The 57671-nt window shown below is 44.7% G+C and carries 52 protein-coding genes and 1 pseudogene (2 of these 53 cut by a window edge); 46 read left to right on the top strand and 7 right to left on the bottom strand.

The annotated features are described in order from the left end of the window. The 12 genes from nusA to HFM85_RS02720 form a co-directional block, all read left to right on the top strand. Positions 1-440, top strand: the end of a protein-coding gene (nusA, locus tag HFM85_RS02775; RefSeq protein ID WP_173738703.1) for a transcription termination factor NusA. The gene continues 748 nt to the left of window position 1, outside the view; the window shows 440 of its 1188 coding nt (coding positions 749-1188); its start codon lies beyond the left edge, outside the window; it ends in the stop codon at positions 438-440. Further along, positions 440-718 carry an RNase P modulator RnpM gene (gene rnpM / locus HFM85_RS02770; protein ID WP_173738702.1) on the top strand — a complete coding sequence of 93 codons (279 nt, stop codon included), beginning with the start codon at positions 440-442 and terminating at the stop codon, positions 716-718. The genes nusA and rnpM overlap by 1 nt, the downstream gene beginning before the upstream one ends. Further along, complete coding sequence (locus HFM85_RS02765; protein WP_173738701.1) at positions 705-1022, top strand: L7Ae/L30e/S12e/Gadd45 family ribosomal protein; 318 nt, start codon at positions 705-707, stop codon at positions 1020-1022. Before rnpM ends, HFM85_RS02765 begins: the two co-directional genes overlap by 14 nt. A gap of 84 nt (positions 1023-1106) precedes the next feature. Beyond that, positions 1107-3752: a translation initiation factor IF-2 gene (infB, locus tag HFM85_RS02760; RefSeq protein ID WP_330594687.1), complete on the top strand. Its 2646-nt coding sequence runs from the start codon at positions 1107-1109 to the stop codon at positions 3750-3752. Between the two features lie 12 nt (positions 3753-3764). Then, positions 3765-4133: a 30S ribosome-binding factor RbfA gene (gene rbfA / locus HFM85_RS02755; RefSeq protein WP_119240190.1), complete on the top strand. Its 369-nt coding sequence runs from the start codon at positions 3765-3767 to the stop codon at positions 4131-4133. 9 nt (positions 4134-4142) lie between these two features. Continuing rightward, complete coding sequence (locus HFM85_RS02750; protein WP_173738699.1) at positions 4143-5099, top strand: DHH family phosphoesterase; 957 nt, start codon at positions 4143-4145, stop codon at positions 5097-5099. A gap of 7 nt (positions 5100-5106) precedes the next feature. Next, complete coding sequence (truB, locus tag HFM85_RS02745; protein ID WP_334297443.1) at positions 5107-5997, top strand: tRNA pseudouridine(55) synthase TruB; 891 nt, start codon at positions 5107-5109, stop codon at positions 5995-5997. Positions 5998-6024: 27 nt separating this feature from the next. Beyond that, on the top strand, positions 6025-6945 hold the full coding sequence (gene ribF / locus HFM85_RS02740; RefSeq protein WP_173738697.1) for a riboflavin biosynthesis protein RibF: 921 nt from the start codon (positions 6025-6027) through the stop codon (positions 6943-6945). Positions 6946-7054: 109 nt separating this feature from the next. Beyond that, complete coding sequence (rpsO, locus tag HFM85_RS02735) at positions 7055-7321, top strand: 30S ribosomal protein S15 (RefSeq protein ID WP_114001446.1); 267 nt, start codon at positions 7055-7057, stop codon at positions 7319-7321. A gap of 199 nt (positions 7322-7520) precedes the next feature. Continuing rightward, positions 7521-9614, top strand: coding sequence for a polyribonucleotide nucleotidyltransferase (locus tag HFM85_RS02730; RefSeq protein WP_173738696.1), 2094 nt, complete (start codon positions 7521-7523; stop codon positions 9612-9614). Positions 9615-9617: 3 nt separating this feature from the next. Then, the gene (gene nrdG / locus HFM85_RS02725) at positions 9618-10109 is read left to right on the top strand and encodes an anaerobic ribonucleoside-triphosphate reductase activating protein (RefSeq protein ID WP_044961222.1); all 492 of its coding nucleotides are present in this window, start codon (positions 9618-9620) and stop codon (positions 10107-10109) included. Positions 10110-10152: 43 nt separating this feature from the next. Then, on the top strand, positions 10153-10683 hold the full coding sequence (locus HFM85_RS02720) for a dCTP deaminase/dUTPase family protein (protein WP_173738695.1): 531 nt from the start codon (positions 10153-10155) through the stop codon (positions 10681-10683). Positions 10684-10802: 119 nt separating this feature from the next. Here HFM85_RS02720 and HFM85_RS02715 read toward each other — a convergent pair whose 3' ends face one another. Further along, positions 10803-11177, bottom strand: coding sequence for a DUF1292 domain-containing protein (locus HFM85_RS02715; protein ID WP_173738694.1), 375 nt, complete (start codon positions 11175-11177; stop codon positions 10803-10805). A 209-nt stretch (positions 11178-11386) separates the two neighbouring features. On the opposite strand from HFM85_RS02715, the gene HFM85_RS02710 reads away from it, so the two are divergent. The 8 genes from HFM85_RS02710 to HFM85_RS02675 all read left to right on the top strand — a co-directional run bounded on the left by HFM85_RS02710 (position 11387) and on the right by HFM85_RS02675 (position 21623). Next, positions 11387-12142, top strand: a complete 756-nt coding sequence (locus tag HFM85_RS02710; RefSeq protein ID WP_173738693.1) for an exodeoxyribonuclease III — start codon at positions 11387-11389, stop codon at positions 12140-12142. Positions 12143-12175: 33 nt separating this feature from the next. Then, a complete protein-coding gene (locus HFM85_RS02705) occupies positions 12176-14101 on the top strand; it encodes a Type II secretory pathway, pullulanase PulA and related glycosidase (protein ID WP_173738692.1) in 1926 nt (641 codons plus the stop codon). Beyond that, positions 14052-14645 carry a DUF5662 family protein gene (locus HFM85_RS02700; protein WP_226843732.1) on the top strand — a complete coding sequence of 198 codons (594 nt, stop codon included), beginning with the start codon at positions 14052-14054 and terminating at the stop codon, positions 14643-14645. Before HFM85_RS02705 ends, HFM85_RS02700 begins: the two co-directional genes overlap by 50 nt. Before the next feature lie 57 nt (positions 14646-14702). Continuing rightward, positions 14703-15281 carry a DUF6553 family protein gene (locus tag HFM85_RS02695; protein ID WP_119240200.1) on the top strand — a complete coding sequence of 193 codons (579 nt, stop codon included), beginning with the start codon at positions 14703-14705 and terminating at the stop codon, positions 15279-15281. 78 nt (positions 15282-15359) lie between these two features. Continuing rightward, complete coding sequence (locus tag HFM85_RS02690; RefSeq protein WP_173738691.1) at positions 15360-18284, top strand: insulinase family protein; 2925 nt, start codon at positions 15360-15362, stop codon at positions 18282-18284. A 79-nt stretch (positions 18285-18363) separates the two neighbouring features. Next, a complete protein-coding gene (gene era / locus HFM85_RS02685) occupies positions 18364-19272 on the top strand; it encodes a GTPase Era (protein ID WP_119240201.1) in 909 nt (302 codons plus the stop codon). Between the two features lie 2 nt (positions 19273-19274). Next, complete coding sequence (gene recO / locus HFM85_RS02680; RefSeq protein ID WP_173738690.1) at positions 19275-20033, top strand: DNA repair protein RecO; 759 nt, start codon at positions 19275-19277, stop codon at positions 20031-20033. Between the two features lie 195 nt (positions 20034-20228). Then, entirely contained in the window at positions 20229-21623 is a 1395-nt protein-coding gene (locus tag HFM85_RS02675; protein WP_173738689.1) for a glycine--tRNA ligase, read from the top strand. A 25-nt stretch (positions 21624-21648) separates the two neighbouring features. Here HFM85_RS02675 and HFM85_RS02670 read toward each other — a convergent pair whose 3' ends face one another. Continuing rightward, positions 21649-22521 (bottom strand): AraC family transcriptional regulator, encoded by an 873-nt coding sequence (locus HFM85_RS02670; protein ID WP_173738688.1) that lies wholly within the window; start codon positions 22519-22521, stop codon positions 21649-21651. 463 nt (positions 22522-22984) lie between these two features. Here HFM85_RS02670 and HFM85_RS02665 point away from each other — a divergent pair, with 463 nt between their 5' ends. The 4 genes from HFM85_RS02665 to HFM85_RS02650 are packed head-to-tail and all read left to right on the top strand — an operon-like array spanning position 22985 to position 28211. Further along, complete coding sequence (locus HFM85_RS02665; RefSeq protein WP_173738687.1) at positions 22985-24280, top strand: ABC transporter substrate-binding protein; 1296 nt, start codon at positions 22985-22987, stop codon at positions 24278-24280. Positions 24281-24282: 2 nt separating this feature from the next. Continuing rightward, complete coding sequence (locus HFM85_RS02660) at positions 24283-25161, top strand: carbohydrate ABC transporter permease (RefSeq protein WP_173738686.1); 879 nt, start codon at positions 24283-24285, stop codon at positions 25159-25161. Beyond that, positions 25161-26003 (top strand): carbohydrate ABC transporter permease, encoded by an 843-nt coding sequence (locus HFM85_RS02655; protein WP_119240495.1) that lies wholly within the window; start codon positions 25161-25163, stop codon positions 26001-26003. The genes HFM85_RS02660 and HFM85_RS02655 overlap by 1 nt, the downstream gene beginning before the upstream one ends. A gap of 27 nt (positions 26004-26030) precedes the next feature. Continuing rightward, complete coding sequence (locus HFM85_RS02650) at positions 26031-28211, top strand: alpha-galactosidase (RefSeq protein ID WP_173738685.1); 2181 nt, start codon at positions 26031-26033, stop codon at positions 28209-28211. 89 nt (positions 28212-28300) lie between these two features. Here the strand turns inward: HFM85_RS02650 and HFM85_RS02645 are convergent, their stop codons facing one another. Continuing rightward, complete coding sequence (locus HFM85_RS02645; protein ID WP_173738684.1) at positions 28301-29179, bottom strand: aldose 1-epimerase family protein; 879 nt, start codon at positions 29177-29179, stop codon at positions 28301-28303. 271 nt (positions 29180-29450) lie between these two features. Here HFM85_RS02645 and ppdK point away from each other — a divergent pair, with 271 nt between their 5' ends. Beyond that, positions 29451-32081, top strand: coding sequence for a pyruvate, phosphate dikinase (ppdK, locus tag HFM85_RS02640; protein ID WP_119240493.1), 2631 nt, complete (start codon positions 29451-29453; stop codon positions 32079-32081). 264 nt (positions 32082-32345) lie between these two features. Here the strand turns inward: ppdK and HFM85_RS16475 are convergent, their stop codons facing one another. After that, on the bottom strand, positions 32346-33434 hold the full coding sequence (locus tag HFM85_RS16475; RefSeq protein WP_330594692.1) for a right-handed parallel beta-helix repeat-containing protein: 1089 nt from the start codon (positions 33432-33434) through the stop codon (positions 32346-32348). 434 nt (positions 33435-33868) lie between these two features. After that, a pseudogene (locus HFM85_RS16470) lies at positions 33869-34372 on the bottom strand (DUF1565 domain-containing protein); the annotation flags it as partial. Positions 34373-34529: 157 nt separating this feature from the next. Between HFM85_RS16470 and rsmH the strand changes: the two are divergent. From rsmH to HFM85_RS02550, 17 genes are all read left to right on the top strand, one after another. After that, on the top strand, positions 34530-35582 hold the full coding sequence (gene rsmH / locus HFM85_RS02630; protein WP_173738683.1) for a 16S rRNA (cytosine(1402)-N(4))-methyltransferase RsmH: 1053 nt from the start codon (positions 34530-34532) through the stop codon (positions 35580-35582). Positions 35583-35785: 203 nt separating this feature from the next. After that, positions 35786-36817 carry a M29 family metallopeptidase gene (locus tag HFM85_RS02625; protein WP_173738682.1) on the top strand — a complete coding sequence of 344 codons (1032 nt, stop codon included), beginning with the start codon at positions 35786-35788 and terminating at the stop codon, positions 36815-36817. Position 36818: 1 nt separating this feature from the next. Then, positions 36819-37967 (top strand): PucR family transcriptional regulator, encoded by a 1149-nt coding sequence (locus HFM85_RS02620; RefSeq protein ID WP_173738681.1) that lies wholly within the window; start codon positions 36819-36821, stop codon positions 37965-37967. 12 nt (positions 37968-37979) lie between these two features. Further along, positions 37980-39245 (top strand): cytosine permease, encoded by a 1266-nt coding sequence (locus tag HFM85_RS02615; RefSeq protein ID WP_173738680.1) that lies wholly within the window; start codon positions 37980-37982, stop codon positions 39243-39245. Then, positions 39246-40637 (top strand): dipeptidase PepV, encoded by a 1392-nt coding sequence (gene pepV / locus HFM85_RS02610; protein ID WP_173738679.1) that lies wholly within the window; start codon positions 39246-39248, stop codon positions 40635-40637. A gap of 125 nt (positions 40638-40762) precedes the next feature. After that, the gene (locus tag HFM85_RS02605; RefSeq protein WP_173738678.1) at positions 40763-42127 is read left to right on the top strand and encodes an MATE family efflux transporter; all 1365 of its coding nucleotides are present in this window, start codon (positions 40763-40765) and stop codon (positions 42125-42127) included. A 123-nt stretch (positions 42128-42250) separates the two neighbouring features. Beyond that, positions 42251-42460, top strand: coding sequence for a DUF1858 domain-containing protein (locus HFM85_RS02600; protein ID WP_173738677.1), 210 nt, complete (start codon positions 42251-42253; stop codon positions 42458-42460). Between the two features lie 113 nt (positions 42461-42573). Continuing rightward, positions 42574-43185 carry an anthranilate synthase component II gene (locus HFM85_RS02595; RefSeq protein WP_173738676.1) on the top strand — a complete coding sequence of 204 codons (612 nt, stop codon included), beginning with the start codon at positions 42574-42576 and terminating at the stop codon, positions 43183-43185. 10 nt (positions 43186-43195) lie between these two features. After that, positions 43196-44599: an aminodeoxychorismate synthase component I gene (pabB, locus tag HFM85_RS02590; protein WP_173738675.1), complete on the top strand. Its 1404-nt coding sequence runs from the start codon at positions 43196-43198 to the stop codon at positions 44597-44599. A gap of 70 nt (positions 44600-44669) precedes the next feature. Continuing rightward, positions 44670-45446: an aminotransferase class IV gene (locus HFM85_RS02585; protein ID WP_173738674.1), complete on the top strand. Its 777-nt coding sequence runs from the start codon at positions 44670-44672 to the stop codon at positions 45444-45446. 301 nt (positions 45447-45747) lie between these two features. Further along, positions 45748-46659: a 1-phosphofructokinase gene (gene pfkB / locus HFM85_RS02580; RefSeq protein ID WP_173738673.1), complete on the top strand. Its 912-nt coding sequence runs from the start codon at positions 45748-45750 to the stop codon at positions 46657-46659. 20 nt (positions 46660-46679) lie between these two features. Continuing rightward, positions 46680-48593 carry a PTS fructose transporter subunit IIABC gene (locus tag HFM85_RS02575; protein WP_173738672.1) on the top strand — a complete coding sequence of 638 codons (1914 nt, stop codon included), beginning with the start codon at positions 46680-46682 and terminating at the stop codon, positions 48591-48593. Between the two features lie 29 nt (positions 48594-48622). After that, a complete protein-coding gene (locus HFM85_RS02570; protein ID WP_015525831.1) occupies positions 48623-48880 on the top strand; it encodes an HPr family phosphocarrier protein in 258 nt (85 codons plus the stop codon). A 69-nt stretch (positions 48881-48949) separates the two neighbouring features. After that, complete coding sequence (locus tag HFM85_RS02565) at positions 48950-49693, top strand: DeoR/GlpR family DNA-binding transcription regulator (RefSeq protein ID WP_173738671.1); 744 nt, start codon at positions 48950-48952, stop codon at positions 49691-49693. Positions 49694-49772: 79 nt separating this feature from the next. Beyond that, positions 49773-50453 (top strand): tRNA (N6-threonylcarbamoyladenosine(37)-N6)-methyltransferase TrmO, encoded by a 681-nt coding sequence (tsaA, locus tag HFM85_RS02560; RefSeq protein WP_173738670.1) that lies wholly within the window; start codon positions 49773-49775, stop codon positions 50451-50453. A gap of 133 nt (positions 50454-50586) precedes the next feature. Beyond that, positions 50587-50868: a DUF2325 domain-containing protein gene (locus tag HFM85_RS02555; protein WP_015525835.1), complete on the top strand. Its 282-nt coding sequence runs from the start codon at positions 50587-50589 to the stop codon at positions 50866-50868. A 220-nt stretch (positions 50869-51088) separates the two neighbouring features. Beyond that, positions 51089-52408 carry an aspartate kinase gene (locus tag HFM85_RS02550; RefSeq protein WP_119240481.1) on the top strand — a complete coding sequence of 440 codons (1320 nt, stop codon included), beginning with the start codon at positions 51089-51091 and terminating at the stop codon, positions 52406-52408. A gap of 566 nt (positions 52409-52974) precedes the next feature. Here HFM85_RS02550 and HFM85_RS02545 read toward each other — a convergent pair. Continuing rightward, complete coding sequence (locus tag HFM85_RS02545; protein ID WP_173738669.1) at positions 52975-53682, bottom strand: hypothetical protein; 708 nt, start codon at positions 53680-53682, stop codon at positions 52975-52977. Between the two features lie 334 nt (positions 53683-54016). Between HFM85_RS02545 and HFM85_RS02540 the strand changes: the two genes are divergently transcribed. Further along, complete coding sequence (locus HFM85_RS02540; RefSeq protein ID WP_173738668.1) at positions 54017-54235, top strand: hypothetical protein; 219 nt, start codon at positions 54017-54019, stop codon at positions 54233-54235. A 32-nt stretch (positions 54236-54267) separates the two neighbouring features. Beyond that, positions 54268-54630 (top strand): hypothetical protein, encoded by a 363-nt coding sequence (locus tag HFM85_RS02535; RefSeq protein ID WP_173738667.1) that lies wholly within the window; start codon positions 54268-54270, stop codon positions 54628-54630. An 84-nt stretch (positions 54631-54714) separates the two neighbouring features. Here HFM85_RS02535 and mobQ read toward each other — a convergent pair whose 3' ends face one another. Further along, a complete protein-coding gene (gene mobQ / locus HFM85_RS02530; RefSeq protein WP_173738666.1) occupies positions 54715-56490 on the bottom strand; it encodes a MobQ family relaxase in 1776 nt (591 codons plus the stop codon). A 160-nt stretch (positions 56491-56650) separates the two neighbouring features. On the opposite strand from mobQ, the gene HFM85_RS02525 reads away from it, so the two are divergent. Together HFM85_RS02525 and HFM85_RS02520 are read left to right on the top strand one after the other, a co-directional pair. After that, positions 56651-57037, top strand: coding sequence for a GNAT family N-acetyltransferase (locus HFM85_RS02525; RefSeq protein ID WP_173738665.1), 387 nt, complete (start codon positions 56651-56653; stop codon positions 57035-57037). Continuing rightward, on the top strand, positions 57034-57671 hold the beginning of the coding sequence (locus HFM85_RS02520) for a type IV secretory system conjugative DNA transfer family protein (RefSeq protein ID WP_173738664.1). The gene runs 1276 nt beyond the window's last position; 638 of the gene's 1914 nt are visible here — the first part of the coding sequence; it begins with the start codon at positions 57034-57036; its stop codon lies beyond the right edge, outside the window. Before HFM85_RS02525 ends, HFM85_RS02520 begins: the two co-directional genes overlap by 4 nt.

The following is a 57671-nucleotide window of genomic DNA, read 5'->3' as shown; positions in this document are numbered from 1 at the left end:
GTGTTGGTATGAATGGCGCACGTGTAGGTGCGGTTGTCAACGAACTTCACGGTGAGAAGATCGATATCATCAACTGGGATGAGAACCCGGCTATCCTCATTGAGAACGCGTTGAGCCCTGCAAAAGTTATCGCAGTTATGGCTGATCCTGATGAAAAAACAGCTCTGGTAGTAGTACCGGATTATCAGCTTTCCCTTGCGATTGGTAAAGAAGGACAGAATGCACGTCTTGCAGCAAGACTGACAGGATTCAAGATCGACATCAAGAGTGAAACACAGGCAAGAGAGTCCGGTGATTTTGATTACGATGAAGAGCATGAGGACGCAGAGGAAGAACTGACAGAAGAAACTATTTCCGAAGATTTTGAGGAAACAGAAGAAATTGCAGAAGAGACAGAAACAGAAGCTGAAGAAACAGCAGATGGAGATGCCGAGGAATAATGAAAACGAGAACCAAGATTCCCATGCGTCAGTGTACCGGCTGCAGGGAAATGAAAAGCAAAAAGGAAATGATACGAGTTCTCAGAACATCAGAGAATAAGATCATCCTGGACGCTACAGGTAAGAAAAACGGACGCGGCGCATACCTTTGTTTCTCAGAGGAATGCCTGGAGAAGGCCATCAAGAACCATGGTCTGGAGCGTTCTTTGAAAATGGCAGTCCCGGATGAAGTGTATCAGAACCTCAAGAAGGAGTTCGAATCAATTGAAAAACAATAAGGTTTTATCACTTATCGGACTGGCAACAAAAGCAGGAAAAACAGTGAGCGGAGAATTCTCCACAGAGAAATCCGTAAAAACAGGAAAAGGTTTCCTGGCACTGGTGGCAGATGATGCCTCCGAAAATACAAAAAAGAAATTTCGGAATATGTGTATCTATTACGAAGTTCCGTTATATTTCCTTTCAGACAAAGAGAGCCTGGGCAGAGCAATGGGCAAGGAATTCCGTGCCAGCCTCGCCGTGCAGGACGAAAATTTTGCAAAGGCAATGATCAAAGAGCTGGAAAAAGAATCCGGCAGATAAAGCTTTGATGTCTGTAAGGAGGTTTGATTTATAGTAATGTTAAAAGATAAATTCAGCAAATCGGGAAAGGAGCAAAATAGACAATTGGATACTCCAAAAACAGAAGAAAAAACAACAACGGTGAATACAGAGGGTAACAAGTCTGAAGCACCGAAAAAGAAAAAGAATATTATCCGTGTATTTCATGCACAGAATGCCAGCGATGGCGGTAAAGGAAGAAGAAAACCGGCAGCAGGCGAGAGAAAGGGACCGGCACGTCCACAGAACGGCGGTCAGAGAAGCACAGGAACAAACACAAGAAACGGTGAGTCCGGTGAGCAGAGAAACGGCCAGGGAGGCCAGAACCGTTCCCAGGGCGGAAGACCGCAGGGCAGCCGTCCGGAAGGAAGAAGAGACGGAAACCGTGACGGAAGAAGTTTCGAGGGAAGAAGAGACGGAGGAAACCGTTTCGGAGGAAACCGTTCCCAGAACGGAGAAGGTCGTCCGGCAAGACAGGGTGAGGGAAGCAGAGGCCCACGTCAGAATGACGGAAGAGGAGGAAGCCGTTTCGGCGGTGGAGCAAACCGTGGCCAGGGAGGCCAGGGCGGAAGCTTTGAAGGAAGAAGAGACGGAGGAAACCGTTTTGGCGGTGGAGCAAACCGTGGCCAGGGAGGCCAGGGTGGACGTTCCGAAGGCGGAAGAGGCGGAGATAACCGTTTCGGCGGAGCAAACCGTGGTGGCCAGGGCGGCGGACAGCGTCCGGGACAGAGAAGAAGCGGTGGAGCTTCAGATACTGTATTCACACCGGAGCTGACCAAGACATCTAAGGACAGCAAGCGTGAGCGTGACAGAGAGAACAAGAACAAAAAGAAAGATTTTGAGAAAGCCGGTCAGAGTGGACGCAGACCGAATCAGGGTGGACGCAGACCGAATTCCAGAATTCCGAAAGCACTTCAGAAACCGAATCCACAGCCAAAGCAGGAAGAGAAGAAGCCGGAGATCAAGGAAATCACCATTCCGGAGAAGCTTACCATCCGTGAGCTTGCGGACGCGATGAAGATGCAGCCGTCCGTGATCGTGAAGAAACTTTTCATGGAAGGTGTTATGGTAACAGTAAACCAGGAGATTGACTTTGATAAAGCTGAGGAGATCGCACTTGGTTTCGATATCATCGCTGAGAAAGAAGAGAAAGTCGATGTGATCGCAGAACTTCTCAAAGAGGATGAAGAGGATGAAGACGATATGGTTCCAAGACCTCCTGTAGTCTGCGTCATGGGTCATGTTGACCATGGTAAAACATCTCTTCTTGATGCAATCCGTAATACAAACGTAACAAGAGGCGAGGCCGGCGGAATCACACAGCACATCGGTGCTTACGTGGTAAATATCAAGGGCCAGAAGATCACATTCCTGGATACACCAGGACATGAGGCATTCACAGCTATGCGTATGCGTGGTGCAAACGCCACAGATATCGCAGTTCTTGTAGTAGCAGCAGATGATGGTGTAATGCCGCAGACAGTAGAGGCGATCAGCCATGCAAAAGCAGCAGGCGTTGAGATCATCGTTGCTATCAACAAGATTGATAAGCCAAGTGCAAATGTAGAGCGTGTAAAACAGGAGCTTTCCGAGTATGAGCTGATTCCTGAGGACTGGGGCGGAAGCACTATCTTCGTTCCTGTATCTGCTCATACAGGAGAGGGAATCGAGAGCCTTCTTGAAATGATCCTTCTTACAGCAGAGGTTTCCGAGTTGAAAGCCAATCCGAACCGTGAAGCAAGAGGTCTTGTTATCGAGGCTCAGCTTGACAAAGGTAAAGGACCGGTTGCCACAATTCTTGTGCAGAAAGGTACTCTCCATGTAGGAGATTTCATCGCAGCAGGTGCATGTAACGGTAAAGTACGTGCAATGATGGATGATAAGGGACGCCGTGTAAAAGAGGCCGGCCCGTCCACACCTGTTGAGATCCTTGGACTTGGTGATGTTCCGAATGCAGGTGAGATTCTGATGTCCTTTGAGAGCGATAAAGAAGCCAAGAACTTTGCAGGCGCATTTGTTACAGAGAATAAGAGCCGTCTTCTTGAGGAGACAAAAGGCAAACTTTCTCTTGATAACCTGTTTGACCAGATTCAGGCAAGCGATCTTAAAGAGCTTCCGATCATCGTCAAAGCCGATGTACAGGGATCTGTTGAGGCTGTTAAGCAGAGTCTTACAAAACTTTCCAATGAGGAAGTTGTGGTTAAGGTTATTCACGGCGGCGTAGGTGCCATCAATGAATCTGATGTGAGCCTCGCTGCAACATCCAACGCTATCATCATCGGATTTAACGTTCGTCCGGATACCACAGCAAAACAGCTTGCTGAGCAGGAGGGAGTAGATCTCAGGCTTTACAAAGTAATCTACCAGGCAATCGAGGATGTAGAGGCAGCTATGAAGGGTATGCTGGATCCTGTATTCGAGGAGAAAGTAATCGGTCATGCAGAGGTTCGTCAGCTGTTCAAGGCATCTGGTGTGGGAACTATTGCAGGAAGCTATGTGCTTGACGGTACATTCCAGCGTAACTGTAAGGTTCGTATCACAAGAGGCGAGGATCAGATCTACGAGGGCGAGCTTGCATCCCTTAAGAGATTTAAAGATGATGTCAAGGAAGTACGTGCAGGATATGAGTGTGGTCTTGTATTCAATGACTTCAACGATGTCAAGGAAGAAGATAAAGTCGAAGCGTATATCATGGTAGAGGTACCAAGATAGGAGTGACTCTAAATGAGAAAAAACAGCATTAAAAATACACGTGTGAATGGCGCAGTTCAGAAAGAACTCAGCACCATCATACACGGGGAAATCAAAGACCCGAGGATTCATCCAATGACTTCCGTAACGGCAGTGGAAGTAGCACCGGATCTTAAGACCTGCAAAGCCTACATCAGTGTGCTGGGCGAACAGCAGGCAAAAGATTCCACACTTCGCGGCCTGAAGAACGCGGAGGGCTATATCAGGAGAGAACTGGCCAGAAGACTGAATCTCCGCAATACACCGGAAATTCGTTTTATCCTGGATGAGTCCATTGAATATGGTGTCAATATGTCAAAGAAAATCAATGATGTAATGAATGGGATGGAAACAGAGGAATAGGTGGAAAAAATGAAAAACATTTCAGAAATACTGGAAAATGTAAAAACAGTGGGCATCGGCGGCCACATCCGTCCTGATGGAGACTGCATCGGTTCCTGTATGGCTCTGTATCTCTATCTTCGGAAATATTATCCGGAGATAGAGACAGATATCTATCTGGAAGATCCGAAGTCTGTGTTTAATTATATTGACGGAATGGATGAGGTTAAGACAGAAGCAGAGGCAGATAAGGTTTATGACCTGTTTATCACTTGTGATGTCAGCGCGCTGGACAGACTTGCTGTTGCCCGGAAATATTTTGACACAGCAAAAAAGACAGCCTGCATTGATCATCATGTGAGCAACAATGGATTCGCTGACATCAATTATGTAAAAGGTGATATTAGTTCTGCAAGTGAAGTTCTTTACGGACTTCTGGATGCAGAGAAGATCGATCGTTCTATTGCAATCCCGATCTACACGGGAATGGCACATGACACCGGCGTGTTCCAGTATTCTTCCACAACACCGGAAACCATGAGGATTGCCGGTGAACTGATGAAAACAGGATTTGATTTCAGCAGGATCATCGATGAATCCTTTTACCAGAAAACATATCTTCAGAATCAGGTCATGGGCCGTGTTCTGGCAGAGAGCATTCTTCTCCAGAATGGCAGGTGCGTGGCCGGATATCTGAAAAAGAGAGAGATGGATTTCTATAGTGTGGAAGGAAAGGATCTGGAAGGAATCGTAAGCCAGCTTCGTCTTACTGCAGGTGTAGAGGTTGCGATCTTTATCTATGAGATAGAGACACAGAGATTCAAAGTCTCTCTTCGTTCCAACGGAAAGGTGGATGTGAGCAAAATCGCTGTGTTTTTCGGAGGCGGCGGGCACGTACGTGCAGCCGGCTGTGACATGCAGGGTTCCATGTACGATGTGATCAACAACCTTACCGCTGAGATTGAGAAACAGCTTACAGAGGAGTAAAGATAAGATCATGGACGGAATACTTGTGATCCGAAAGGAAAAAGGTTATACCTCTCATGATGTAGTTGCAAAGTTACGTGGAATTCTCCACATGAAAAAAATCGGCCACACAGGAACTCTTGACCCGGCGGCAGAGGGAGTGCTTCCTGTTGCACTTGGCAGAGGAACCCGTCTGGTGGAGCTTCTTACCGAAAAAGAAAAAACATACGAGGCAGTCTTAAGACTGGGTGTTTCCACAGATACCCAGGATATGACAGGAGCAGTTCTTTCTGAGAAGCCGGTAACTGTTACAGAAGAGGAAGTCCGTGAGGCTGTGGAATCTTTTGTGGGGGAGCAGATGCAGATTCCACCAATGTATTCTGCACTGAAGGTAAACGGAAAGAAGCTTTACGAGCTGGCCAGAGAAGGAAAAACCATAGAGCGTAAGCCACGCCCTGTGGTTTTTTATGAGATAAGGATCCTGGATACGTCTCTGCCACTGGTACGTATAAGCGTCACTTGCAGCAAGGGAACCTATATCCGCACACTTTGCAATGACATAGGAGAAAAACTTGGCTGCGGCGGTGCTATGGAGGAGCTTCTTCGGACAAAATCCGGGAATTTTACACTGGAAGAGAGCCTGACGCTTTCCCAGGTAGAAGAAGCGGTTGCTGAAGGAACGATCCTTGAAAAAATCGTTCCGATCGAAGCTGTGCTTTCTATGTATCCTGCTCTTACGTGTACAGTAGAGGGAGACAGACTTCTTTGCAACGGAAATCCTCTCCCGGAAGAAATGGTACAGGGAGGAAGCAGGCAGAAAAACGTCCGCATGTATAAAAGCAGCGGGGATTTCACAGGAATATATGGCTGGGATGAGCGAAAAGAGAAATACGTACCGGTCCGTATGTTTTTTGTGTGATCTGTAATGGACATGGCAGGAGTAAATATGGAATACTTGAAGATTGACGGAGAATTTCCGCGCCTTTCCAAAAGTGCGGTGACATTGGGAAAATTTGACGGCATACACCGCGGCCATCAGAAACTGGTGGAAAACATTCTGGAGCAGAAAGAAAAAGGTCTTCAGACAGTGCTTTTTTCCCTGGGAATCGGCAGTCAGATGATCTTTACAAAAGAAGAACGGTGCCACATCCTTGAAAAGGCAGGAGTAGATGTTCTGGTAGAATGTCCTCTTGATGTCCGGATCCGCCATATGAAAGCAGAAACTTTTATAAAAGAGATCCTGGTAGGAGATCTTCAGGCTGAGCATGTTGCAGTAGGTGAAGATTTCCGGTTCGGATATGAGCGGAAGGGAACACCGGAGCTTCTTGCTGAAATGGGAAAGAAGCTTGGCTTTTCAGTGGATATCATTCCGAAAGAAATGGAAGGCCGACGAAAAATCAGCAGTACTTTTATCCGCGAAGAACTTAAAAGAGGAAATATGGAAAAGGTCAACGATCTTCTGGGATTTTCCTATTTTGTGGACGGTGTGATCGAACATGGCCGGGGAATGGGACATAAAGTTCTTCTTCCGACAACAAATATCGTTCCGGTAAAAGAGAAGCTGATGCCGCCAAACGGAGTCTATGATACAGTGTCCCATTTTGGAAACCGAAGCCTTTATGGAATCACCAATGTGGGATACAAGCCTACAGTAGGCGAGAGATTCCTTGGCGTGGAGACATATCTTTTTGAATGTGAGGAGGATCTGTACGGGGAACCTTGCAGAGTAGAGTTTCTTCATTATTCAAGACCTGAGAAACGTTTTTCTTCTATAGAAGCACTGAAAGAACAGCTTCTGAAAGACGCAGAAAAAGGAAAGGCCTATTTTACAAAAAACTTTTCGAAAAAACAGTTTACAGGGCAGTAACCGTGTGCTATACTGTTCGAGGTGAAAAAAGCCAGTATTCAGAAGCCGGAATCTCCGACCACTTCTTAATACCCGGCGTTTAATTTAAAATTTCAAGGAGGAAATAACAATGATTTCTAAAGAGAAGAAAGCAGCAATCATGAAAGAGTATGCAAGAACAGAGGGTGACACAGGTTCACCGGAGGTTCAGGTTGCAGTTCTTACAGCAAGAATCCAGGAGCTCACAGAGCACCTTAAAACACACCACAAAGATCATCATTCCAGAAGAGGTCTTCTGAAAATGGTAGGTCAGAGACGTGGCCTTCTTGCTTACCTTAAGAAAACAGACATCGAAAGATACCGTGCACTGATTGAGAAATTAGGTTTAAGAAAATAATTGCTACGGGAGGGGCGGATGATTCCATCCGCCCCATTTTAACATGTGTGACAACACAGACGGAATTACCACAGGAGTGATTTCCGAGACTACTGAAAAGCCCATTTCCGGTTGAGATCTTTTTCCAGGGGAAGTGGTCTTTTCAGTTGTTTCGGACTCCTGTTAAAATTCAATATATTATCAGAAAAGGAGAACGAATATGTACAAAAGTTATTCCATGGAACTTGCAGGAAGAACACTGACTGTAGATATCGGACGTGTTGCGAAGCAGGCTAATGGTGCTGCTCTTATGCACTATGGTGACACTACAGTTCTTGCTACAGCTACCGCATCCAAAGAGCCGAGAGAAGGAATTGATTTCTTCCCGTTAAGCGTTGAGTATGAGGAGAAGATGTACGCAGTAGGAAAGATCCCGGGAGGATTTAATAAGAGAGAAGGTAAGGCAAGTGAGCATGCTATCCTTACTTCCCGTGTTATTGACCGTCCGATGCGTCCTCTGTTCCCGAAGGATTACAGAAACGATGTAACACTGGTAGACATGGTTATGTCTGTTGACCCGGAGTGCAACCCGGAGATCCCGGCTATGCTTGGTTCTTCTATTGCAACCTGTATTTCCGATATCCCGTTCGATGGTCCATGTGCAACTACACAGGTTGGTATGATCGACGGTGAGTTCATCATCAACCCGACACTTGTACAGAAATCTGTTTCTGACCTTCAGCTTACAGTAGCTTCCACAAGAGAGAAAGTTATCATGATCGAGGCCGGAGCTAACGAGATCCCGGAGGACAAGATGATCGAGGCCATCTACAAGGCTCACGAAGTAAACCAGGAGATCATCAGATTCATCGACCAGATCGTTGCTGAGTGCGGAAAAGAGAAACATTCCTATGAGTCCTGTGCAGTACCGCAGGAGCTCTTTGATGAGATCAAGAAGATTGTTCCTCCGGAAGAGATGGAGGTTGCTGTATTCTCTGATGACAAACAGACACGTGAGAATAATATCAGCGAGATCACAGACAAGCTGAAAGAAGCTTTTGCAGATAACGAAGAGTGGCTTTCTGTTCTTGGCGAGGCTGTATATCAGTACCAGAAGAAGACTGTACGCAAGATGATCCTCAAAGATCACAAACGTCCGGACGGCCGTGAGATCAGACAGATCCGTCCTCTGGCAGCTGAGACAGACATCATTCCGAGAGTTCATGGTTCTGCCATGTTTACAAGAGGACAGACACAGATCTGTACAGTTACAACACTGGCTCCTCTTACAGAGGCACAGCGCCTTGACGGACTGGATGAGTTCGAGACATCCAAGAGATATATGCATCACTACAACTTCCCGTCCTACTCCGTAGGTGAGACCAAGCCTTCCAGAGGACCGGGACGTCGTGAGATCGGTCACGGAGCACTTGCTGAGAGAGCACTGGTACCTGTACTTCCTACAGAGGAAGAGTTCCCGTATGCGATCCGTACTGTATCTGAGACATTTGAGTCCAACGGTTCCACATCCCAGGCAAGTATCTGTGCATCTACCATGTCACTGATGGCTGCCGGTGTACCGATCAAGAAACCGGTTGCAGGTATTTCCTGTGGACTTGTTACAGGTGAAACAGACGATGATTACATCGTTCTTACAGATATCCAGGGCCTTGAGGACTTCTTCGGAGATATGGATTTCAAGGTAGCCGGAACACATGACGGAATCACAGCGATCCAGATGGATATCAAGATCCATGGTCTTACAAGACCGATCGTTGAGGAAGCGATCCGCAGAACAAAAGAGGCAAGAGAATATATCCTGACAGAAGTTATGGAGAAATGTATCGACAAGCCTCGTACAAGCGTTGGTGAGTTTGCTCCGAAGATCATCCAGATCCAGATCGACCCGCAGAAGATCGGTGATGTAGTCGGACAGAGAGGAAAGACTATCAACACGATCATCGAGCGTACAGGTGTGAAGATCGACATCACAGACGACGGCGCAGTTTCCATTTGCGGAACAGACCAGAAGGGTATGGATGAAGCAAAACGTATGATCGAGATCATCACTACCGAGTTTGAGGCAGGACAGATCTTTACAGGACGCGTAGTCAGCATCAAAGAGTTTGGCGCATTCCTTGAGTTTGCACCGGGCAAGGAGGGAATGGTACACATTTCCAAGATCTCCAAACAGAGGATCAACCGTGTTGAGGATGTTCTTACACTTGGCGACAAAGTTAAGGTTATCTGCCTTGGCAAGGACAAGATGGGAAGAATCAGCTTCAGCATGAAGGATGTACCGGAAGAAGCATAAATGATGAGATACCACAATATTACCAAGGACGATATGTTAAACGGAGACGGACTTCGTGTAGTGCTCTGGGTAGCCGGCTGTTCACACGGCTGCCGGGAGTGCCAGAATCCCATTACCTGGGATCCGAATGGAGGTCTGCCCTTTACGGACAGCGAGCGAGCTGAGATATTTGCAGAGCTGGACAAGGATTATATCAGCGGGATCACCTTCTCGGGAGGCGATCCTCTGCATCCTTCCAATATCGCTGAGGTAACAGCTCTTGCACGAGAGATCAGAGAGAAGTATCCGGATAAGACGATCTGGCTGTATACGGGTTCTCTCTGGGAAGAAATCCAGCAGTACGAGATCATCCATTATCTGGATGTATGCGTGGACGGGGAATTTCAGGTGGACAAGAAAGAGGTTCGTCTGAAATGGAAAGGCTCCTCAAATCAGAGGGTGATCGATGTACAGGCGTCACTTCGTGAGAACCGTGTGGTTCTGTACACGGAGTGATCAGAGGTTTTTTTGAAATTACCTATTGGGAGTGGAACGAAAAATGAAAAGAATTGCGAAATTTCACAAGGTAAGTTTTGAACAGTTTGCAAAGGACTGGAAGGATACCTTTGATAATTCATTTGAAGAAGTTTCAAAAGAGGAAATCAAGAATATCTACGACAGTCTGAAGCTTCCGAAGAGAGCTACGACCGGAAGTGCAGGATATGATTTTTATGCACCTGTGGATGTGACCATGAAGCCAGGTGAGATCGTAAAGATACCGACAGGTATCCGTGTAGAGATGGAAGAGGGCTGGGTCCTGAAATGTTATCCGAGAAGCGGACTGGGATTTAAATTCCGGCTGCAGTTGAATAACACAGTGGGAATCATTGACAGTGACTATTTCTTTTCTGATAATGAAGGTCATATCTTTGCGAAGCTGACCAATGATACCAGGGAGGATAAGACTATCCGGATTCCGGCAGGAACCGGTTTCATGCAGGGAATCTTCGTAGAATATGGAATCACAGTAGATGATGATGCAGATGCTGTGAGAAACGGCGGTTTTGGAAGTACTACCGCAAAAGCATAAAGAAAAAATATAAAAAGTAAGCCCGGGAGGAGAAGAGAAATCTTCAGCTTCCGGGCTTTTTGAATACAAATGTCTGTTTTACATGGCAGCTTTACTGTCTGCTGCAATTCCGGAGCTGCTTAGCTAAGTGGTGCATTAGCTTCCTCATCTGCACGTGCTTTGTCAATGACTGCGTTGAAAGCATCAGCAGCTGCAGCATATTCAGCATCATCCTCAATGTTGGCAAGCATCGGATCGCCCTTTGCTGTACGGGAGAAGCTGTAAAGATAAACTTCACCGGTTTCATTCTGCCCGTTCTCATCCAGCGGGAGAAGTGCAATATATTCCCTGTTCTCTACAGGAAAGATGGTAAGGATTGCACATTCTACCTCTGTGTCATCATCCATGGTAAGGGTGATGGTGTGATGTGCCTCGTCTACTTTACTTTCGCAGTTGGCTGTACAGGAAGCGCAGTCACTTGGTGCACATCCGCTCTTATTAAATTCGTCGCTCATAATAAATCCTCCGTTCTGATACTGTCATTTAAAGAAGACAGTATGCATGATATAAAGGATATTTTAACAGATATAAGGAAGAACAGCAACTAAATATTTTGGATCAGGAAAGAGTTTTATGGTAATTGTAAACAAATATTTTTTGCTTAATCGGCCAATGTGAGATATAATAAAAACATAACGAAAAAATTAGGAGAAAAATATAAAATATGAAATTAATTTCCTGGAATGTAAATGGAATCCGTGCCTGCATTACCAAAGGCTTTGAGGATCGTTTTCATGAGCTGGACGCAGATGTATTCTGTCTGCAGGAGACGAAGTGCCAGCAGGGGCAGGTAAAACTGGAACTGCCTGGATATTATCAGTACTGGAACTATGCCAACCGCAGAGGCTATTCAGGAACAGCTGTTTTTACAAAAAAAGAACCAGTTTCTGTGGCAATGGGGATCGGCATTGAGGAACATGACAAAGAAGGCCGCGTGATCACCCTGGAGTTTGAAGATTATTATCTTGTCACTGTGTATACACCGAATTCCCAAAGTGAGCTTCGAAGACTTGAATATCGTATGGAATGGGAAAGGGATTTTCTGGCATATCTTCTGAAGCTTCAGGAGAAGAAGCCTGTGATCTGCTGTGGAGACCTTAATGTGGCACATCAGGAGATCGATCTTAAGAATCCCAAGACAAACCGTAAGAATGCAGGCTTCACAGATGAAGAGAGAGCCTGCTTTACAAGAGCTCTTGAGAGTGGCTTTGTTGATACGTTCCGTTATTTTTATCCAGATACCGAAGGGGTTTACTCCTGGTGGTCATACCGATTCCGAGCACGAGAGAAGAATGCAGGGTGGCGTATCGACTATTTCCTTGTTTCCCCATCACTCAAAGACAGACTTCAGGATGCGAAGATCCACGGAGAGATCATGGGATCAGATCATTGTCCGGTAGAGCTGGATATTGAGTTGTAGCAGTTTCGGAAAAAAAGGAAGGGAGTGATTGCCTTGGCAAGCCGCAGACTTGGGCGTGTGGAGAAAGGACAGCCGCTGTTACTTGGAACAAACAAAACAGAAGGCGGCTATAATTTTGCAGTGGAGGCTTCAGAGGATTCTGAAGTGGCTCTGCTTCTGTATAAAAAAAGAGGAACGGCCGCACCTGTGGAAATCATTTTTCCAAAAGAATTTCGTACCGGCCGTGTGTGGGCACTGAAGCTTGCAGATGTTTCACTGAAAGATTATGAGTATAATTACAGGATTAACGGAGAGATTGTTCAGGATCCATATGCTTACGGGATCTGTGGACGAGAACATTTCGGTGCTCCGTATGACCCGGAAAAGGAAGTACGCTGCCGTTTCCTCATGGAGGATGTTTCCGGGTGGGGTGATGAGAGCGCACCGGATATCGAATATGAAAACATGATTCTGTACAAGCTTCATGTGCGCGGATACACCAAGCTCGCCAGAAAAGCAGTTTCCCACAAGGGAACTTTTCTGGGACTCACAGAAATGATCCCATACTGGAAAAATTTAGGGATCAATACTATTGAGCTGATGCCGGCCTACGAATTCTGTGAGATTCCTGCAGGAAAACAGGAGAAGGTCAGCGAGCATATCAAGACCCGCCGTAGGGAGAATGTGGTGAATTATTGGGGATATACGCCGGGATTTTATTTCAGCCCGAAGAGTGCTTACTGCAGCACCAGGGAGCCGGAGCAGGAATTCCGGTATCTGATCCGGGAGCTGCATAAAAACGGCATAGCCTGTATCATGGAATTTTATTTTCCGGAGGAGACAGATAATCTGATGGCACTTCGTGCATTGCAGTTCTGGAGAGCTTTTTACCATGTGGATGGTTTTCATGTGCTGGGAGGCGGTGTGAACCGGGAGATGCTTCTCCGTGACGGAATTCTTTCCGGGGCAAAACTGATTTTCCAGGGATTTGATTTTGACCATTATTACAGAGGAAAAATTCCGGGCAGACGCTGTGGCGCAGAGAGTAATATGAACTTTCTTCAGGATATGCGCCGGTTTTTAAAGAGCGACGAGGGTATGGTGGAAGCTGCTGCATGGCATATCCGCCACAACAGTGAGAATCATGGTGTGATCAATTATATGGTATGTCAGGACGGATTCACCATGAATGATCTGGTAAGCTACAATTATAAACATAATGAAGCCAATGAAGAAGGAAATCAGGACGGAAGCAGTTACAATTATTCCTGGAACTGCGGAATCGAGGGAGCAAGCCGAAAGATTTCCGTACGTCAGATGAGAGAGCGTCAGATCAAGAATGCGTTTCTTATGATGCTTTTAAGCCAGGGCGTTCCCATGATCTACAATGGTGATGAGTTCGGCAATTCTCAGGGTGGAAATAATAATGCTTACTGCCAGGATAATGCAACAGGCTGGATCGACTGGAAAGGTCTTGCCAGAAACCGTGGCTTATATGAATTTGTAAAAGATGCTATTGCTTTCCGTAAAGAACATCCCGTGCTTCATATGCCGGTAGAACTAAAGGGCGTGGATTACCTTACAAAGGGTTTTCCGGATGTATCCCTCCACGGCGAACGTGCCTGGTATTTAAGCTATGAGAATACCAGCAGGCTTCTGGGACTGATGTACTACGGAGCTTATGCAAGAGAAAAAGAAGATAAAGAGGCAGCCCCGGATGATTTTATCTATGTAGGATATAATTTCCACTGGGAGAACCGGAGTCTGGCACTCCCCAATCTTCCGGAGGGCATGTGCTGGAAAAAAATCGCAGATACTTCTCTTCATGGAGAGGGTTTCCATGTGGAGGATAAAGAAGAATACAGAAAATCAATTGAAATAGGCCCGCGTGCCATTGTGGTACTTCTGGGCAGACAGGAGGCGGAGAAAGATGCATTCGTGGCACCCGTGGCTGCACTTCAAGACGATCACGAGGCATAAGTTTCTGGTGATGAAATACTGTTTCCGTATCGGATTATACAAACAGGGACTGCTTCATGACCTGTCCAAATACTCCCCCACGGAATTTCTGGTAGGATGTAAATATTATCAGGGAACAAGAAGCCCCAATAACGCAGAGAGAGAGGCAACAGGCGTATCCATGTCCTGGCTGCACCACAAGGGAAGGAACAGGCACCATTTTGAACATTGGGTAGATTATTCCCTTGACGGTGAGCATGTGATCATGGGAGCCAGGATGCCGAAGAAATATGTAGCTGAGATGGTCATGGACCGCATCAGCGCGTCCAGAAATTATCTGGGTGATGCCTATACCCATCATGAACCGCTGGATTATTTCCTGAAAAGCAAGGAGAAGCTCTGGTTCATCCATCCTCAGACAAAGAAAGAACTGGAAGGTCTCTTAAGGATCCTGGATAAATATGGGGAAGACAAGGCACTTTGGTATATCCGCAATGTATATCTTTGTGATACCAGAGGAAAGAAAAGCTCAGGCCATCTGAAAAAGTCCCGAAATCACAGATAGGGGTGTATTTTTCGGAGGTTGTCTGATATAATATTCTGATATTGGGAGGAAGAATGAATGGATACACCAACAATTGCGAAATACTATAGAGAGAAAGAACCCATGGAACGGCTGAAGCTTCTGGAGCAGTCCATTGCTGCAGAGGAAGATCCGGAAGGAAACAAGATCCGTAAGGAACTCTGGGAGATCCGCTACAGTGATAAATCTGAAGCAGGAGATACCAGAGCTGACGGATATCTTGGACTCTGGATGACCATGGAATTTAACAGGAATTCCGGTTCCAGATTCTTTGGAACAAGAAGTGCGAAGAAAGAGATCGGCAAGTATCTTACGAAACTGAAATTTCAGGAAATCCAGGAGAAGGGCGGACTTTATGAGGAGCTTCTTTACAGAGAATGCTGCCATATGGTACTGGTATATATGGATCTCTGCCAGACAGATAAATCCTACAACACTACCCTTTGCGGACTGATCCACATTAAGGAAGACAGTGCCAAGTCCAAGCTTCAGAGAGATATCAGGGAGACCGCAGTAGATCTTCCGGGTACTCTTGGTATGGAATCTGAGCTTGGGATCATCACAAGAGCTGCCAGAGAAATCTACAGGCAGTATTATCCTAACGAGGGAAACATTTAGGAAGTATTTTGCTTTCCGTTTCAGGCTGTCTGAATACTCAGGCAGCCTTTTATGCCGAATAATTCAGGAGGTAATTAAATGAATCCAAATCATCTGAACGCATATGAGGTCCTGAAAGAGGAAGACCTTCAGGATATTCATTCCAAAGGCTGGCTTCTACGCCACAAAAAAACAGGAGCCAGAGTAATGCTCATCGAGAATGACGATGAGAACAAGGTTTTTAATATTGCATTCCGTACACCGCCAAAGGACAGCACAGGTGTGGCACACATTTTGGAACACAGTGTACTGTGTGGCTCCAGGGAGTTTCCACTGAAAGATCCTTTTGTAGAACTGGTTAAAGGCTCTCTCAACACATTCCTGAATGCTATGACTTATCCGGACAAGACCTGTTATCCGGTGGCAAGCTGCAATGACCGTGATTTCCAGAACCTGATGCATGTATATCTGGATGCGGTATTTTATCCGAATATCTATAAAAAAGAGGAGATTTTCCGCCAGGAAGGCTGGAACTATCATCTTGAGAACAAAGAAGGACCTCTGAAATACAATGGTGTTGTCTATAATGAGATGAAGGGAGCATTCTCTTCACCAGACGATGTTCTGGAGCGTGAAATCATGAACTCTCTGTTCCCGGATACTACTTACGGCTGTGAGTCCGGCGGAGATCCTGTGAACATCCCGGATCTGACATATGAGAATTTCCTGGATTTCCACAGACGTTATTATCATCCGTCCAACAGCTTTATCTATCTTTACGGAAATATGGATATGGAGGAGAAGCTGGCATTTATTGATGAACATTATCTTTCCGCTTTTGATGCCCTTGCCATTGATTCCCAGATCAAGGATCAGGAGTCCTTTGTCCGGGTAAAAGATATCCGGAAAAATTATCCGATTGCGGAGAACGAGGGAGAAGAGGACAATACTTATCTTTCTTACAATATGGTTGTGGGACAGGCGAAGGATATTAATTTAAGCCTTGCTTTTGAAGTTCTGGACTATGCACTTTTAAGTGCACCGGGAGCACCGCTGAAACAGGCTCTTCTGGATGCGAAGATCGGTAAAGATATCTACGGTTCTTTTGAGGACGGCATCAAGCAGACTTATTTCTCCATTGTGGCAAAAGGTGCCAACTTAAGCCAGAAAGAGGAATTCGTGAAAGTGATCCGCGATACCCTCACAAAGATTGCAGAGGAAGGCATTGACAAGAAGGCAGTGAAAGCCGGAATCAACTATTATGAGTTCCGTTTCCGTGAGGCAGATTTCTCTTCCTATCCAAAGGGACTGATGTACGGGCTGGATATCTTAAGCAGCTGGCTTTATGATGATGAGAAACCATTCTGCGAGGTACAGCTTCTGGAGGGGTTTGAATTCCTCAAGAAGGCAGCAGAAGAAGGATATTTTGAGGAACTGATCCGCAAGTATCTTCTGGACAATACCCACGGTTCCATTCTTTCTCTGGTACCGGAGCGCGGCCTCGCTGCAAAAAGAGATCAGGAGCTTGAAGAGAGGCTGGAGAATTATCGCAGCAGTCTTTCTGATGAAGAGCTTACCAAGATGGTAGAGTGCACAAAAGCACTTGAGGCTTATCAGGAATCTGAGGAAAATCCGGAAGCACTGACCTGTATTCCGATGCTTTCCAGAGGAGATATCAAGAAAGAGATCACAGGCCTCACCAATGAGGAGCATTTTGTGGATGACAGTCTGTTCCTGTATCATGATGTATGCACCAATGGTATCGGATATGCAGATCTTCTTTTTGAAATCCATAACTTTGATACAGATACTGTTCATTATCTGGGACTCTTAAAATCAGTTCTTGGAGCAGTGGATACAGAGAATTACAGTTATGGTGAACTGTTTAATGAAGTAAATGCAAGAACCGGTGGAATTGCTTACGGAATAGAAGTTTATGACAGTGCCATAGATACAGATGCTTTCCGTGCCATGTTTGCAGTAAGGGGCAAGGCCTTATATCCGGAGATGGATTTCATGTTCTCCATGATCCGGGAGGTTCTTACAACTTCCAGACTGGATGACACCAAGCGGCTCTATGAGATCATTGCCAGAGTGAAATCCAGGGCACAGGCCAATCTGGTAAGTGCAGGACATTCCACAGCAGTTCTCCGAGGCGCTTCCTATGCTTCTCCGATGGCTGCATTCCAGGATGAGATGGCAGGAATCGGATATTATCAGTTTATCGAGAAGTTGGAGAAGAATTTTGACAGCTGCAAGGATGAAATCGTCAGAAATCTCCGCAGAGTAATGGAAGAAGTCCTTCGTCCTGAGAATTTCTGCGTAAGCTATACAGGAGAGAGAGAGTCTCTGGATGCAGTAAAAATTCAGACCTCAGAAACCCGAAAAGTCCTGTTTAACGGACAGAAACCGAAAGCAGTTTCACAGCTGTTCTGTACAAAGAAAAATGAGGGATTTAAGACTTCCGGCCAGGTTCAGTATGTGGCACAGAACGGAAACTTCCGCAAAAAAGGCCTGGAGTACACAGGTGCACTTGAAATCCTGAAAGTGATCTTAAGCTACGACTATCTCTGGATCAACATCCGTGTCAAAGGCGGTGCGTACGGCTGTATGAGCGGATTTAAGAGAAGTGGAGAGAGTTTCCTGGTATCTTACCGTGACCCGCATCTTAAGAGAACACTTGAGGTATATCAGGGCGTACCGGATTATATCCGCGCATTTGAGGCTGATGAGCGTGAGATGACCAAATATATCATCGGAACCATCAGCAACAAGGATGTTCCAAGAACTCCGCAGATGCAGGGAAGTGTTTCCAAAGCAGCTTATTTCTCCAAAGTTACAGAGGAAATGCTCCAGAAAGAAAGAGACCAGATCCTTGGTGCGCAGAAAGAAGATATTCAGGCACTGGCTGCTCTTGTGGAAGCAGTACTTGCAGATGAGCAGATCTGTGTTGTGGGAAGTGAGACAGCGATCTCCAAGGCAGAAGATGTATTTATGGAAGTAAAGCCGCTGATCAGCTGCTGATACTTTTTATGTAATTGATCAGATCTGCTGTCCTGTTTAACAGACAGCAGATCATAAGAGGAGTATGAGAGGATAAAGAATGGAAAATAATTTTAAATCAGGTTTTGTTGCGATCATCGGAAGACCGAATGTTGGAAAATCCACACTGATGAACCATCTCATCGGACAGAAGATTGCGATCACATCCAATAAACCCCAGACAACAAGAAACAAGATCCAGACTGTTTATACCTGTGATGAGGGTCAGATCGTATTTCTTGATACCCCGGGTATCCACAAGGCAAAAAACAAGCTTGGTGAATACATGGTGCAGGTTGCAGAGAGAACCCTGAAGGAAGTGGATGCTATCATGTGGCTGGTAGAGCCATCTACTTTTGTGGGTGCAGGAGAGCGTCATATTGCGGAGCAGCTTCAGAAGGTAGGTGTTCCGGTAATCCTGATCATCAACAAGATCGATACTGTGAAAAAAGAGGAACTTCTTCCGGCCATTGATACTTACCGCAAGATCTGTGATTTTGCAGAGATCATCCCATGTTCTGCACTTCGCGGAAACAATACACAGGATATCATTCCGAGTATTTTTAAATATCTTCCTTATGGACCGATGTTTTATGATGAAGATACAGTTACAGATCAGCCACAGCGTCAGATCGCAGCAGAAATCATCCGTGAGAAAGCACTTCATGCACTGGATGAGGAGATTCCGCATGGAATCGCAGTTGCCATTGACCGGATGAAGAAACGGCCGGGCAGAAGCAATATCATTGATATTGATGCAACGATCATCTGCGAGAGAAATTCCCACAAGGGAATCATCATCGGCAAACAGGGTTCCATGCTGAAGAAGATCGGAAGCAATGCCCGTTACGAGCTGGAGCGGATGCTGGAAGCCAAGGTCAATCTGAAGCTCTGGGTAAAGGTGACTAAAAACTGGAGAGACAGTGATTTTCTGATCAAGAACTTTGGATATGACAAGAAAGAAATCTGAAAATGAGTGATCTGATTACAGTGCAGGGAGTGGTGCTTTCTGCCATGCCGGTAGGAGATTATGACAAGAGAATCGTTCTTCTTACAAGAGAGAGGGGGAAGATTTCCGCTTTTGCCAAGGGTGCGAGACGGCAGAACAGTCCGTTTATGGCAGCAGCCAATCCCTTTGTATTCGGAAGCTTTACTCTTTTTGAAGGAAGATCCAGTTATAATCTGAACCAGGTCAGTGTGCAGCATCATTTTGTGGAGCTGGCTACCCGGCAGCCTGGGATTTACTACGGATATTATTTTCTGGAGCTTGCGGATTATTTCGGCAAGGAGGGAACAGATGAGAAGGAGATGATGAATCTTCTCTATGTGACTATCAAAGCCATTTTGAACCCTCATATAGAAGACCGGCTGGTGCGCTGTATCTATGAGCTTCGGACTATGGCGATCCAGGGACTGATGCCGCAGCTGTTTCAGTGTGCGGGCTGTGGGAGAGAGCTTACGGAAGAAGAAACCGGAGATGTTTTTTTCTCCCAGGATGAGCACGGGATCCTGTGTGCAGATTGCAGCAGGCTGGCCATGGACCGGAAGCGGATCTCGGAGGCTGCCCTGTATGCAATGCGTTATATAGCAGTTTCGCCGCTGTCCAAACTGTATACGTTTACAGTGCGGGGTGATGTGCTCCGTGAGCTGGAACGCCATATTTACCGGTATACAGAGCTGAATACAGACAAACGGTTTAAAAGTCTGGAAATTCTGGAAATGATGAGATAGATCACTGCCGGTTGGGGAATGGCCGTAACGATTTATTTTACAAAAGCAGTACAGGATGTAATACATATGGAAATATCCTTGAAAAATCATGAGGATACTAGTATAATAAGACCAAAAAATGTAAAAAAGCAGCTTTTTCCGGAGCTTTCCGGGCCGTATTTTACGTGACAGCTGCAAGTCAAGAGGAGAGAAATCATGGAAAAAACAATGGAAAAGATCGTAGCTCTTGCAAAAGCCAGAGGCTTTGTTTACCCGGGTTCCGAGATCTACGGCGGCCTGGCAAACACATGGGATTACGGAAATCTCGGTGTAGAGCTTAAAAATAACGTAAAACGTGCATGGTGGCAGAAATTCATTCAGGAGTCTCCGTACAACGTAGGTGTTGACTGTGCCATCCTTATGAATCCGCAGACATGGATCGCTTCCGGACATCTTGGTGGATTCTCTGATCCTCTTATGGACTGTAAAGAGTGCCACGAGCGTTTCCGTGCAGATAAGCTCATTGAGGACTTCTGTACAGAGCATGATATTGCCATTGAGGGAAGTGTGGATGCCTGGTCCCAGGAGAAGATGATGGACTTCATCAAGGAGCACGAGGTAGGATGCCCGAGCTGTGGTAAACACAACTTCACAGATATCCGTCAGTTCAACCTGATGTTCAAGACATTCCAGGGTGTTACCGAGGATGCCAAGAATACTGTATATTTAAGACCGGAGACAGCACAGGGTATTTTCGTAAACTTCAAGAACGTACAGAGAACATCCCGTAAAAAAATTCCGTTTGGTATCGGCCAGATTGGTAAATCCTTCCGTAACGAGATCACACCGGGTAACTTCACATTCCGTACCCGTGAGTTCGAGCAGATGGAGCTTGAGTTCTTCTGTGAGCCGGATACAGATCTTGAGTGGTTCGCATACTGGAAGAAGTTCTGTCTTGACTGGCTGAGTGCTCTCGGACTTAAGGATGATGAGGTTCGTTACCGTGACCATGATAAGGAAGAGCTGAGCTTCTACAGCAAGGCTACCACAGATGTGGAATTCCTGTTCCCATTCGGATGGGGTGAGCTCTGGGGAATCGCTGACAGAACAGATTATGACCTGACACAGCATCAGAATGTATCCGGTCAGGATCTCACATACTTTGACGATGAGAAGAAACAGAAATATATCCCATATGTTATCGAGCCGTCACTTGGAGCAGACCGTATGGTACTTGCTTTCCTCTGCAGTGCTTATGATGAGGAAGTTCTGGATGCAGAGAAGAATGATGTCCGTACAGTCCTTCATTTCCATCCGGTACTTGCACCGGTTAAGATTGGTGTGCTTCCGCTTTCCAAGAAGCTTAATGAGGGTGCTGAGAAGATCTACCAGCAGCTTTCCAAGAAGTACAACTGCGAGTATGATGACCGTGGAAATATCGGTAAACGTTACCGCAGACAGGATGAGATCGGTACTCCGTTCTGCATCACTTATGATTTTGAGTCTGAGAATGACGGCGCAGTTACAGTACGTGACCGTGACACCATGGAGCAGGTACGTGTGAAGATCGATGAGCTTGATGCATACTTTGCTGATAAATTTACATTCTAAGTAAATACAAATAAAAAATCTCCGGCTATTTTCTGACCGGAGATTTTTTTTCGACAAGTCTGTTTTTCATCCGCCAATTTCTTGGCGACATTCCGTATACATTTTTGAAAGCCCGGGAAAAATGCAGCTGATTAGGATATCCGACTGCATTTCCGATATCTGCTATGGACAGAGCTGTGATCTTAAGAAGCTCTGCAGCTTTGGTCATGCGATAGCTGATCAGGAATTCCTGGGGAGAACGTCCGATGGTATCGTGGAAGATCTTTCCGAAGTAGCTTCGGTTCAGGCCGCAGAAGGCTGCGATATCCTCGATGGAAATATCATTCTGGAAATTCTGTTCAATAAAAGAGAGTGCTTCCTTGATATAAAAATCACGGATGCTTCCATCCTGTTTCATGCGGACAGTTTCAGCAGAGCGCATAAAGTAATCCAGAAAAAGCCAGGTATGTCCGATAAGATGAAAGGGTGATTCCTGGGAATTATGGCTGATATAAAGCATTTCCTCCATCATTTTCTGGCGGAGATCCGCAGAGTGGCTGTGGTAGACCGGCTGATCAGGACTTAAGCCTGCAGTTTCCACGATCTCCTTTGCCCGGAGCCCGTCAAATTCCACCCAGGTGTACTCCCATGGAAAGTTGGTATCTGCTATATAGGTGTTGATCTGACCGGGAAAAAGCATGAAGCCCTGGCCGCTTTTTACCTGATAGGTAATGGTCTCTCCAGAAGAGTTGTCTGCCATTAGAGTTCCTGTACCGGAGATAACATAATGAAAAATATAATGGTTGCGCGCAGCAGGGCCGAATGAATGTGCCGGAGCGCAGTGCTCCCAGCCATATTGATATAATCCAATGTCAACAAAGTTTTCATTTGGAAAAACGGAGAAGAGAATGTCATTCATATTTTTATCCTTTAGGTGTATGATTTTATCTGATTTCAGTAACATTATATATTAAAACAGCAGGAAACATCAACACATGTATAAAAATGCAATTACAAAAACAGCCTGTAAAATGTACAAAAAAGAGAAAAATAATAGATGAAACTTTGTGAGAAAATTAAGTTTCTCGAGAAACCTATTGATTTTCGATAAATCAGGAATATACTAATTTTAGATAAAGGCAGTGATATAAGCATGAAATATATCAAAATGCTAGATAATCTTAATAAAAACAGAGAAAAGTTGTATTTTGATATAAAACAAGAAAAACGCTGCTATTTATGCAAGCATAAAGCTATGTTAAAATAGCTTTCAGAAAAAAGAAAACTGAGAATAAGTATTGGAGAACCCGAAATAACCATTTCAGCTAAAACGGGTGATATCCGACTTATCAAATAAAGGGAAAAGGAAGGAGCATAACAAGATGCGCAACAGAAGTAAATGGATCCTCTGTATGGGACTTGCCTTTACCATGGCAGCTTCCGTTACATTGAGCGGATGCAGCACAGGTAAAAAGGACAGCGGAAAGACAGAGATTGAACTTGTGCAGTATAAACCGGAAGCGGTTAAGGCATTTGAAAAACTGGAAGAAAAATTCAATGCCACTCATGATGATATCCATCTCACCATCGAATCACCAAACGATGCTATGACTGTATTGAAAACCAGATTTATCCGTGAGGATAATCCGGATATCATCGGAATCGGAGGCGATGTAAACTTTTCCAATTTTATTGATTCTGATATGCTGATGGATATTTCCGATTATCAGGGACTGGATTCGATCAAAGATGCATATAAAGAGATTGATAAAGCATTGGAATTTGTTCCGGAAGACGGAGTTTACGCTGTTCCATATGTGGCAAATGCTGCCGGAATCCTTTACAACCGTGAACTTTTCAAGGAGCATGGCTGGCAGATCCCGACTACATGGGATGAGTTTATGAGCCTTTGCCAGGAAATCCAGGATGCAGGTATCCAGCCACTTTATTTTGGATTTAAAGATACCTGGACCTGTCTTGCACCGTGGAATTCTATTGCGGTAGATCTTGCACCATCTGATGTATGCCGTCAGGTAAATCGGGGAAACACTACTTTCGAAAAAGAATATAAGGAAGTAGCAGACCGTATGCTGGAGCTTATCCAGTATGGACCGGAGGATCCTTTTGCCTATGATTACAATGGAGCCTGCACTGCTTTTGCAAAAGGGGAGGCTGCCATGTATCCCATCGGAAGCTATGCGATCCCGCAGATCCAGAGTGTAAATCCGGATATGGATATCGATTCTTTTGTGACACCGGCAAGCAATGATCCGTCAGAAAACAAACTGAATTCCGGAGTTGATCTTCAGTTCTGTGTGATGAATGACTGTGAGAATAAGGAAGCTGCATATGAAGTACTGGATTTCCTTCTTGAGGATGAAAATGTACAGACATATCTGGATGACCAGAAAGCAGTTCCCTGTAAAGAGGGTGATTTCACACTTCCATCTACTCTGGATGGTATGAAGGAATACATAGAAGAGGGCAGAATGGCAGATTACCAGGATCATTATTATCCTACAGAGATGGCTGTGGATGCACAGATCCAGACCTTCCTGATGAAAAAGGATAAAGATGCATTCCTGAAAAAATTTGATACAGACTGGACAAGATATAACCGTGACATTATCCGTAAAGTACAGGATTATGAGAAGAAAAACGGGGAAGGAGAGAACTGATCATGGGAAAAAAATCTATGAGTGGAAGAAAGCTGACCTTTCTTCTGATCACCATTCCGATCGTGGCATTATTTTTCTGCTTTAACACACTGCCTCTGATCAAGGGTGTGATCTACAGCTTTACAAACTTTAAAGGCTATGGAAGCTATGATTGGGTAGGGCTTCGAAACTATAAGGATCTTTTTACAGACAGCCGTGTTGGCGGTTCCTATCTGTTTACCTTTAAGCTGGCCATCGTGGCAACCATTGTAACAAATGTACTCAGCCTGATCCTGGCACTTGGACTGAACAGCAAGATCCGATTCAAGAGTGCACTGCGTGGAGCTTATTTTATTCCGAATGTACTTGGTGCACTGGTCGTAGGATATATTTTCAATTATTTCTTTACATATATCCTGCCTGCATTCGGAAAGATGATCGGAAATAAAGCATTATCTTCCAGCATGCTTTCCAGTACGAGCCTTGCATGGGTAGCCATCGTGATCGTTTGTGCATGGCAGTCCATCGCAATGAATACCATTATCTATATTTCGGGCCTCCAGACAGTGCCGGAGGATGTATACGAGGCAGGAGCTATTGACGGTGCTACCGGATTCAGTAAGTTCCGTTACCTGACATTCCCGCTGATCGTTCCGTTTTTCAGTATCAACATGGTTCTCTGTGTGAAAAACTTCCTGATGGTATTTGATCAGATCATGGCTTTGACAAAGGGTGGTCCTGCACAGAGTACAGAATCCATTTCCTATCTGATCTATAACAATGGTATGAGTGGCGGTCAGTTTGGATTCCAGAGCGCTAATGCGGTTATATTCTTTATTGTGATCGTGATCATTTCTGCAGCGCAGTTGACTATCACAGGGAAAAAGGAGGAGCAGCTGTAATGAAAACGAAAGTAAGAGAAAAAGCGAACTGGCCGGTTACGATTCTTCTGATCCTCGGCCTTATCACAGTGGTATTTCCGCTTTATATGACAATTGTGATCGCATTCAAGCAGCCGACAGAGATGACCAACAGTGTAGCCGGGATCCTGTCTCTGCCACAGAAATTCAGTCTTGCCAATTTCAGGGAAGCTATGGAGGTAACAGACTTCTGGCATTCTCTTGGAAACAGTGTGATGATTACTGTGATAACAGTGGTTCTTGCTATTGTAATTCATTCACTTTTAGGTTATGCTATAGCCAGAAACAAGAGAAGTAAATTTTATAAATTTATCTATCTTTATGTAGTAAGCGGTATGTTTGTTCCGTTTGCTATCCTGATGATGCCGCTTGTAAAGCAGACTGCTGAGATGGGGCTTGATAACAGAGCCGGTGTGATCATTCTTTATACGGTATTTTATATGCCAATGAACGTGCTTCTTTACTCCGGATATCTGACAAACATTCCAATGGCCCTTGAGGAGGCTGCCTGTGTGGATGGAGCCAGTACCTGGAAAACATACTGGAAGATCATTTTCCCGATCATGAAGCCGATGCATGCCACAGTGGCAGTTCTGACAGCACTTGGAACCTGGAATGATGTTATGACTCCGCTGGTTATCATGTCCGGATCTACGGGTGGAACCACTTTGCCTCTGGCACAGCTGAATTTCCAGACCCAGTTCGGAACAAACTATAACCTTGCGTTTGCCTCTTATCTGCTTGCACTGCTTCCGATCCTTCTGTTTTATCTGATCTGCCAGAAGCACATTTTAAATGGTGTTGTAAACGGTGCCGTAAAATAAAAACACGAGAAAAAGGAGGATTCACATATGGGAATCATCTACTGCGAGAAAGACAGAACATTTACATTACAGACAAAAGAGACCACATATCAGATGCAGGTGGATCAGTACGGATTTCTTCTTCATCTCTACTATGGCAAAAAGGCAGAGGGATGCATGGATTATCTTCTGACCTATTATGACAGAGGCTTTTCCGGAAATCCTTATGATGCAGGAACAGACAGAACCTATTCCATGGACTCTCTTCCACAGGAACTTTCCTGCTATGGAAACGGAGATTTCCGCAGTGCATCCCTGATGCTGGAAAACGGTGACGGAAGCATGAGCTGTGATATGCGTTACAGGAGTTATACCATCCGTGACGGCAAATACAGCCTTCCGGGTCTTCCGGCTGTTTATGCAGACAATGATGAGGCACAGACTCTTGAGATCGTACTGGAGGATCCTGTTACCGGCGTGGAAGCCATGCTTCTTTACGGTGTGTTTCCGGAGCTGGATATCATTACAAGAAGCGTCTATATCCGCAATCAGAGCAGTGAGAAGATTTATGTGAACAAGGTGATGTCCGCAGAGCTTGATTTTCTTTACGGAGATTATGACCTGCTTACTTTTTACGGAAGACATGCCATGGAGCGGAATCTGCAGAGAGTACCGGTGGCTCATGGAAGTCAGATGATCGGCAGTGTCCGTGGCACATCCAGTCATCAGTATAATCCGATGATGATCCTGGCAGAGAAGGACACAACAGAGGATAATGGAGGCTGCTATGCTATGTCCTTTGTATATAGTGGAAATTTCCAGGGTGAGGTTCTTAAAGATCAGTACAATCAGACAAGAATGCTCCTTGGTGTACAGGAGGAGTGCTTCCGGTATCCGCTGGAAGCCGGGGAGACCTTCTATGCACCTGAGGTGATCTTAAGCTACACAGATCAGGGAATGAACCGTCTTTCCCAGAATCTGCACAGCTGCATCCGTCATCATATCTGCCGTGGTAAATATAAGACAGAGATCCGTCCGGTGCTGGTAAACAGCTGGGAGGCAGCATATTTTGATTTTACAGGGGAGACTTTATATAATCTGGCAAAAGAGGCAAAGAGCCTTGGTATTGATATGCTGGTTCTGGATGATGGCTGGTTTGGAAAACGTGATGATGACAACAGTGGTCTTGGGGACTGGTATGTCAACGAAGCCAAGCTTGGAGAGACTCTCGGCGGACTTGTAAAGAGAGTCAATGACCTTGGTGTGAAATTCGGTATCTGGATCGAGCCGGAGATGATCTCCGAGGACAGTGATCTTTACCGTGAGCATCCGGACTGGGCACTCACAATTCCGGGAAGAAAACCCGTAAGATCCAGAAATCAGCTGGTACTTGATTTCTCCAGAAAAGAAGTTGTAGACGGAATTTTCGGACAGATCAGTGCAGTATTGGATAATGCCAACATTGAGTACGTTAAATGGGACATGAACCGAAGCCTGATGGATGTATTTTCCGTAATGACCAAGGATCAGGGACGTGTAATGTATGATTATGTCCTGGGATTGTACGATTTTCTGGACCGTATGGTGAATCGCTATCCGGATCTTCTGATCGAGGGCTGCAGTGGCGGCGGCGGAAGATTTGACGCAGGTATGCTGTATTACACACCGCAGATCTGGTGCAGCGACAACTCCGATGCTATTGACAGGCTTCGGATCCAGTATGGCACTTCCTTCGGATATCCGGTATCGGCCATGGGAGCACATGTATCTGCAGTGCCGAACCATCAGACAGGAAGGATCACTCCGTTACATACCAGAGGTGTGGTTGCTATGTCCGGAACCTTTGGCTATGAGCTGGATCTTCTGAAGCTTACTGAGGAAGAAAAAGACGAGGTTCGAAGCCAGATCAGGGAATTCCGAAAATATGCACCACTGATCCAGAATGGACGGTATTATCGTCTGACAGATCCGTTTAAGAGCGAGATCTGTGCGTGGGAGATCGTTGGAAATTCTCAGGAAGAAATTCTTCTCAATGTTGTCATGGAAGAGATCCATGGAAACATGACTGTGAATTATGTGCAGCTTCGCGGCCTTGAGGAAACTGCAATGTACAAAGAACAGTCTACAGGAAAAATCTATTCCGGTGCTGCACTGATGCATGGCGGAATGCCGCTTCCTGCAGAGTTTGGGGAGTACAGAGCTTATCAGTATCATTTTGTGAGAGAATAAGAGTGTATTGAGACAGTAAGATAAATAAAAAAATCCGTCATACAGACAGCTGAAATAGCCGATGTATGGCGGATTTTTTATACCATAGCTCAGTATACGGTAATCTGATAGCTTTTGATAAATTCCTCGTCCGGCTTCAGCACATTGATATTTGCTTTTTCAGAAAGGGACTTTTCAAAACCACAGTTATCACAGCGGCCCATCCATGGCTCCAGGCATACGAAAGGTGCACCAGGAACTGACCAGATACCGAAATTCGGGAATCCCTCACTGGTAAGTGTCAAGTACGGAGAACCGTCCGGGAAGAGAATGCCGGCTTTCTGGATCTGGCCGTTGTCAAAAACAAGGGCGTCTTTATCAAACATATGGGGATCAATGGCGCAGGTTCCGTTTTCGAGAGGGAGGGTATGTGGCTCATCGGCAATGACAGTTCCTACGGAGGTATCGATCAGAAGATAGGTAAGAGCGTCCTGTTCTTCAAAAGCAAGACGGTAATCGCTCTGTGATTCGCCCTCACGTACAGGAACGCGGAATGCCGGATGACCGCCGATGGTAAAATACATGGTTTCAGAATCTTTATTAACTACTTCCCAGCATACATCCAGATCATGCTCCTTCAGAGTGTAGGTGATCTTCAGAGCAAAGGCAAACGGATAAACCTTCAGGGTTTCTTCAGAGGACTTCATAACAAAGGTCAGGGAGGTGTCCGTGATATCTGTGCAGATGAATTCACTGTCTCTTGCAAATCCGTGCTGTCTGGAAGGATATTCCTTTCCGTTCAGACGCCAGATATCTTTATAATTGCGGCCTACATTAGGAAAAAGCACCGGCGCATGACGTTTCCAGTAAGCCGGATCTGCCTGCCAGAGAACTTCGCGGTCATTTACTTTGTCGTAGATACCGGTAAGCTCGGCACCGTGGTCAGAAACGGAAATCTTAAGAAAACTATTTTCAATTGTTCGTGTCATGATAAACCTCCTGTATGATAGCATTCAGGCAATATTACTCCGGAATTGCTGTATGTTTTTTTCTATTTTAGCACATTTTACAGACGATAACGAGAAAAATACAATCCATGAAAAATATAACTGGAAAATCTGTCAGATTTACCAAGAGAAATTGCTGTTTTTTGGAAGAATAACCTTGACTAATGAAGGATAAATCTATACAATAATTATGTGCGTAGAAAACATAATTTTTTTATGTTTTAAAGAACAATAATTAGGAGGAAAATGTAAAATGGCAAAATGGGTTTACATGTTTACAGAAGGTAATGCTACTATGAGAAATCTTCTGGGCGGCAAAGGTGCCAACCTTGCTGAGATGACAAACCTCGGTCTTCCTGTACCGCAGGGCTTCACAATCACAACAGAGGCCTGCACACAGTACTACGAGGATGGCAGATCCATCAACGATGAGATCATGGCTCAGATCATGGAAGCAATTACCAAGATGGAAGGAGTTACCGGTAAGAAATTCGGTGACAAAGAAAATCCTCTGCTTGTATCCGTTCGTTCTGGTGCGAGAGCATCTATGCCTGGTATGATGGACACAATCCTCAACCTTGGTTTAAATGAAGAAGTTGTTAACACTCTTGCTGAGAAATCCGGCAATGAGCGTTGGGCTTGGGACTGCTACAGAAGATTCATCCAGATGTATTCTGACGTAGTTATGGAAGTTGGTAAGAAATATTTCGAGGAGCTCATCGATGAGATGAAGACCAAGAGAGGTGTTAAGCAGGACGTTGAGCTTACAGCTGCTGACCTGCATGAGCTTGCTGACCAGTTCAAAGCTGAGTATAAATCCAAAATCGGTGCTGATTTCCCAACTGATCCGAAGGAGCAGCTGGTAGGCGCAATCAAAGCCGTATTCCGTTCCTGGGACAACCCACGTGCGAACGTATATCGTCGTGACAACGATATCCCATATTCCTGGGGTACAGCTGTTAACGTACAGATGATGGCATTCGGTAACATGGGTGATGACTGTGGTACAGGTGTTGCCTTCACACGTGACCCTGCTACAGGTGCTAACGGTCTGTTCGGTGAGTTCCTTACCAATGCACAGGGCGAGGACGTAGTTGCTGGTGTTCGTACACCTATGCACATCTCCGAGATGGAGCAGAAGTTCCCGGAAGCATTCGTACAGTTCAAACAGGTTTGCGAGACACTTGAGAAACATTACAGAGACATGCAGGATATGGAGTTTACTGTAGAGCATGGTAAACTGTATATGCTTCAGACACGTAATGGTAAGAGAACTGCACAGGCTGCTCTTAAGATCGCTTGTGACCTCGTTGATGAGGGAATGAGAACTGAGGAAGAGGCTGTTGCAATGATCGATCCTCGTAACCTTGATACACTTCTTCATCCGCAGTTCGATGCAGCTGCTCTTAAAGCTGCTACACCGATGGGTAAAGGTCTTGGTGCTTCTCCAGGAGCTGCTTGCGGTAAGATCGTATTCTCTGCAGAGGACGCTGTTGAGTGGGCTGCAAGAGGAGAGAAAGTTGTTCTTGTTCGTCTTGAGACATCCCCAGAGGATATCACAGGTATGAAAGCTGCTCAGGGTATCCTGACAGTTCGTGGTGGTATGACATCTCACGCAGCTGTAGTTGCTCGTGGTATGGGATCCTGCTGTGTATCCGGATGCGGCGATATCGCTATGGATGAGGAGAACAAGAAATTCACACTTGCTGGTAAAGAGTTCCATGAAGGAGATGCAATCTCCATTGATGGTACAACAGGTAACATCTATGACGGACTTATCCCGACTGTAGATGCTAAGATCGCTGGTGAGTTCGGACGTATCATGGGATGGGCTGACAAGTACAGAACAATGAAAGTTCGTACAAACGCTGATACTCCTGCTGATGCTAAGAAAGCTCGTGAGCTTGGTGCAGAGGGAATTGGTCTTTGCCGTACAGAGCATATGTTCTTTGAGGGCAACAGAATTGATGCATTCCGTGAGATGATCTGCTCTGAGACAGTAGAGGAGAGAGAAGCAGCACTTGCTAAGATCCTTCCGGAGCAGCAGGGAGACTTCGAGAAACTCTATGAGGCACTTGAAGGAAATCCTGTAACAATTCGTTTCCTTGATCCGCCACTTCATGAGTTCGTTCCTACAGAGGAAGAGGACATCAAGAAACTGGCTGATGCTCAGGGCAAGACTGTAGAGCAGATCAAGACAATCATCGCTTCCCTTCACGAGTTCAACCCGATGATGGGACATCGTGGATGCCGTCTTGCTGTTACTTATCCAGAGATTGCTAAGATGCAGACAAGTGCTGTTATCCGTGCAGCTATCAACGTTAAGAAGAATCATCCGGACTGGAACATCAAACCGGAGATCATGATTCCGCTTGTTGGTGACATCAAAGAGCTTAAATATGTTAAGAAATTCGTTGTAGAGACAGCAGACGCTGAGATCAAAGCAGCTGGTTCTGACCTTGAGTATGAGGTTGGTACTATGATCGAGATCCCGAGAGCAGCTCTTACAGCTGATGATATCGCTAAAGAGGCTGACTTCTTCTGCTTCGGTACAAACGACCTTACACAGATGACATACGGATTCTCTCGTGATGATGCTGGTAAGTTCCTTAACGCATACTATGATGCTAAGATCTTCGAGAACGATCCATTTGCTAAACTTGATCAGGTTGGCGTTGGTAAGCTCATGAAGATGGCAATCCAGCTTGGAAAACCGGTTAACCCGAAACTTCACGTAGGTATCTGTGGTGAGCACGGTGGAGATCCGTCTTCCGTAGAGTTCTGCAACGAGATCGGACTTGACTATGTATCCTGCTCACCGTTCCGTGTACCGATCGCTCGTCTTGCAGCAGCACAGGCAGCAATCGCTAAAAAGAACGCCTAAGCTGAATAAAATCGTTCTGATGTAAATCAGAATATGAGAGGCCCTGACGGTCTGGAGTTTTCCAGACTGTCAGGGCTTTTTTGCAGATATTTGATAGTACACGACTTCTCGAATGAAATTAAATTGAACCAAAGAAGCGTTATAGTTCAACTGTGAATGTCTGAATAATTATCATAACGAAATAAGCCTTCACCTGCTGATACTGTTCTGTGATATGAACAGAATGATCATCAGATGAAGGTTTATTGTCTGATTAAGATTCAGTTAAAACACTTTACGGGATGCAGATTCCTTATTTATAAACGGCCCTGCACAGGTAAGGACATCTCTATGCTCACCAGAGAAATCCTGATTAAAAATTATCGGAGAACCATCCGGATTTTCATATTTCTGTTCCGGTTCAAAAGCTATTCCAAGAGTTTCTGTGGAGATAATGCCGTCTCTATTTTCCGGGAGAAAATCATAGAGATTGGTATGAAGATACCAGCCATCGTCTTTTTGCTCCAGGGAGATGCTGACAGTATTTTCTGTGTCTGAAAAGGCATCGGATTCCTTTTTCCAGGGGCGTGCACCGTTGAAATAGCAGTTGCCGGACGCCCACACAGGAAGGTGTTCATAATAGAGATCACCCACATCAGATCCCATTCCGCAGTAGCCCTCGAAATTCTTTTTCCATTGTTCAAAAGTCGGATATTCATCATATGGAGAAGTACCGGTGATCATATTGCAGTTATCCCACATGTTGCCGTCGCTTTCCATAAGTTCAGATAATGCTTTCATGCAGGAACGGATTTTTTTCTGAATAAAAATGTTATTGTAAAATTTCATATCTCCGTGGAGGATCGTCATAAATCCTGCAATCTGAGTTCCATGGTGTACATGGTATGGTGTATAACGCGGAGATGGAATGATGGGAGCACCATTATCCGTTCCGATTCCAACGGAAACAAGAGAACCGCAGATCAGGTTATGTACAAGCGCAACGCCCTGTGTGGCAAGCTTCAGGGAACGGTCGGAGAGCATCAGATTATGGTCTACCAGGGTAGGTCCATGAGATACCTCGATAAAAAGATCTTCGCCTACACTATTGTATGCTTTTTCACAGTCTGTGAAATCATCCGGCAGACAGTTATGATGAAAAAGATTTCCGGTAACGCGTGTTCCTTGTGCCTGCCAGTCCAGCCAGATTCCTCTGGTGCAGTTGTGGATATGGTTTCTGCGGATGATCACATCGATAGCTGCGTGCATTTTGATACCGCCGATCTCTGCGCCGGCCAGGTTCTGCTTGTTGTTGATATGGTGGATGTGATTATCTTCAATAATGGAAAAAACACCTCCCAGATGTCCGACAATACCGGTCTGACCGCAGTGATGGATGTCACATCTTCGGATGATGTGGGAGCCGATATGTTCTTTATCCCATCCTTCATAGGAAGCCTGGCAGATGCAGTACGTTCTGTCTGAGTTCCATCTTTATATTTCCATTTCATCCATTTGTTGTTGTTATTCGGTTGGAGATATTTTCCAAGAGAAATTCCGCTGCATTTGGCTTCATAGATCTCGCAGTCTTCAATGATCCATCCTTTGGACCAGTGAGGGCCGACCATTCCTTCCTGGTAAGCGGTTGGAGGAGCCCATTGAGTGGCTGCCTGGCTGATCTTAAAGCCGGAAAGAGTAATGTAGCCGATTCCCTCACTGGAAGGATAAAAACAATTCTTTCTTACGCTGATCTCTACATTTTCTCTGTTAGGATCTTTCTCCTGGAAGTTGGCGTAAAGAATTGTCTGATCTTTTTCTTCATCCTGCTCAGTATACCAGGTGTACAAAGAGAATTCAGGATCCCAGGAAGTCTGGCTTTTTAACGGATTTTTTACCTGCTCAAAGTCTGTGACTTCGTACATGGATTTTTCATCAAGAAAAACATCTCCTGTGTGCGCGATCATGGAAGCAATGAACCAGTCACCGGACACCAGGGTGGTGAAGGGATTGTAATCACTGAAAACTCCGTTTGGGATCGTTGCTTTCCATATATTTCCTTCTACATGGGACCAGCTTTTTACAGGTTCGCTGCCCGTGATATGAGCCTGACCTTTTTGGGCGGAGCGGTAGGTGATCCGTTTGGTGGCAGTTCCGGAATTGCGCGGATCAACAGCCTCCCTGTAGATACCAGGTGCAACAAGAACTTCATCACCTGGAAGAGCTTTTGCGGCAGCTTCTGAAATAGTTTTGAATGGGGATCTTTCGGTTCCGTCACCTGGACGGAGAGCAGAACCATCAACATAAATTATCATTTTCAAACCCTCCCGATCATTAGTATATAAAGAATTATATCAGAAAATGTGAAATGCAGGAACTTGTTTCCGGTGGTTTACGAAGAAAAAAAATCATGGTATCATGTGTACATGATAAAAATGTGCAGTGAGAGAATATAATTATAAAGGAGACATTATGAACCAGGAATCACAGACACCGCACAAGAGACGTGTGCGTTATAAAGGAAAATACCCGAAGAAATTCGAGGAGAAATATAAAGAGCTTCAGCCGGAGAAGTATAAGGATACCATTGAACATGTGATCAGCAAGGGCAACACACCTGCGGGAATGCACATTTCCATTATGGTAAAAGAGATCATTGATTTTCTGGATATCAGGCCGGGACAGATTGGATTTGATGCGACACTTGGATATGGCGGTCATACGAAAGCCATGCTGGAATGTCTGAAAGGCCAGGGACATATATATGCCACAGATGTGGATCCGGAAGAATCAGCCAGGACGAAGAAACGTCTGGCAGATCTGGGATTCGGGGAAGATATGCTGACAGTGAAGCTTCAGAATTTCTGCACCATTGATGAGATTGCAAAAGAAGCAGGCGGTTTTGACTTTATTCTTGCAGATCTTGGAGTATCTTCCATGCAGATCGACAATCCCAGGAGAGGTTTTTCCTTCAAGGTGGACGGTCCGCTGGACTTAAGGCTGAACCAGGAGGCAGGAATCAGTGCAGCAGAGCGTCTGGATACGATTTCCAGAGAGGAACTTGCAGGAATGCTGGATGAGAATTCCGATGAGCCTTACTGCGAGGAAATCGCCAAAGCAATCACCGATGAGATCCGAAGAGGGAATCGCATAGATACCACTACTAAACTCCGCGAAGTCATCGAAAGAACATTATCCTCCCTTCCGGAGAAGGAGCGGAAAGACACTGTGAAAAAAACATGCCAGAGAGTTTTTCAGGCTCTGCGTATCGATGTAAACCGAGAATTCGAAGTTCTTTATGAATTCATGGAGAAACTTCCGGGAGTGCTGAAACCAGGTGGAAGAGTGGCAATACTCACTTTCCATTCAGGAGAGGATAAGCTGGTAAAGAAAGCCTTGAAACAGGGGTATAAAGAAGGCATCTACTCCGATTACGCCAAAGATGTGATCCGTCCGTCTGCCTTGGAGTGTGCCCAGAACGGCAGAGCCAGATCAACGAAGATGCGCTGGGCGATAAAAGCATAAAGGATGATCCATAAGCCATGGCAAAAAGATGTGCCATGGCTTATGCTTTGAAGAAATTACAAATTCCTGGTTTGTATTTTAGAATAATTCCATACAAATTGAAAAATCATTGTGTTATCATGTTAAACAATTACGGTGACTCAGAAACATTACAGATCAGATAAAGTTTTTTCGGGACACTACGAATTGGAAAGGAAAAAAACATGAATATCACACTTGAAACAGCGGCAGATAAGCTGGTAAAAGAAATTTTCGGTGTAAAATCCGGAGAAACCGTGATCATCACAGCAGATGATGATTCGGATGCATCTGTTGTAGAAGCAGTAAAAAACAGTGCGAAAAATGCAGGTGCACATGCTATGGTAATTTCAGTGCCCACACCAGGGGGAGTGGGAAAAGCAGCAGACCCGGATCTTCCGGTCGACGCGTTAAGCGCAGCACTTCTTTGTGCAGATGTATGGATCGAGTTCAATCATCAGTGGCTTCTTTATTCCACACCGTTTGAGCGTGCAGAAGCAGAGAATAAAAAAATGCGTTACATGTGCCTGGTAGATTTCAATCCGGATCTGATGATTCGTACTATCGGCAATGTGGAGACAGAACAGCTGAAAAAATTTATGCTTGCTATCACTGAAAAAACAAAAAATGCGAAGAACATGCGTGTCACAACTCCGGCAGGCTGCGATGTTTCATTTGAGATCGATCCAGCCCATTACACAGCATGTGACTGCGGAAATGCAACTGTACCTGGAATCCATATGCTTACGGGCCAGATCAATGTTGTGCCGCAGTTTGGAAGTATCAATGGAGTGATCGTTTTTGACGGATCAGTGACACCGCCTTTTGGAACAACACCGGATGCTCCGATCCGACTTACTATTGAAAACAGTAAAATCGTAAAAATTGAAGGAGGCCGTGATGCAGCCATTTTTGAAGAGCATCTGAAAAGCTTTGAAGATGAAGGAATGTTCAAGCTTGCGCATATTGCGTATGGTTTTAATCCAGGCGCGATCCTTACAGGAAATATTGTGGAGGATGAGCGTGTATGGGGCTCCACAGAATGGGGAATCGGGTATGTCAGTCCGTTTGATGCACCGCCACATGGACAGGATGCAAAATCTCATTGTGATGGTATCTGTCTGAATTCTTCTGTATGGCTTGATGGTGTACAGATCATGGATGCGGGCAAGATCACAGATCCATATCTGAAAGAACTGGCTGCGTTTAGAGAATAATATGAATATATCTTTATTGCAGGTTTTAAATGCACCTTTGTTTAAAAATATAAAAATTCTGTCCGGGAAGACAGGTCTTGACAGGATCGTAAAAAGGGCATCTGTTTTTGATGCGCCATTTAAAGAGGATGTTCTGGAAAAAGATATCCTGGCACCTGGAGATTTTTTTATTACATCCCTTTTGCAGTTCCAGCCGGGATCGGAAGAACTGATGCGGGTTCTGGAGCTTCTTGTAAAAGGAAATTGTAGCGGACTGTGTGTGATGATGGAAGAGCGTGCAGAGCTTTTTTCAGAAGAAATGCTCGTTTTCTGTGAAGAAAAAAGGTTTCCTGTTATCTGTATGAGGGAAGATATTTCTTATGCAGAGGTTCTTGGTGTTATCAATCAGTGTATCCTGGAGGAACAGACAAATGTACTTAATCAGCTGAAGCTGGATAAGATCCTGGCATCGAGGACTTTGCCGCAGGAACGTATGAAGATCCTTTTCAGTATTAATCCGGGGATCAGGGAGTATGTTCAGGCTGTCTATATTCGGGATGATCAGAGAAAAAGCTCACGGAAAAAAGCAGCCGGAGAAGTATGTTCGGCTTTTGATATATTCATTCCGGCGGATAATTATGATATCTGTATTTTAAGTGCGGATTCCATGAGGGAGCTGGAACAGCATAGAATTGTGGTGTGTGAACAGCTTTTGAGAAGTTGCCATAAAAGCAGACTTGGCATTGGCAGACCTTATGCCAGGTACCGTGTAGAACGGACAATTCTGGAAGCCGGGGATGCGCTGGATATGGCGCAGGCGTCAGAACGGAGATTACAGATTTATGATCCGCTGTCTCCGCAGCAGCTTCTTCTCCCTATCCGGGGAAGCCGGGAAATGCAGGAATTCTATGATGAATTTTGCCGCGAAATCGCAGCAAAAACTACAGAAGAAGGCATGAAGGATATACTTCTTACAACAAGGGCATATGTACAGTGCAATGGAGATTTTAGAGAAACTGCCAGAAAACTGAAACAGCATGAGAATACCATCCGTTATCGCATCAACCGTCTGAGAAATTATCTGGATGTAGAAGAGCAGCCATTGCTTTTTCATGAGATTATTTCTCTGGCTGTGCGGATCGAATCCATGCTGGAGATAAAAAAAGAATAAAGAGGTATGAGAGTGGAACAGGAAAAGAAAGCAGGAAATGTGGAATCTGTCACACTGGAGCAGGTTCCGATGGAAGAAAGAAAAAGCTGGGCAGACGTTGCCATGATCCAGGCAGGAATCATGATCTGTGTGCCAAGTCTGATGCTGGGAGGAATCCTGGCAGAATCCATGCCGATGTCACAGGCTATTTGGTCAGGAGTAATCGGATATGCAGTGATCGTGGCACTGATGATATTCTGCGGGATTATGGGAAGCGATCTCGGAGTACCGACATGTGTTGTTGCATCCGGTGTTTTTGGAAAACAGGGCTCATCAAAACTGATCTCTGCACTGTTCATGATCTCCATGATTGGCTGGTTTGCAGTACAGAATGGTGTGTGCGGATCCGCGTTTTCCAATCTGATCGAAACTGGTACGGGGGTAAAGATTCCGATTCCGGTATCAACAGTTGTGTGGGGCGTGATCATGCTAGTCACAGCAGTATATGGAATCAATGCCCTGGACAAACTGAACAAGATTGCCATTCCTGCACTTGTGATCGTTACTGTGATCGGATGTGTGGCAGCAATTCAGCGTTTTGGAACAGGAAATTTAAGTATGGTGATCGAAGATCCGTCTATGAGTTTTGCAGACGGCGTAGTGCTTACGATCAGCTTCATGGCTACCGGCGCCTTGAATGCACCTGATTTTACAAGATATCAGAGAACAAGAAAAGATACAGTTCTTTCTTCTGCTATCGGTGTAATGCCGGCAGGAATGGCTATGCTGATCCTTGGTGCAGTGATGACAAGAATTGCACAGCAGTATGATATTTCTCTTGTATTTTCTGAAATCGGACTGTCATTTCTTGGTATGGTGGTGCTGATCCTTGCAACATGGACAACCAATACAACGAATGCTTACAGTGCAGGTCTGAATGCAGTTATGGTATTTAACCTGAAAGAAAGCGGACGTTCTGTGGCTACTGTTGTTCTTGGCGCTATAGGGACTGTACTGGCAGCTGTTGGTGTAGCCGGAAATTTTGAAGGATTCCTTACACTTCTTGGAAATGCGTTTATGCCGATCATTGCTCTGTTTATTGTGGAATATTGGATACTTGGAAAAGGAAAGGCAGAGAGCTTTACACTTCGTGAAGGCTGGTCCGTGGCAGGAATTGTAACTTGGGCAGCTGGTTTTGCAGCTACATTTCTGACTGTGGGAATTTCTTTTATCAATGGAATGCTGGTGTCCGGAATCCTGTATCTGATATGGAGACTGGTGAAAAAAGGTGAAAAATAAATGATTAAAGAATACATGGAAAAAAATACAGCGGAGATGGTCAGACGTTTAAGTGAACTGGTGGCTATCCCTGGGGTTTTTGAGGATACACCTTCTAAAGGAGCTCCTTTTGGAAAAAATATCCGGAGATCTCTGGAGTACGTCCTGAATATGGGACAGCAAATGGGATTTCAGGTGAAAAATTATGACGGATATGCAGGAGAGATCACAGCTGGAAAAGGAAGCAGGATGATAGGAATCCTCTGCCATACAGATGTAGTCAGTGCAGGAGAAGGCTGGAATACAGAACCTTTTGAGCCTGTGGAAAAGGACGGAAAACTTTATGGAAGAGGAACTTCTGATGACAAAGGACCGTTGGTAGCTTCCCTGTTTGCCATGAAATATCTGGCAGACAATCAGATGATTCCGGAAGATGCCTGCCTTCGGATGATCGTGGGAACAGATGAGGAAGAGAGCTGGCAGTGTATCCGGTATTATCTGGATCATGCGGAAACACTTCCACAGGTCTCTGTAGTACCAGATGCCAATTTTCCGCTTTTATATTGTGAAAAAGGACTTCTTGATTTTGATCTTACTTCTGCGGAGACTTCGGATGAAAAGGCCGAGATACAGATTGTGGAATTAAAAGGTGGCCGCAGCAGAAATATTGTCCCGGATGAAGCTAGCTGCCTTCTGAAATGTGAAGATCCGGAAAAAACAGCAGAAAATCTTGAACTTCCGGAACAGGTGACAGTGGAAATTGCAGATGGATTCCTGAAACTGTCCGTCAGAGGGATCAGTACACACTGCATGAGCCCGGAAAAAGGCTTCAACGCAGTTTCCTGTCTTTTGGAAACACTGGGACAGTTCGGGGAAAAACTTTCCCATGCTTCTTATATGAAGCAGTTTCATCAGGCTGTTGGAATGGACTATGACGGAGCACGTCTGGGCTGCGCCATGGAAGATCCGGCAGGGGTACTGACTTTTAATGTGGGAACTGTAAATATGGATGAAAATGGCAGGATCCTTCTTCAGTGTAATATCCGTTATCCTGCATCTGTAGAATACAGTGATATCAGAGAGTTACTTGAGCGACAGCTGAAAAAATATGGTTTCCTTTATAATGAAATTGATTATCTGGCACCAGTGTACCATAAAAAGGACTCATCTCTGATTCGGTGTCTGATGTCAGCTTATCAGGAAGTAACGGGAGACATGGATACAGAGCCAATGGCGATCGGAGGAGCTACTTATGCAAGAGCACTTCCAAATGCTGTGGCATTTGGACCTCTGTTCCCATATGAGGAAGAACTGGCACATGAGGCAAATGAATTTCTGAGTATTGACAGTTTTCAGAAAATGACGGAGATTTTTGTAAAAGGCCTTCATAAACTGATGACAGAATACAGATAAAAATATCATATAATAATTTACAAAAATATCCTGGAATGCGTTGATATCCGGGATATTTTTTGATATAATAAATAAGTTTACAAAGAATAAATACTGAGATTTTGGGGAGAGGAGTTGAGCGAAAAATGGGAAAAGACACAACCAATGATATGACTGTGGGAAACCCGGTGAAGCTGATCATCCGGTTTATGATCCCTATGTGTCTTGGAAATATTTTTCAGCAGTTTTACAACATTGCAGATTCTATTATAGCAGGACAGTTCCTGGGTGTGGATGCGCTGGCTGCTATTGGAAGCACTGGGTCGCTGATGTTTTTTGTAACAGGATGGCTTAATGGACTGAGCAGTGGTTTTGCCATTCTGGTGTCCCAGTGGTTCGGGGCAAAGCAGTATGATAAGATGCGCCATTATGTAGCCATGTCTATTTATCTTGCAGCGGCTTTTGCCATTGTGATGACTATTGGACTGGAGGCTTTGAATGAGCCGATCCTGCGGCTGATGAACTCACCGGAGGAGCTGATGGGTTCTGTAAAAGGATATATGGGGATCATCTATGCAGGTTTGATTGTAACAGCTGCGTATAATTCCCTGGCGGCTTTCCTTCGTGCATTGGGAGATTCCAAATCGCCACTGTATTTCCTGATTATTTCAGCGGCCATTAATGTGGCACTGGATATTGCATTTATTGTAAAAGGAGGAATGGGAGTTGAGGGCTGTGCCTATGCAACGGTTATCGCACAGGCGATCTCAGCAATCTGCTGCCTGATATTTATCATCAGGAAGTTCCCGATTCTGCATCTAAAAAAAGCAGATTTCGAGATTTCATTTACCAGTTTCCGTTATCTTCTGGCACTGGGTATTCCAATGGGACTGCAGTTTTCCATCACAGCCATCGGAACTATCATTGTGCAGGGAGCGGTAAATATTTATGGATCTGTATATATGGCAGGATTTTCTGCAGCAGGAAAGATCCAGAATATCATTGCAACGGTATTTGTGGCTTTTGGAGCGACTACTGCGACTTATGTGGGACAGAACCGCGGTGCAGGAAGAATGGATCGTGTACATGAAGGTATGCGTTACACCCAGATCATGATCCTGATCTGGAGTGTTGTGACTATGATCGTAATGTTTTTCTTCGGAAAATATATGACATGGCTGTTTATTGACCGTTCCCAGACAGATGTGATCAATGTCTCCGTTACATATTTTCACACAGTATTCTGGGCATATCCGTTCCTTGGAAGTATTTTCCTTTACAGAAACGGTCTGCAGGGACTGGGATATGGCCTTGTTCCAATGCTGGGTGGTGTGTTTGAGCTGGTGGCACGAAGTGCTATCGTTATGTTTGTTGCCGGAAAAACAAGCTTCGCAGGTGTATGTCTGGCTGATCCGGCTGCATGGATCGCCGCACTGATTCCACTGATTCCGTATTACATCTATGTAATGCGGAAATGGAAGAAAAACGAAAAACAAACCGTTAAGGTTTGAGAAATAAATTTTGGGGCTTGCAATTATGGGATATGCAGTTATAATGATACTATAACTGCAAAGAATCCCGGCTGTTCCGGAATTCCGGTTAAAAACGAAGATCCAGAAGGGAGAATATAGATCATGGAAATCACAAAAGAAACAACAATGGGTGAAATGCTTGCATACGATGAGAAGATCGCATACATTCTTATGCAGGAAGGAATGCACTGCATCGGCTGCCCGTCTTCTATCGGTGAGTCTCTTGAGGAGGCATGCATGGTACATGGACTTGATGTAAACGCAGTACTGGCTGATATCCATCATTATGAGGAGACCAAGAACCAGAAATAACAATCTATATTGAACGTACAGATTACGGACCGTAAGGGATAACGACTGTGCATGTTTATTAGGCATGCCTGTTGTTATCTCTTTTTTTGTCTTTACTGTTGGGAGGAAAAATCATGTATATAATGATCGATAATTTTGATTCATTTGTTTATAATCTGAAAGCATATTTTCAGGAACTGGGAAGAGAGATCCTGGTGAAACGCTGTGATGAGATCACTTTGGAGGAACTGGAAGAACTGAACCCTGAAGGAATCATCCTCTCTCCAGGTCCGAAAAGACCCTGGGATGCAGAACTTTGTGTAGAAGCGGTAAAAAGATTTCAGGGCAGGATTCCGATTCTGGGTGTTTGTCTGGGACATCAGGTTCTGGGACACTGTGCAGGCGCAGTAGTAGAAAAAGGCAGCCGTCCTATGCATGGGAAAGTTACAGAGATCCGCAACTACGGAACCGGTGTATTCGCAGATCTGCCGGAAAAATTTAAGGTAACAAGATACCATTCGCTGATCGTCCGCGGAGACAGCCTGCCGGAAGAATATCAGGTAGATGCAGTTTCGGATGATGGAGCGGTGATGGGAATTTCCCATAAAACACTTCCTCTGTATGGAGTGCAGTTCCATCCGGAAGCTGTTCTTACAGAATATGGGCACGAACTTCTGGAGAATTTTTGTAAGATCGCGGAGCAGTTTCAGGAAGAAAAAGAAGAACTGACAGAGAAAACAGCATAAGGAGTAAAACATGTATAATAATCAGCGTATCATAAAAGAACTGAAACCATACATTCCGGCAGCAGATATCTTCCGCATCTACGAGAAAGAAGCAGGGTGTGCTTTTCTGGATTCTTCCCTTGTAAATGATCTGGGGCGGTACTCTATTATAGGAAGAGCTCCCTATCTCAAACTGGTAAAAGACGGAGACGCATTTACAGTTAACGGAAAACCTGAAACGGGAAAAACATTCGAAGATTACATGCGGGAATATCTTAATACACATGAGGATAAGAATGAATGTCCGCTGCCGATCGTATCCGGTGCGATAGGATATTTTTCCTATGATTATGGAAGAGAACAGATGGGAGTTCCTACAGGAGAAAAAGATCTTGTGACGATCCCGGAAGCAGTACTGACATTTTATGACTGTTTTATCGTGGAAGACTGCAGGGAAAAAAGAACTTATCTTGTGACCAACGGAATCACAGGGAATGCCCCGGAGCTGATCCGGTCAATGGAAAAAGAGATTCAGGAAAATGTGAAATTTGGTAAGATATCAGTATCAGAGGCAGAGAAAAAGATAACTGATCCGGTTTCTCACCGTGAGAAATTTAAGATTCAGGTTCACCCAAACTTTGAAAAAGAAGAGTACAAACAGGCTGTAGACCGAATGATCCGTTATATCATAGAAGGAGATATTTACATCGCTAATATGACTCAGCAGCTGACCATTGAAAGCGAAAAGCAGCCTCTGGATGTTTTTTATGACCTTCGAAAAAACAATCCTTCACCATTTGGCGGATATATGGATTTCGGAGATTATCAGATCATCTGTGCATCTCCGGAACGTTTTCTGAAAATGAAAGACCGTCATGTAAATACCCGTCCGATAAAAGGAACCCGAAAACGTGGTGCAACACTTGAGGAAGACGAAATGCTCCGGAAGGAACTGGAAGATTCCGGAAAAGATAAAAGTGAGCTTCTGATGATCGTAGATCTGGAACGAAATGATCTGAACCGGGTATGCACGCCTGGAAGTGTAAAAGTAACAGAACTTTTTACAGTGGAAGCTTATGCAACGGTTTTTCATCTGGTATCTGATATAGGAGGAACACTTGCAGATGACAAAAACGTTATGGATCTTCTGGAAGCTGCATTTCCGGGCGGTTCCATCACAGGTGCACCGAAATACCGGGCTATGGAGATCATTGACGAGCTGGAGCATGGTAAACGTAATCTTTACACAGGTTCTATCGGATATCTGACACTGGATGGAAGCTGTGATTTCAATATTGTGATCCGTACAGCACTTCATAAGGAAGAAAAATATCATCTTGGTGTTGGGGGCGGGATCACTGCAGAGTCAGATCTGGAATTTGAATATGAAGAAACTTTGCAGAAAGCCAAAGCAATCCTGGAGGCATTGCAGTAGCAAACGCGGATGATCTTATTGGACAGTACAGGAGCACAATGCGTGGATATAAGAAAAGAGGAGAACATATATGAACGTGATACTGGACGAATGTTTTCAGTTTGGTCTTGGAGCTTTTGAAACAATAGGGATCGAGCAGGGAGCCCCCATACTTTTGGAAAAGCATCTGAAAAGACTGGAGCGTGCAGCTGTATTCCTGAATCTGGGTGATCTTGCAGAGCGGGGCATCACAGTGCAGAAGATCATAAAGTATCTGGAAGAACAGAAAGCGCAGAAAGAAGTACAGGATGAATTTGGAAATCTGGAACACTGCGGATTAAAGGTGATGCTCACAAAAGAAAACGAAGTTTTTTCTCTGCGTGCCAATCATTATACACCTGAGAAATATGAGAAGGGTTTTTACGTGGATATCAGTGAGGTAAAACGAAATGAAACTTCTCCGCTGGTATATCATAAGACTATGAATTACGGAGACTGTATCCTGGAAAAAAGAAATGCTGCGGCTGCTGGAATGGACGAGAGACTTTTTCTTAATACAAAGGAGCAGATTTCGGAAGGAACTGTGAGTAATGTTTTTTTTGTACGAAAAGGTGTGATCTGCACACCGGAAGTCAGCTGCGGTCTTCTTCCCGGAATCCTGCGGGAGTATCTCTGTGAAAGTGAAGAGGTAAAAGAAACAGATATCTATGTTCAGGATCTGAAATGGTATCAGGAATGTTTTGTGACCAATTCTCTGATGGGAATCATGCCGGTACGTCAGATCGGAGGAGTTCGGTTTAAAGAGGATACGGTGACGAAAGAGCTGATGAAAAAATATCAGAAGAATATTTATCTTCACTGTATATGAATGAACGTGAACGAAATGGGTAAAAATTAGAAAAATAAATATGCTGATTTATTGATATAACTGGAATGACAATAAAATACAGTCAAAAACATTCGAATAAGATCAGAATAAAAGTGTGTTGACCTGGAAAAACTAGGTATGATGCACTTTTTTTGTGCAAACTCAACCAAAATCAGTCATGAATTTTGTGAACTAGTTTGATTGACTTTGAATGAATTTGGAAGTATACTAATCTCAACAAATGAGAAACAACAAAAAGCGGTCAGAAAGCCGCAATTATAGAAATATGGGAGGAGAAAAAATGATCTGCACAGTTACTTTTAATCCATCTCTGGACTATATCGTTTCCGTGGAAGATTTTAAACTTGGACTTACCAACAGAACCAGTTCCGAGCTGATGCTTCCGGGCGGAAAGGGAATCAACGTTTCCACAGTGCTGATGAATCTTGGAATCGAGAATACAGCACTTGGCTTCATGGCTGGATTTGTAGGAGATGAGATTGTAAGAAAGCTCAGGGAAATGGGAGTGAAATCCGATTTTATCAAAATCCCGGAGGGCGTTTCCAGAATCAATCTGAAACTGAAATCCATTGACGGAACTGAGATCAACGGAATGGGACCCAAGATCAGCAGTGATAAAGTTCAGGAGCTGATGGAGAAGCTAGATACCCTGAAAGAAGGAGATGTGCTTTTCCTTGCAGGAAGCATACCATCCTCCATGCCGGATGATATGTACGAGAAGATCATGGCGAGGCTGGACGGAAAAGGCGTAATGATCGTTGTGGATGCAACAAGAGATCTTCTTGTGAATGTACTGAAATATCATCCGTTCCTTGTGAAACCCAACAACCATGAACTGGGAGAAATCTTCGGGGTGGAACTTAAAACCCGTCAGGATGTGATACCTTATGGAAAGAAACTCCAGGAAAAAGGTGCCAGAAACGTATTAATTTCCATGGCCGGTGAAGGTGCTGTCCTGGTAGCAGAGGACGGACAGGTATTTGAGAAACCGGCACCAAAGGGAATACTGGTAAATGGTGTAGGAGCAGGAGATTCTATGGTAGCAGGCTTTATGGCAGGCTGGATGGAAAAACAGAATTATGAGCACGCATTCCATATGGGAATTTCCGCAGGAAGCGCAAGTGCATTTTCTGAAAATCTTGCCACAAAGGAAGAGGTTCAGGCTGTATATAAACAGGTAACAGAGGGGTAAGGAAGAAAGGAGAAGGAAAGATGAGAATCACAGACCTGCTCGATAAACGGAGCATTTCACTGGATGCAGCACCGAAGAGTAAATCCGAAGCTTTGGACATGGCCGTTGATCTTATGGTAAAGAGCGAGAAGATCAGCGACAGAGAAGCTTATCGGAAACAGGTATACTTAAGAGAGGAAGAGAGCACAACAGGAATCGGTGAGGGAATCGCCATTCCTCATGGAAAATGTGACGCAGTAAAGAAACCGGGACTTGCAGCCATGGTTGTAAAAAACGGCGTGGAGTTCGAAGCTCTGGACGATGAGCCGGTTACACTGCTTTTTCTGATCGCAGCACCGAATACAGAAGACAATATTCATCTGGATGTACTCAGCAAACTTTCTGTAATGCTGATGGATGACAATTTTACAGAGTCCTTACGTAATGCAGGGTCTGTAGACGAATTTATGGAGATCATCGACAAGGCAGACAATGAGAAGAAGGATATTGATGAGAGACTGGCAGACACTGGAAGTTCCGAAGGAGCCAGGGCCAGGTTGCTGGCAGTTACTTCCTGCCCGACAGGTATTGCCCACACCTACATGGCAGCAGAAGGACTGGAAAAAGCAGCCAAGGCGAAAGATTGCTTCATTAAAATAGAAACAAGAGGCTCCGGCGGAGCAAAAAATGTACTTACTGACAAAGAGATCCAGGAAGCAGACTGTATTATCGTGGCAGCAGATGCCAAAGTTCCGATGGATCGTTTCGACGGAAAGAAAGTCATCGAATGTCAGGTTTCCGATGGAATCAGCAAAGCAGACCAGCTTGTGGAACGTGCGATTTCCGGAGATGTTCCGGTATATCATGCGGCAGCAGGCAGTCAGAGTTCTTCCTCAAATGCAAAAGCAGGCGGCGGAGCAGGACACAAGATCTACATGCAGCTGATGAACGGTGTATCTCATATGCTTCCGTTGGTTGTTGGCGGCGGTATTCTGATTGCTCTTGCATTTCTGATCGATGGCTTAAGCGTAGATTTAAGTTCCCTTCCGGCAGACCAGAGAGCAAACTTTGGTACTATCACACCAGTAGCAGCTGTTCTGAAACATATTGGTGATACAGCATTTGGCTTCATGCTTCCTGTGCTGGCCGGCTTTATCGCAATGGCAATCGGTGACAGACCTGCACTTGCAGTTGGTCTTGTAGGCGGTATGATCGCAGCAAACGGAAAGTCCGGTTTCCTGGGAGCTCTTCTCGCAGGTTTCCTTGCAGGATATCTGATTCTTGCACTTCGTAAAGTTTGTGATAAACTTCCGGAAGCACTGGAAAAAATCGCACCTGTACTGATCTATCCGGTTGTTGGTGTCCTTCTTATGGGACTTTGCATGACATTCATCGTAGAGCCGATCATGGGCGGCATCAACACAGGATTAAATAATGCCTTGACAGGTATGGGAAATTCAAGTAAAGTAATTTTAGGACTGGTTCTTGGCGGAATGATGGCCATTGATATGGGTGGCCCATTCAACAAAGCAGCATATGTATTTGGTACAGCTGCAATTGCAGCAGGTAACTACGATATCATGGCAGCAGTTATGGTAGGAGGTATGACTCCTCCGTGTGCGATCGCACTTGCATCCCTGCTGTTCAGGGATAAATTTACAAAAGAAGAGCGAGAGGCAGGACCGACTAACTTTATCATGGGACTTGCATTCATTACAGAGGGAGCGATTCCTTTTGCGGCATCTGACCCGATCCATGTACTTCCGTCCTGTATCGTTGGTTCTGCAGTAGCAGGAGCAATCTCCATGTTCTTCAACTGTACACTGATGGCACCTCACGGTGGAATCTTCGTATTCCCGGTTGTAGGCAATGCGCTGATGTACCTGGTTGCACTGGTAGCCGGAACTCTGATCTCAGCAGTACTTCTTGGTGTGCTGAAGAAGAAAGTCGCTTAAAATAAAAAAATAATCTGGAGGATAAAGAAATGAAAGAATTCAAGTATGTAGTAACAGATAACGAAGGAATCCATGCACGTCCGGCCGGAGAGCTTGTGAAGCTTGTAAAAGGTTTCGAGTCCAAGATCACAATCGAGAAAGACGGCAAGACAGTAGAGTGCAGAAAACTTCTTGCACTTATGGGACTTGGCGTAAAGAAAGGTCATGAGGTTACTTTCACATTCGATGGTGCAGACGAGGATGCAGCATACGAGGCAGTAAGCAAATTCATGCAGGAGAACCTGTAATCCCTGAATGAAGAATAAGAAACATCCCGGTCTGGTGATCGGGATGTTTTTTTGAAGGAGGAAAAGAAGATGCTGACAGAACAGAGATATGAAATTATCCTCGATCTTCTCAGAGAAAAAAAGAGCGTCACAGTGACGGAGCTGAAAGATATTCTGGATGCCTCAGAGTCCACAGTCCGAAGAGATATCACGGCACTCTATAAAGCAGGCAGGCTTACCAGGGTTTTTGGCGGTGCGGTAGCTCTGGAACATACAGTGAACGCCTATGAACCTACAGTAGCACAGAAATCCGAGCTGAATACTGAAGAAAAAAAGAAGATTGCGGCTTATGCGGCATCTCTGATACAGCCGGAGGATTTTGTGTATCTGGATGCCGGAACCACCACGGGATATATGCTGGAGCATCTGGAAGGCTCAGGAGCTACTTTTGTGACCAATGGTGTTTCCCATGCGAGAACGTTGGCACAGATGGGGGTCAGGGTACTTCTGCTCGGTGGCGAACTGAAAGGTTCTACAGAAGCTGTAATCGGAAGCCAGGCCATGCAAATGCTGAAGAATTACCATTTTACCAAAGGATTTTTCGGAACTAACGGAATGACACAAAAAGAAGGCTTTACAACACCGGAGGCAAATGAGGCACTGGTGAAACGTACCGCTATGGAGCAATGCCTGGAGAAATATGTGGTATCAGACAGCTCCAAGTTCGGACAGATCAGTGCAGTGACATTCTTTGCTTTTGACGGAGCAGAGATTCTGACAGAAAGCTGTTCAAGAGAATATAAAGACTGTCAAAATATTCAGGTTGTATCATAGGCAGACAAAACGGTTCAGAAGAGGTGAAAGGAATGGAAAATAAAAAAATTCCGAGTATCCTGGAAAAGGGGAAACAGATATGAAGATAATTGCAAAGATCAGGAGTGATTTTCCAACGAAATTCGGGATACCCCGCCAGAGCGGCCGCGTGGAGGGACTGACAGGCCGGATCGTTTTTGAACCGGAATACAGAGTACGCGAAGCTGTGAAAGGTCTGGAGGATTTTTCCCATATCTGGCTGATCTGGGAATTTTCGGAGGCTGTACGTGAGCAATGGTCTCCCACAGTACGGCCGCCACGCCTTGGCGGAAATGAGAGGATGGGCGTGTTTGCCACCAGATCTCCATTTCGACCTAATTCTATAGGGCTTTCCTGTGTAAAACTGGAACAGATCGATCTTAAGTGTAAAGAGGGACCGGTACTGGTTGTGTCAGGGGCAGACCTTATGGACGGTACGCCGATCTTTGATATCAAACCGTATATCCCAGCAGCAGACTGCCATCCGGAAGCACTGGGAGGATTTGCGGAAAAAGTAGAACAGCATTTTCTGCAGGTGGAGATTCCGCAAAAATGGGTGGCCATGATCCCGGAGGAGAAGCTGGAAGCATTAAAGGGAGTTCTCAGGGAAGATCCAAGACCAGCCTACCAGAAAGATCCTCGGAGGATCTACGGAATGCCTTTTGCAGGGATGGATGTTCACTTTCAGGTGAAGGACGGTGTACTTTCTGTATGCGGCATTACAGAATATAAAAATAATTAAAATTACCTTTGACAAACTTTTTAAGGCATGGTATCATGATAAAGAGTTAGCAGATGCTAACTCAATATTTTAAACCATGAGTTAGCTTGAAATAACCATATAAAAAGTTCAGGAATCAAAGGAGAGTGAAATTATGAGCGTTGTAATTGTAGGCGGTAATGAAAGAATGGTATGTCAGTATGAGGATATCTGCAAAGGGTTCGGATGTAAGGCAAAAGTTTTTGCAAAAGAAAAAGGAGCTATGAAGAAAAAAATCGGTGTGCCGGATCTGATGATCCTTTTCACAAGCACAGTTTCCCACAAAATGGTTAACTGCGCAGTAGAAGAAGCAAAGAAAAAATCAATCCCCGTATGTCGCTGCCATACAAGCAGCGCTGCAGCTCTTGAGAATATCCTGAAGCAGTACTGTGCATAAGAAACAGGTTTTATGAGCCTTTTCTCTTGTATAATTTGACTTTTTTTGCAGAAATTGGCGGAAAGACTTGCAAAATCATGAGTTTTTCAATAAAATAGCCATAGGTTTCTGTGGTAAAGCGTTGCAGTGAGATATGAACTGAAAAGCAACGCAGGAAGTCGAAATGCTGCCGTTTGGAAAATGAACAGCAGTATCGAAATTACAGGTGAGAGGTGTTATCATGAAAAAAGTTGTAAAATTCGGTGGAAGTTCTCTTGCAAATGCAGAGCAGTTTCAGAAAGTCGGCGATATCATCCGCAGCGATGAGAGCCGCCGCTATGTTGTTCCGTCAGCTCCGGGAAAGAGATTTGACGAAGACATTAAGGTAACGGATATGCTTTACGGATGCTATGATGCAGCTTCCAAGGGAGAGGATTTCTCCGATAAGCTGAAAGCGATCAAAGAGAGATATTATGAGATTATCAAAGGTCTTGGCCTGACGCTTTCCCTTGAGGATGAGTTCAAGAAGATTGAGGAGGATTTCCGTGCACAGGCAGGAATCCAGTATGCGGCATCCAGAGGAGAGTTCCTTAATGGTAAGATCATGGCTGCATATCTTGGATATGATTTTGTAGATGCGGCTTCTGTGATCCGTTTTGACAAGAACGGTAATCTGGAAGCTGAGGAGACCAACAAGCTCCTTTCGAAAAAACTCAGCAAATGCCAGAGTGCAGTAATCCCGGGATTCTACGGTGCATGCGCAGACGGCACAGTTAAGACATTTTCCAGGGGCGGATCTGATGTAACAGGATCCCTTGTTGCAAAAGCGATCCACGCAGATATCTATGAGAACTGGACAGATGTTTCCGGTTTTCTTGTAACAGATCCGCGTATCGTACATAATCCGGAACCGATCGAGGCGATCACATACAGAGAGCTCCGTGAGCTTTCCTACATGGGAGCTACCGTTCTTCATGAAGATGCGATTTTCCCTGTCCGTAAAGAGGGAATCCCGATAAATATCCGCAACACAAACAGTCCGGAAGACAAAGGTACTCTTATTGTAGAGAGCACCTGCAAGAAACCGAAATTTACTATCACAGGTATTGCAGGTAAGAAGGGCTTCTGCTCTATTAATATTGAGAAATCCATGATGAACAGCGAGATTGGCTTTGGACGTAAAGTTCTTCAGGTATTTGAGGATCAGGGTATCAGCTTTGAGCATGTACCGTCCGGTATTGATACTATGACAGTATATGTTCATCAGGATGAGTTTGAAGAGAAAGAACAGCAGGTCATCGCAGGCATTCACCGTCTGGTACAGCCTGATTTTGTTGAGATGGAGTCCGATCTTGCACTGATCGCAGTTGTAGGAAGAGGAATGAAATCTCAGAGAGGCACAGCAGGAAGAATTTTCTCTGCCCTTGCTCATGCCAATGTAAATGTGAAGATGATCGATCAGGGATCCAGTGAGCTGAATATCATCATCGGTGTAGAGAACCGCGACTTCGAGAAGGCTGTCAGAGCAATCTACGATATTTTTGTTCTGACACGGATCTGATTCTGTTTACAGGATCATAGCAAGAAAGGGTTCCGATAGCTGTTGAAATTTTATCAGGACAGCAGAAGAATTGAACATTTAAAATCCGCTGCAGGGGATACGGAAACGTAAACTCCGGAGCGGATTTTTTATGTTATTTTCCAAAAAAAATCCAAACAAATCTGACAGAATTTCCAAAATAAAGACAAAAGATATTGTACATTGTGTCGAAACCCCAAAATCGCTTGAAATAAGGCTCTCTGCGTCCTCAAAATTCGACTGGCAACAGTTTGGCAACACCCCCTGTTGCATGTAAGAAATGTCAAAAAGAGACAGTGCCAATAGTCAGCAGTAATTGGTGCTGTCTTTCAATCTGTGGAAAGATATGCGGAAAAAGAGGTGATGTGAGAGGAAAAACAGCAATATTTAAAGAATTTGTTAATTTATATGGTTAAGTACAATGTGTACACACATTTATATATAAAGGCTAGGAGAACAGCGTGCAGCATTCTCTTAGCCTTATTTTTTAATTCACATATAATTAGTATTGCACCAGACAAAAACAGCGGAACAATCTATGAGTTAAATTATTTGAAAATAATTGTACATTCTTCTGTCTGCGTTGTTTTCTGATTATATGTATAGACGGTCAAAAAGGTATTTCTTTTTGTAATTTTAAATGTTTTTCCGTTCTTGACCCAGATTCCCATTTCACTACCTTTTGGATTGTTGATTTTACGGATTCCTGAGACATACCATCCGTTCTTGCTATTAACTTGTAATTTTATGTTTTTATTTTTGTATTTGTTGTAACTCAACGTATAGTTTGCGTTTTTGTTAAATTTGGATGTCAGGTTCAGAGAACCGATTTTGAGAGATGACAATGGGTTTACATATTTTTTTACTGTAACTTTTTGTTTGTAAATATTTTTTCCGCACTTGTAGGAAACAATAGCAGTTCCTGTTTTTTTTGCTTTCATAAAATATGAAGAAAAAGAGACAGGATTTTTCTGATACAGAGGATAGGCTTTTCTGGAAACAAGGCTTACCACTGAAGTATTAGAGGATTTGTAAGAAGAAACGCCCTGGTTCATGTAGACGTCAGTGTTTAATGCTGTTTCATTTGCTGTAGCAAATGCTCTTCTGCTTGCGGTGTAGGACAATGATTTTGAGGAATACAGGGTAAGTACCTGGGCTGGCTTGGAAATGGTTTTTGCCTGTACGCATACAGAACCTGACAGAATCAATGTCAAAGCAAGAAGTGTGATTAAAAGTTGTTTAATGTGTTTTTTCATACCTAAATTCTCCTTTGCAGTATATTTATAGTATCATTATATTCCTGTTTTACACATTTTCAAGTGTCAAGACGTAATTATTAAAAAGATGAGAAAATCCAGCATATTACTGTTGAAATCCAAAAGAAAGGAGAAGCAAATATGCGGAAAATCAAATTTGGATAAATCTACAAATATTTTTTGCGGGTTATTTTTCGGAGCGTAACCTTTTCCGCAAAAATTTGAATTGTGGATTTCTTTGTGACATAATGGATTTGTAAGCAAAAAGAACTCGCGAGTGAAACCATAAAAACTGTTTTCCCGGAAGGGACTTATTGATAGAGGAGGTACATTTATGTACGAGAATTATGTTGAATTAAATAATAACATCGTGAAAATCTGTGATTGTTTTACTGCCCCAGAGGATGCAGAAGATATAAGGGTAGGAGAGGAAATCAGCAGGATTGTCCGCAGAGCATTTCTTTATAGATTCATGAGTTATGTAACAGATGATTGTGAGAATAAAGGAATGGATGAAAAGGAAATAAATCCTGTGAACCAGGGAGTTATTTAGTATCTCCATCACGACCTTTAGAATTTACTATCATGAATGCAAAAGAGATGAAAAAGGGCGAGACATCCCTGGAAGGAGATGCGGTACGGAAAAAGAAGGATATTTTATTTAATATGTTCAGCCTGTATGCGCAGCGTTATATCCTTCTGGATATCTGGAAGGAGGATGCAAAAGAGAGTGATTCTTCAAAAGAACTTTTGGAAAAAGCGCAGAAACTGTTTGCATATTCTGAAAGTGAAGATGACCCAAGAGACAAAAGAGCACAGGAGATTTACACAGACATTTCCGATTATCTTGAAAATCAGCCGATGGAGTTTTGGGAAACCGTGGATTGCCGGAGAGGGAAACTGGAAGATTTATTATGTGAAGCATATGATAAAGTCTATGGAAAATAAGTTCCCGGATTTCGGGGTGTAATAAGAAGGGAGAGCAGTTGTGTGGGCTGTTCTCCCTTTTTGGTGGAATCAAATTGCAATGAATTAATAATTCCGCCCTTGGTTTTCGCTTACAGTCTTTTGCGTAGATTGGTCCAGCCTTTCCAGCAGATATCCGGCCCGGCCAGCCAGGTAGAGGGTATGGTTCAGGGCATAATCGGTTTTATGTAAGATTCGGTCAAATGTCTCGGTTTTTACCTTGCCGGTCCGCTTGCGGATATGGTCAGAAGTCCGCTGTCCGTAAATGTCAGACCATCTTTTTCTACGTTCCCGGAAGTCGGCCAGGTGTGAGACATCATCGGGTATCTGGCTGCATAGTTTTTCATATCGGCGGGTATGCTCCTGTATCTGTTCCTCGCAGGCGGAAATCTTCTGGTCCAGCATCTGCAAGTCGGATTCCATCTGTGCCAGCATCCTGGCCTTGGTTTCGTAGTCCTGGATATCGGAAAAGCCTTCCTCGTTCAGAATCCTTCCCAGCCGTTCCTGACGGAAGCGGATGCCTTCTTCCTCTGCCTGGATTGAGGCTTCTATCTCATCAGGACGGCTGCTCCAGGCAGGGAAATTTCCTTCCAGTTCTTTCTTGAGTGTGGAAATGTTTTTTTGAGCCTGCCGGTCTCGTTCCTGGACATTCTCCCGGGCTGCTTTTACACGGATGACTGATTCCTGGAGAGACTGCGCTGTTTTCTGGATATATTCCTGTTGTGTCTGGAAGTCCTCCAGGTCATACCGGGCAGAGAGGATTTCCCCCCGCAGCCAGCCCATGCGCTCTGCAATGGATTCGTAGAGTTGGTCATTCTTTTGTTTTATCTCTGCTTCCAGTTCATTCAGAGTCTGGCGGATTTCCTGATTCTTTTTATTTAGTTTTTTGATATCTTCATTAATCTGATACTGCTGGGAATTGGTCTGTTTTGCCCCATGAGGGCCAAGATGGATGCCGGCGATATCATCCAGACCCTGTGCTTGATAAGAGCGGCAGTCCACCCTTTCTGGTATGCCTGCACGTTCCAGGGCCTGGTTTACATGTTCTTCCCAGGATTTCCGCCAGGAAAAGATGGCATCCGTGGAGTTCCAGTACTTCATCTTCGGATTCTCCCGTCCGTAGGGAGTGGAGCGGGGATTGCTGGATGCCCTCACCAGGTTTTCCAGGTAGGCCTCAGAGGGTGTCAGCCAGACTTTTTCCCGGCCTTTGAAGTACGGGTACTGTTTTTCCCAGCCATCCGCCTTGACTTGGATAAATTCCTCGGCGGTAAAGGCTGCGGTCTCTCCCTGGCGTTTGCAGAGATATTCTTTCTGTGTCTTTGGCTGCCAGTTCCCATTTTTATCCAGGGGCCGCATGGTCAAAAGGATGTGTGCATGAGGGTTCTGGAAAATCATGTCTTTTTCATCCTTCGTTGGCTGGCCGTTCCGGTCAACAGGGATATGCTGCTCATTGGTGACAGGCGGATTGTGGATGCTGAAATCGGCGACCATGCCCTGAGAAACAAAAGCATCCTGGACAAATCCCTGTACCAGTTGGAGGTTTTCCTCCGGTGTCAGTTCATTTGGAAGGGCAATCATGACCTCTTTGGCGAGTCTGGCCCTCCGGTCTTTTTCTGCCTCTTCTACAGAGTTCCACAGATATCCCCGGTCCTGAAACTCTTTCGGCGCATGTTCCGGCAGCACGATTTCGCTGTGTGTCACCCATTTTTTCTTGGTGTAGTCCTCCATGATTCCGGTGTACTGATTTTCTATTTTACTTGCAGAACGGTAGGCGGCTGCGGCCACAACACTTTTTCCGTCATTCCGTTTGATTACCTGCATATGGAATTGAAAGATTGCCATAGATAAAATCACCTCGTTTTTTATTTTTCAATATGGAGAATCCGGGGCAGGATAAAATTTTTTTCATTCTGTTTTTTATCTTCTCTTTTTTTCTGCATACTGTAAGTGCTGGTAAGGAAGAAACCTTATCAACGAAAATAAAACATAAGGAGTTGAGAACATGAGAGGAAAGCAACTTGCAGGGGCCACAGACCAGAAACTGCGGGTCCTGCTCACCTATAAGGGGTCAGCCACGGCCGGTAGTGAGATTCAGGATGATTACATATCTCTTAATCTGGAGGCTGACGGGAGACCGGAGCCGGCAGCCACGGCAGTCGTCAATTTTCCGGTGATGGAAGGAGAAAAAGCCTTGTTCATCCATTCCCTGGATGCAGGTGATAACAAGGCAAGGGAGTACCTGCTGGGCGTGATAGAGGATTTCGCCAGGAAGAGGGGGTATCCATCTGTTTACATCCATACCGGGAAACAGAAGAAGCATTTTTTAAAGAAGAATGGCTTTGAAGAGATTTCGGAAAAAACGATTGCCAGGAAGGTCCTGGAACCATGAAAGACTGGCTGTACCGGGTTTGGAAATATCTGAGGACGGAGATACAAAATCCCCGTCCTGGGATGAAAAAGGATATATGGAAATGGATAAACCGTATCTTTTTCAGCGGAATCTGGCTCCAGCCTTTTGCGATGGCGGGGTTAATCCTGTTCTTTCAGAAAGTTTTGGGCGGGGATGTGTCGTACCTCATCCTGTTTGTCTTATCATTCCTGCCGTCTGTCTATGTATGGTCAGAGAACCAGAGGCAGGCTGCGGCCGGAAAGAAGGATTTCAGTATAGAGGATGTATTCCACGAAAAGCCTAATGAATTTTCAAGCCCGTTAAAGCAAAAGGCGATGTACCCAGGGATTGCGGAAGATTTCCTTTTTGACCAGCCACAGGGCGTGGTGTTTGGAAGGACAGAGAAAGGATATTTCAAAAAAGAGCAGAAGTATCTGTGCAAGCCGATGGATGCAGCACATTATAAAGATGGCCATGTATTCGTGATTGGTGGGTCTGGCAGTGGCAAGTCCTCTGCCCTGGTCATCCCGTTATTGCTGGCCAGCCAGAATGCCGGTGGATTTTATGTTGACATCAAAGGAGAACTCTGGCGGAAGTCCCGAAGGATGGATGCGAAAGATGTGGTCATCATTGA

The organism is Blautia schinkii, from assembly GCF_013304825.1.
GTDB lineage: Bacteria > Bacillota > Clostridia > Lachnospirales > Lachnospiraceae > Blautia_A > Blautia_A schinkii_B.
Note: the sequence above shows the minus strand (reverse complement) of the source record. Positions and strands in the feature narration are given on the sequence as shown.

Coding starts and splice junctions, on each gene's coding strand:
- HFM85_RS02565 (WP_173738671.1), top strand. CDS start 48,950: ATGCTGACAGAACAGAGATATGAAATTATCCTCGATCTTCTCAGAGAA.
- recO (WP_173738690.1), top strand. CDS start 19,275: ATGAGTGATCTGATTACAGTGCAGGGAGTGGTGCTTTCTGCCATGCCG.
- HFM85_RS02600 (WP_173738677.1), top strand. CDS start 42,251: ATGGAAATCACAAAAGAAACAACAATGGGTGAAATGCTTGCATACGAT.
- rnpM (WP_173738702.1), top strand. CDS start 440: ATGAAAACGAGAACCAAGATTCCCATGCGTCAGTGTACCGGCTGCAGG.
- tsaA (WP_173738670.1), top strand. CDS start 49,773: ATGAAGATAATTGCAAAGATCAGGAGTGATTTTCCAACGAAATTCGGG.
- pfkB (WP_173738673.1), top strand. CDS start 45,748: ATGATCTGCACAGTTACTTTTAATCCATCTCTGGACTATATCGTTTCC.
- HFM85_RS02660 (WP_173738686.1), top strand. CDS start 24,283: ATGGGAAAAAAATCTATGAGTGGAAGAAAGCTGACCTTTCTTCTGATC.
- HFM85_RS02675 (WP_173738689.1), top strand. CDS start 20,229: ATGGAAAAAACAATGGAAAAGATCGTAGCTCTTGCAAAAGCCAGAGGC.
- HFM85_RS02595 (WP_173738676.1), top strand. CDS start 42,574: ATGTATATAATGATCGATAATTTTGATTCATTTGTTTATAATCTGAAA.
- HFM85_RS02715 (WP_173738694.1), bottom strand. CDS start 11,177: ATGAGCGACGAATTTAATAAGAGCGGATGTGCACCAAGTGACTGCGCT.
- HFM85_RS02695 (WP_119240200.1), top strand. CDS start 14,703: ATGGATACACCAACAATTGCGAAATACTATAGAGAGAAAGAACCCATG.
- HFM85_RS02645 (WP_173738684.1), bottom strand. CDS start 29,179: ATGACACGAACAATTGAAAATAGTTTTCTTAAGATTTCCGTTTCTGAC.
- HFM85_RS02730 (WP_173738696.1), top strand. CDS start 7,521: ATGTACAAAAGTTATTCCATGGAACTTGCAGGAAGAACACTGACTGTA.
- mobQ (WP_173738666.1), bottom strand. CDS start 56,490: ATGGCAATCTTTCAATTCCATATGCAGGTAATCAAACGGAATGACGGA.
- rbfA (WP_119240190.1), top strand. CDS start 3,765: ATGAGAAAAAACAGCATTAAAAATACACGTGTGAATGGCGCAGTTCAG.
- pabB (WP_173738675.1), top strand. CDS start 43,196: ATGTATAATAATCAGCGTATCATAAAAGAACTGAAACCATACATTCCG.
- HFM85_RS02620 (WP_173738681.1), top strand. CDS start 36,819: ATGAATATATCTTTATTGCAGGTTTTAAATGCACCTTTGTTTAAAAAT.
- ppdK (WP_119240493.1), top strand. CDS start 29,451: ATGGCAAAATGGGTTTACATGTTTACAGAAGGTAATGCTACTATGAGA.
- HFM85_RS02535 (WP_173738667.1), top strand. CDS start 54,268: ATGAATGCAAAAGAGATGAAAAAGGGCGAGACATCCCTGGAAGGAGAT.
- HFM85_RS02545 (WP_173738669.1), bottom strand. CDS start 53,682: ATGAAAAAACACATTAAACAACTTTTAATCACACTTCTTGCTTTGACA.
- HFM85_RS02655 (WP_119240495.1), top strand. CDS start 25,161: ATGAAAACGAAAGTAAGAGAAAAAGCGAACTGGCCGGTTACGATTCTT.
- HFM85_RS02555 (WP_015525835.1), top strand. CDS start 50,587: ATGAGCGTTGTAATTGTAGGCGGTAATGAAAGAATGGTATGTCAGTAT.
- HFM85_RS02650 (WP_173738685.1), top strand. CDS start 26,031: ATGGGAATCATCTACTGCGAGAAAGACAGAACATTTACATTACAGACA.
- rpsO (WP_114001446.1), top strand. CDS start 7,055: ATGATTTCTAAAGAGAAGAAAGCAGCAATCATGAAAGAGTATGCAAGA.
- HFM85_RS02750 (WP_173738699.1), top strand. CDS start 4,143: ATGAAAAACATTTCAGAAATACTGGAAAATGTAAAAACAGTGGGCATC.
- pepV (WP_173738679.1), top strand. CDS start 39,246: ATGATTAAAGAATACATGGAAAAAAATACAGCGGAGATGGTCAGACGT.
- HFM85_RS02605 (WP_173738678.1), top strand. CDS start 40,763: ATGGGAAAAGACACAACCAATGATATGACTGTGGGAAACCCGGTGAAG.
- era (WP_119240201.1), top strand. CDS start 18,364: ATGGAAAATAATTTTAAATCAGGTTTTGTTGCGATCATCGGAAGACCG.
- HFM85_RS02710 (WP_173738693.1), top strand. CDS start 11,387: ATGAAATTAATTTCCTGGAATGTAAATGGAATCCGTGCCTGCATTACC.
- nrdG (WP_044961222.1), top strand. CDS start 9,618: ATGAGATACCACAATATTACCAAGGACGATATGTTAAACGGAGACGGA.
- HFM85_RS02575 (WP_173738672.1), top strand. CDS start 46,680: ATGAGAATCACAGACCTGCTCGATAAACGGAGCATTTCACTGGATGCA.
- HFM85_RS02670 (WP_173738688.1), bottom strand. CDS start 22,521: ATGAATGACATTCTCTTCTCCGTTTTTCCAAATGAAAACTTTGTTGAC.
- HFM85_RS02690 (WP_173738691.1), top strand. CDS start 15,360: ATGAATCCAAATCATCTGAACGCATATGAGGTCCTGAAAGAGGAAGAC.
- HFM85_RS02570 (WP_015525831.1), top strand. CDS start 48,623: ATGAAAGAATTCAAGTATGTAGTAACAGATAACGAAGGAATCCATGCA.
- ribF (WP_173738697.1), top strand. CDS start 6,025: ATGGAATACTTGAAGATTGACGGAGAATTTCCGCGCCTTTCCAAAAGT.
- HFM85_RS02585 (WP_173738674.1), top strand. CDS start 44,670: ATGAACGTGATACTGGACGAATGTTTTCAGTTTGGTCTTGGAGCTTTT.
- HFM85_RS02665 (WP_173738687.1), top strand. CDS start 22,985: ATGCGCAACAGAAGTAAATGGATCCTCTGTATGGGACTTGCCTTTACC.
- HFM85_RS02720 (WP_173738695.1), top strand. CDS start 10,153: ATGAAAAGAATTGCGAAATTTCACAAGGTAAGTTTTGAACAGTTTGCA.
- HFM85_RS02550 (WP_119240481.1), top strand. CDS start 51,089: ATGAAAAAAGTTGTAAAATTCGGTGGAAGTTCTCTTGCAAATGCAGAG.
- HFM85_RS02540 (WP_173738668.1), top strand. CDS start 54,017: ATGTACGAGAATTATGTTGAATTAAATAATAACATCGTGAAAATCTGT.
- rsmH (WP_173738683.1), top strand. CDS start 34,530: ATGAACCAGGAATCACAGACACCGCACAAGAGACGTGTGCGTTATAAA.
- HFM85_RS02700 (WP_226843732.1), top strand. CDS start 14,052: ATGCATTCGTGGCACCCGTGGCTGCACTTCAAGACGATCACGAGGCAT.
- HFM85_RS02625 (WP_173738682.1), top strand. CDS start 35,786: ATGAATATCACACTTGAAACAGCGGCAGATAAGCTGGTAAAAGAAATT.
- HFM85_RS02525 (WP_173738665.1), top strand. CDS start 56,651: ATGAGAGGAAAGCAACTTGCAGGGGCCACAGACCAGAAACTGCGGGTC.